The organism is Bacillus cereus group sp. BfR-BA-01453, from assembly GCF_022662915.1.
Lineage (GTDB): Bacteria > Bacillota > Bacilli > Bacillales > Bacillaceae_G > Bacillus_A > Bacillus_A paranthracis.
Genome location: NZ_JAKUEN010000019.1, coordinates 1 through 56,279, shown reverse-complemented (window position 1 = coordinate 56,279; position 56,279 = coordinate 1). Strand labels below are relative to the sequence as shown.

The window sequence follows — 56,279 nt, the reverse complement described above, 5'->3', positions numbered from 1 at the left end:
GATGCTGCTCGTTTTGACTTCTTCTTTTCTATTTCTTGTACTTGTAGCATGTGCACAAGAAAAAGAAGCAAAGTCCGAACTTGATTATGATCAAACGAAGAAAATGATTGTTGATATTTTAAAAACCGATCAAGGTAAGAAAGCCATTCAAGATGTGTTAACTGATGAAAAAATGAAACAAGCACTCATACTAGATGAAACAGTAGTAAAGAAAACGATTGAAGATGCAATGGTATCCGATAAAGGGCAACAATTCTGGGAAAAGCTCTTTAAAGACCCTGAGTTCTCATCGAAATTCGCTAAAAGTATGGGAAAAGAACAAACAGCTTTAATGAAAACATTACTAAAAGACCCTGAATACCAAGCAGGCGTCATGGAAATTATGAAAAACCCTGAAGTAGAAAAAATGATGTTACAAACGATGAAGAGCAAAGAATACCGTCAATATTTACAACAAGTACTAACAGAAACTGCTGAAAGCCCACTCTTCCAAGCTAAGATGATTGATATTATTAGTAAAGGTGTCCAAAAAGCCGAAAAAAGTGGTTCTGATAAAAAGGAAGCCGGCGGTGAAGGTGGTTCCCAAGAAGGTAAAAAGGAACAGCAGTAAAAATAATAACGATAATAATGAGTGGACAATATATGTATCATCCACTCATTATTATTTTATTTTTGCGCAACAGTTGTTTTATCAATTACCGTTTCAGCTATTGTGCGGTAAATAAGACCTGTCGTATGCGTATCTTCATATACTGACGGCGCAAAATCTTCTTTATTCCAATCAGGTTGTTGAAGCGGGATTCGGCCAAGTACTTCTGTTTGAAGTTCTGTAGCTAATTTATCTCCTCCACCTCTTCCAAACACATATTCTTTTTCGCCAGTTGTTTTACTTTCAAAATAAGCCATATTTTCAACAACACCAAGAATACTATGTTCTGTACGCAAAGCCATTGCTCCAGCACGTGCTGCTACAAATGCCGCTGTTGGATGCGGTGTTGTAACAATAATCTCTTTACAAGCTGGTAGCATCGAATGTAAGTCTAGCGCAACATCACCTGTACCTGGTGGTAAATCTAAAACTAAATAATCTAAATCGCCCCATTCTACTTCTGTAAAGAAATGATTTAACATTTTCCCAAGCATAGGTCCTCTCCAAATAACCGGTGCATTATCTTCTACAAAGAACCCCATTGATATTACCTTTACACCTAGACGCTCCACTGGAATGATTTTATCTCCTCTTACTACAGGGCGTTTTTCTATCCCCATCATATCAGGTACGCTAAAACCATAAATATCGGCATCAATGATACCAACTTTTTTCCCTAGACGAGCTAAAGCAATAGCAAGGTTAACAGAAACTGTTGATTTCCCTACTCCACCTTTTCCACTCGCCACTGCTAAAAATATCGTTTTCGAATTTGGTGACAATAAAGATTCAGTTTGCTCTTCTTCTTGTTCTGGTGCAAACTGAGCTAATTCCTCTTCTGTAAATTCTGCAAAGCGAAGCCCTACTGTTGCTGCTCCTAGTTCTTTTACTAACTTTACAATTCCAGATTGCAATTGCATTTGTTCCGCGGTACCAGTTTTTACGATTGCAATTTTAACACTTACATGTTCCTTCTCAGGCTTGACTGTTACCTCTTTAATTGCCCCTGTTTCTTTTAACGTTTTATGTAAAAACGGATCTACAATCCCTTCTAACGCTTCCACTACTTGCTCTTTCGTTACCATAATTAGCCCAGCCCCCTGTATGAAAAATAACATAATGTTAATTAAATATATCTCTCTTTACTTTTGAAATAAATGCGTTTACATTTCCAGTATAACATATTTTCGGAAAACTTCGTTAACGAGAGAAACGCAAAAAAATCCTCCTTATTCTGGAGGATTTCCTTTTTCCGTGAAATAACGTAATATACCACGATATACAGCAGCTGCTACCTTTTGCTGATATTTCTCCGAATTTAACATATACCTTTCATTTACATTCGATAAAAAGCCAGCTTCAATTAAAGCACCTGGGTTTTTCGCATACTTTAATAAATACACATGAGAAATTGTTTTAGCAGAACGATTTGTATTCTCTAAACTCGTTCTCAACTCAGCTTGTATAAATTTCGCAGCACGTTCATTTTCAATTGAAGAACGGTAATAGAACGTTTGTGCGCCCTTTGATCCACTACTAGTTAAAGCATTTAAATGGATACTTGCAAAAAAATCTACATCGGGTTTATTAATAATCTCTACACGTTTTTTCAAATCTTCTGCTTTACGTCTACTATATGACTTTGTATCTTTCTGGGCTAAATCATAATCTCCCTCACGCGTTAAAATAACTAGTGCACCTTGCTCTTGTAAATAATCTTGCACCTTCTTTGTAATCTCAAGCGTAATATCTTTTTCTACAATATCCTTGCCACCAACAGCCCCTCCGTCTGGTCCACCATGCCCAGCATCTAATACGATTACTTTCCCTGATAAGGGTAAATTCCAAGCTCGCCACGATTTTGTAATTTGAAATTCTTGTTTGACTAAAAAAAACAAAATAACCGCAGCGAGTGCAAAAGAGATAATTCGAATTCTCTTCATACCTTTCCTCCTCCAGCTAGTCCCTCTAATTACTTATATGGGACAAGAGGAAAGTTTATGCTTGTCTTAATGAAGCTTTAATCGATATCTTCTTTCACCTTTTTCATATCCTTCCTGCCACCATAAGCCGATAAACTGCTGGCAAGATTCAAAAAGTAATTCCTCATCTTGTAACTTAATCTCCCGCATAGTCATACTCGTTAAAAATTGAAATAGTGTTTCCGTTAATTGTTGCTCTTCTTCTAAGGCCCTATATTTCACATCAAAGAACGATTCGCCATAATAACCAAATTTACTATATCTCGCTCCTAATAAATACGATTCTATCCCTAATTCAATGCAGTAATCTTCATACTGACGATGAAGTTCCTGCATCTGAAAGGCATCTCTAATATTTGAACGTAATGTTTTTAATGATAATTCCCGCAGCATCTTCCGCTCATATTTCAACTGCTTTTCTTTTTGTTTTTCTTGTAAGCTGACAATGACATTCATAGTACTTATAAACCTCCCTAATACGTATTAGTCTAAACTTCTAAAGAAGAAGCATACGCGAGAGGATAGCACTAAAATATTCCAAACTACAAAAATTTCAAAAGAGGAATGAAACATAAAAAACCCCAACCAAAATGGTTGGGGTTTGTAGTTCGCAAAAATTAACGTTTTGAGAACTGAGGTGCACGACGTGCGCCTTTAAGACCGTATTTTTTACGCTCTTTCATACGTGCGTCACGAGTTAATAGACCTGCACGTTTTAGTGTTAGACGGTATTCTGGATCAGCTTTTAATAAAGCGCGAGAAATACCGTGACGAATAGCACCAGCTTGACCAGTGTATCCACCACCATTTACGTTTACAAGTACATCGTAGTTACCTAAAGTTTCTGTTGCAACTAGAGGTTGTTTCACTACTTCACGTAATGCAGCAAATGGGATATAGTTTTCAAAATCACGACCGTTAATGATAACGCGTCCTTCGCCTGGAACTAGGCGTACGCGCGCTACTGAACTCTTACGACGTCCAGTGCCATAGTATTGAACCTGTGCCAAAGTAAGCCCTCCTTTAATTGATTATCCGCGAAGTTCGTAAACTTCTGGTTTTTGTGCTTGGTGTGGATGCTCTGCTCCAGCATACACGTTTAGTTTCTTAGAAACTTGACGGCCTAAGCGTCCTTTTGGAAGCATGCCTTTAATTGCAAGCTCTAACATTTGTACAGGGTAGTTTGTACGCATTTCAAGAGCTGTTCTTTGTTTAAGTCCACCTGGGTGGTTAGTGTGACGGTAGTAAATTTTATCGTTTAATTTATTACCTGTTAAATGAATTTTCTCAGCGTTAATAATAATTACATGATCACCCGTGTCAACGTGTGGTGTAAATGTAGGTTTGTTTTTACCACGTAAAATGGATGCTACTTCACTAGCAAGGCGACCTAAAGTTTGACCTTCAGCATCAACCACATACCATTTACGCTCAACTTCGTTAGCTTTTGCCATAAAAGTCGTACGCATGTGTTTCCCTCCTCGTTATCTTTTCCATAGAAAAAATCTATTGTTTATCTTAAACACGATTTCCTTCCGGGGCTAATCGTGGTTTTAGAAACAATACCATATGTTATGATATACTTTTGAGTTTCTAATGTCAAGCAAATGTTACACCAGGATTAGTTGTTATAGTTTACCTGCCATAAATAAAGCCCATGACCAGGAGCCATCTTTCCAGCAAACTGACGATTTTGTTTCGCTAAAATCTCTGGAATGCTATCCGGATCAAGCTTTCCTTGCCCTACGCTCAGTAACGTACCAACAATAATCCTGACCATATTATATAAAAATCCATTACCTACAAAACGAAAAATTAATTCGTCGTCCTGCTCAATTAGCTCGATTTCATAAATTGTTCTCACTTTATCTTTTTTGTCAGTTTTTGCCGAACAAAAAGAAGTGAAATCATGCGTTCCAATAAAATAAGGGATCGCTTTTCTTATAGCATTTATTTCGAGCGGATATGAATATTGATATACGTAATTTCTACGGAATACATCCGCAGTCTTTGATAATAATACACGATAACGATATTCTTTTCTCTCGACACCGTAACGTGCGTGAAATTCTTCTGTTTTTTTCTCTACCTGTGTGATAACAATATCATCTGGTAACATAGTGTTTAATGCATTGCTCCATTGCCACTCTTCAAGAGACAACGGTGTATCAAAGTGTATCACTTGTCCTTTAGCATGAACAGTAGAATCTGTTCTGCCCGATGCCTGAACACGAACAAGTTCCCCTTTATGCAATTTCTGTAAAGCTTTCTCTATTTCTTGTTGAACAGTACGATGCTGCGGTTGAATTTGATAACCACAAAAATGCATGCCATCATATGCAACCGTACATTTTATTCTATCCATTTCTTTATTCTCCATTACGATCGCACCCATGCCAAAATACAAGCTAAACAAAGTAAGCTTATAATCGTTACAGTATCGCTTGTTTTCCAGCGTAGTTGCCTAAATTTAGTACGTCCTTCGCCACTTTGATATCCACGGGCTTCCATAGCAATTGCTAAGTCTTCTGCACGCTTAAAAGCACTGATAAATAGAGGAACGAGTAGTGAAATGATAGCTTTCATCCTATCTTTTATCGGTCCCCCTGCAAAATCAATACCACGTGACGATTGTGCCTTCATTATTTTACTCGTTTCATCCATTAATGTCGGGATAAAACGAAGAGAAATTGACATCATTAATGCGATTTCATGAACAGGAACTTTTATACGCTTCAACGGCTTTAATAACGTCTCCAAACCATCTGTAATCTCAATGGGTGTCGTCGTTAACGTTAATAATGTCGTCATTAAAATAATAACGAAGAATCGTATAGAAATGTATATTCCTTGCTCTAATCCTTTTTCATGTATCGAAAACCAACCAAGCTGGAATAGTACTTCCCCTTCTTTATTTGTTAAAATATGCAGGAAAAATGTAAAAAGAAAAATCCATAGAATTGGTTTTAAGCCCGAAAGTACATAACGAATCGGCACTTTTGCAAAAAATAAAGCAATGAGTGCATATAAAAATAAAAATCCATATGAAATCGCATTATTTGCTAAGAAAACAACAAATACATATAAAAAGACAATCAGCAGCTTCGTACGTGGATCAAGTTGATGAATAAGAGAATTCCCTGGAATATATCTTCCAATAATCAACTGCTGCATGATTCATGACCACCTTTTCGTAACACCTGCACAACTTCATGAGTAAGATCCTCTAAAGATAAGGTAGCCTTTGGGATTGAAATGCCAAACTTCTCTTCAATTGCACGTTTATACTTTAAAGACATAGGAAGATCCACACCAATTTTCTCTAGTTCATCAGCATGTGAAAATACTTCCTCTGCACTTCCTTGCAAAAAGACCGTTCCTTTATGCATGACTACAATCTGCTCCGCATATTTAGCAGCATCCTCCATATTATGCGTTACAAGGATAACTGTAAGGCCTTTCTCCTTATGTAGCTTATAAAACATCTCCATAAGTTCATTTTGCCCTTTTGGATCTAGTCCTGCTGTAGGTTCATCTAATACGAGCACTTCGGGTTCCATCGCTAATACGCCTGCTATCGCAACACGCCTCATTTGCCCACCACTTAACTCAAATGGTGAACGTACTAACAGTTCTGGTTCTAACCCTACAAGTTGAATTGCCTCTCTTGCCTTTTGCTTCGCTTCTTCTACAGATACACCAAAATTAGTAGGTCCGAAGCAAATATCTTTCTCCACAGTCTCTTCAAACAACTGATGTTCTGGGAATTGAAAGACAACACCTACCTTTTTACGTAGTGGCTTTAGCTTTTTTTCTTTCTTTCCTGCCGAAATGAAATGTTCACCAATTTGAACTGTGCCATTTGTCGGCTGCAATAAACCATTTAAATGTTGAATCATCGTCGACTTACCTGAACCAGTATGACCGATAATGGCATAATAGCCCCCACTTGGAAACGACACGTCTACATCATAAAGTGCGCGTCTTTCAAATGGAGTTTTATATTGATAACGATGTTCTACTTTTTGGAATGTAATCTCCAAAGTTCGTTCACCAAGCTTTCCATTGTAAGATGCGTATTTTGCAAGAGAATTTCATTTCTTTTTAATAATTCTGCTATTTTCACTGAAAATGGTACATCTAATCCAATTTCTTGGAGCATATGAGAGGACTTGAAAATTTGTTCTGGAGTCCCTTCCTCTAATATCTCTCCCTTATTTAAAATAATGACACGGTCTGACTGTGCCGCTTCTTCTAAATCGTGCGTAATTGATAACACGGTAATACCTTTTTCATTAACAAGTTGTCTAACCGTTTCTACCACTTCACGTCTCCCTTGAGGGTCTAGCATTGACGTTGCTTCATCTAATATCAAAATAGACGGCTGAAGTGCTAAAACGCCTGCTATTGCTACTCGCTGCTTTTGCCCACCAGATAACGAATGTGGCTCATCATTAAGAAAATCTTCCATACGGACTAGTCGTAAGGCCTGATCTAATCTTTCTACCATTTGTTCTCTCGGCATTCCGATATTCTCTAAACCAAAGACAACGTCATCTTGCACTGTTGTTCCAACAAATTGATTATCTGGATTTTGAAATACCATCCCAATTTGTTTTCGAACATCCCATACCGTTTCCTCTGACAAAACCATTGTATCATTTACTGTAATTGTCCCTGCTTCCGGCAAAAACAAACCATTCAATAATTTTGCAAGTGTAGACTTCCCAGAACCGTTTTGTCCAATAACAGATACCCATTCTCCTTCATATAAGGAGAATGAAACATCTTTTAATGCATAAGTGGCTGCACCAGGATATTGAAATGATATATTTTCTGTCCGAAGTTTCTCTTTTTTCAATACAAGGCACCCTTTCCTTCGCCAAGTAAGCCTATTTTTATATTTAAAAAAAAGGGCCATGACCAGTTTCTTGAAAAGAACTGTCCTGCCCTTTTAATTATCATTATACTAACTCGATAATTACCATTGGTGCTGCGTCTCCGCGACGTGGACCAATTTTTGCAATACGAGTGTATCCGCCTTGGCGCTCAGCATAGCGTGGAGCTACATCAGCGAATAGTTTTTGAAGTGCATCTTGACCAGTCTCAGCGTTAGCTACTTCATTGCGAATGAAAGCTGCTGCTTGACGACGAGCATGAAGATCTCCGCGTTTACCTAAAGTGATCATTTTTTCCACTACAGAACGAAGTTCTTTTGCACGAGTTTCTGTCGTTTGGATGCGCTCGTTGATAATTAAATCAGTAGCTAAGTCACGTAACATAGCTTTACGTTGCGCACTTGTACGGCCTAATTTTCTGTATGCCATTCGTAGTTCCCTCCTTTGTTGATGGGTTTAAATCCTCAGTCGTCTTTACGTAAACCTAAACCTAATTCCTCAAGTTTATGTTTAACTTCTTCTAAGGATTTACGTCCTAAGTTACGAACTTTCATCATATCTTCTTCTGTTTTGTTCGCAAGCTCTTGTACAGTATTAATTCCTGCACGTTTTAGGCAATTATAAGAACGAACAGAAAGGTCTAGTTCTTCGATAGTCATCTCAAGAACTTTCTCTTTTTGATCTTCTTCCTTCTCGACCATAATCTCAGCATTTTGTGCTTCATCAGTTAAACCAACAAAGATATTTAAATGCTCAGTTAAGATTTTGGCACCTAAAGAGATAGCTTCTTTTGGCCCGATGCTTCCATCCGTCCATACATCAAGCGTAAGCTTATCATAATTAGCCACTTGTCCGACACGTGTCTTTTCCACTTGGTAAGTCACACGTGATACTGGAGTATAAATAGAATCAATAGGAATTACTCCTATTGGTTGATCTTCGCTTTTATTTGCATCAGCTGGCGTATACCCACGGCCACGCTTTGCAGTTAAACGCACGCGGAAATGCGCATCTTTTGCTAACGTTGCAATGTGTAAATCTGGATTTAAGATTTCTACATCACTATCGTGAGTAATATCAGCAGCTGTGACAATACCTTCGCCCTGCACATCAATTTCCAACGTCTTCTCTTCTTCAGAGTAGATTTTAAGAGCTAACTTTTTCAAGTTTAAGATGATCGTTGTAACGTCTTCTACTACGCCCTCAACTGTTGAAAATTCATGTAATACGCCATCGATTTGGATAGCAGTAACAGCGGCACCAGGGAGTGAAGATAAAAGAATACGACGTAAGGAGTTACCCAACGTAGTACCATATCCACGCTCAAGCGGTTCAATTACGAATTTACCATATTTAGCATCTTCGTTAAGTTCAACCGTTTCGATTTTCGGCTTTTCGATTTCAATCATTAACTAAACCCTCCTTCAAAACGTCGAAACCCCGGTTAAACAAAGGTATAACCTCTGTCTAACCGAAAGTCCCCCTTAGGCAGTTCCCGATTGTGCACAACAAGCGATGTTTCTGTACGAAATTTCTCGATAATGCATCATATCCATTATAGACAAAAGGGAAAATTCTATACAGAAAAATTACACACGACGACGTTTTGGTGGACGACATCCATTATGAGGAACTGGAGTAACATCTCTAATTGCTGTTACTTCTAGACCTGCAGCTTGAAGAGCACGAATTGCAGCTTCACGACCAGCACCAGGACCTTTAACAGTAACCTCTAAAGTTTTTAAACCGTGTTCCATTGCAGCTTTAGCAGCAGTTTCAGCAGCCATTTGCGCAGCGAATGGAGTAGATTTACGAGATCCACGGAAACCAAGTGCACCAGCACTAGACCAAGAAAGTGCGTTACCGTGAGTATCTGTAAGTGTTACGATTGTGTTGTTGAAAGTAGAACGAATATGAGCTACACCAGCTTCAATATTCTTTTTCACACGTTTTTTACGAGTGTTTGTTTTACGTGCCATTGTTAGTTCAACCTCCTTTACTTATTATTTCTTTTTATTTGCTACTGTACGACGTGGACCTTTACGTGTACGAGCATTGTTTTTAGAGTTTTGACCACGAACTGGTAAACCACGACGGTGACGAAGACCACGGTAAGAACCGATCTCCATTAGACGTTTGATGTTAAGAGATACTTCACGACGAAGGTCTCCCTCAACTTTAATACGATCGATGATATCACGGATACGTCCTAATTCGTCTTCCGTTAAATCACGAACTCGTGTTTCTTCAGAAACACCAGCTTCAGCAAGAATTTTTTCAGCAGTTGTGCGACCAATGCCGAATACGTAAGTTAAAGAAATAACAACGCGTTTGTCACGAGGAATATCTACACCTGCGATACGTGCCATTCTGAATGCACCTCCTTCTGATTAACCTTGTTTTTGTTTATGTTTAGGGTTTTCACAAATAACCATTACTTTTCCACGTCTACGAATAACTTTACATTTTTCGCAGATTGGTTTAACTGACGGTCTTACTTTCATGTCTCGAACCTCCTTAAAGATTACGGAGTGCTATATTATTTAAAACGGTACGTAATACGACCACGATTTAAATCGTACGGAGATAATTCTACCGTAACTTTGTCTCCTGGTAAAATACGAATGAAGTTCATACGGATTTTACCAGAAACGTGAGCCAATACGACATGCCCATTCTCTAATTCTACTTTGAACATAGCATTTGGCAACGTTTCAAGAACGGTACCTTCGACTTCAATTACATCATCTTTAGCCATTCAATAGTTCTCCCTTCTTCAAATCAGTAACATTTTACACTGCTCTGAAATCCCGGAGAGCCAGCTACTTATAAAGTGGTAAGGATTTCGTATCCTGCTTCTGTAAGAGCAATCGTGTGCTCAAAATGGGCACACCATTTACCATCTACCGTTACCACTGTCCAGTCATCAGATAGTGTTTTTACATATCGTCTTCCTTGATTCACCATCGGCTCAACACAGATGACCATTCCCGGCTTTAATCTAGGGCCTCTATTTGGTGGACCATAGTGCGGGATTTGAGGGTCCTCATGTAAGTCTTGCCCGATTCCGTGACCAACATACTCCCTAACGATCGAGAATCCATTCTCTTCAGCATGGGTTTGAACCGCATGTGAGATATTTGATAATCTCTCGCCTGGTTTTACTTGTTCTAGACCAAGATACAACGATTTTTCTGTGACATCAAGTAGCTTTTGAACAGATTCAGAAATGTTTCCAACTGGATACGTCCATGCAGAATCTCCATGGTACCCATTGTATTTCGCACCAATATCGATACTGATGATATCGCCCTCTTTGAGCTTGCGCTTCCCTGGAATTCCGTGTACAAGCTCTTCATTTACAGAAGCACATATGCTCCCCGGAAATCCGTTGTATCCTTTAAAAGATGGCGTAGCACCATATTTTTGAATCGTCTTTTCCGCTATTTGATCGAGCTCTTTCGTTGTAATTCCTGGAGTAATGTGCTGTTTTAACTCTTGATGAGTCAAAGCAACGATCCTGCCCGCTTCTCGCATGATTTCTATCTCGCGAGGAGTTTTGCAGATTATCATTACGCTAAGCCTCCGATGAGAACATCGATATCAGCAAATACTTTATTGATATCTTGCTCACCATTAATGCTTTGTAAGTAACCAAGCTCCTCGTAGAAATCAAGCAAAGGTTTAGTTTGCTTAATATTTACATCTAAGCGATTTGCTACAGTTTCTTCATTGTCATCAGAGCGTTGATATAACTCGCCACCACATTTATCGCACACGTCAGCTTTTGCTGGCGGATTGAATTCTAAGTGGTAAGTCGCACCGCACTCTTTACAAATGCGACGGCCTGTAAGGCGTTTTAATAACAATCCTGAATCCACATTAATGTTTAAAACATAGTCGATTTTTTTGCCAAGATCTTTCATAATCTCTTCAAGAGCTGATGCTTGTGCAACAGTTCGTGGGAAACCGTCTAATAAGAAGCCTCTTACGCAGTCTTCTTGACTTAAACGTTCACGAACGATTCCGATTGTAACTTCATCTGGAACAAGTGCCCCTTTATCAATAAAGGATTTTGCTTGTAAACCCATTTCAGTTTCAGCCTTCATAGCTGCACGGAACATATCTCCTGTTGAGATGTGAGGGATGTTATACTTGGCAACAATCTGTTCGGCTTGTGTACCTTTACCAGCACCAGGAAGCCCCATTAAAATTAAGTTCATCCTTGTTCCCCCTCAGAGTACATGAGCATGTAGGGAAGACAATACTTCCCACTTACTCACTGCTTGATAAACCCTTTGTAATGGCGTTTTACCAGTTGGCTTTCTAGTTGCTTCATTGTTTCTAAAGCAACGCCGACAACGATTAACATACTCGTTCCACCGATCTGTGCAGATGGAGGAAGATTTCCCAGCTTCGTAAAGATAACTGGTAAGATTGCAATCGCTGCTAGGAAAATTGATCCTACAAAGGTCAAACGATACAAGATTTTTGTTAGATATTGTTCTGTATTCTTACCCGGACGAATACCTGGAACATATCCACCTTGTTTGTTTAGATTCTCTGACATTTGCTCTGGATTAACCTGAACAAACGCATAGAAATATGTGAAGGCTACAATGAGCGCAACATATATGATCATTCCCACTGGGTGAGAATAGTTAAAGTTTGCAATAATCCACTGCGATACATCATGTTTCGGGAAGAACTGTGCAATAGTCGGAGGAGTAATTAAGAATGAAACAGCAAAAATTACTGGAATAACACCAGCACTATTTACCTTAAGCGGTAAATGTGTGTTTTGTGCTCCAGCATAACCACCATTTCCTCCTGTTACACGCTTCGCATATTGAATTGGGATCTTCCTAACAGCCTGTTGAATGAAAATAACACCCACAATAACTGCTAGCACAGCTAGTAAAATCAATGCAACTTTAACGATACTCATGAACAATTGATCTCCGATATTTTGAAACTGTTGCTGATACACTTGAGATATAACACTTGGGATCGCTGCGGCAATACCACCAAAGATAAGAATGGAAATACCATTACCTACACCTTTAGCTGTAATCTGTTCACCTAACCACATTAAAAATGCAGTACCAGCAGTCAGTACCGTAGCAATGTATAAATAAGTGCTCCAACCAGGATTCAAAATTAATTGTCCACCTACCATACCGTTAAAACCGATTGACATACCAAACCCCTGAATAAACGCAAGAACAATTGTAAAATAACGCGTGAATTGCGTTAGTTTACGACGGCCCATTTCACCTTGCTTCGCCCATTCCGAAAATTTAGGAACAACATCCATCTGCAATAATTGCACGATGATGGATGCTGTAATATACGGCATGATTCCCATCGCAAAGATGGAGAAGTTTTTCAAGGCTCCACCGCCAAATGTATTTAGAATACCTAAAGCATTTAATTGATCTTGTGCCTTCAGTACGTCTCCATTTGTAAATGGCACGGGGATAAACGTGCCAATCCTGAATACGATTAACATCGCTAAAGTGAATAATATTTTACGTCTTATCTCAGCAACGCGCATAAAGTTGGAGATTGTACGAAACATTAGATCACCTCAACTGATCCGCCAGCTGCTTCAATTGCTTCTTTAGCACTTGAAGAGAACTTGTGCGCTTTAACAGTTAGTTTTTTCTCTACTGCGCCGCTTGCAAGAATTTTAACACCGTCGTTTAATTTGCTGATAACGCCAGTTTCCAGCAATAATTCAGGTGTTACTTCTGTACCATCTTCAAAACGATTTAACGTTGATAAGTTTACAATAGCAAACTCTTTACGGTTAATGTTTGTGAAGCCGCGTTTTGGTAAACGACGGAATAATGGAGTTTGACCACCTTCGAAGCCAAGACGAACACCGCCGCCAGAACGTGCGTTTTGTCCTTTATGACCTTTACCAGCAGTTTTACCGTTACCAGAACCGATACCACGACCGACACGGTTACGTACTTTACGAGAACCTTCTGCAGGTTTTAATTCATGAAGTTTCATTCCCAGGCACCTCCTTATATTAATGAGTTATCCTTAAGCTTCTTTTACAGTTACAAGGTGAGAAACTTTGTTGATCATACCAAGAATAGCAGGAGTTTCTTCCTTAACTACAGTTGAATTCAACTTTTTAAGACCTAAAGCTTCTACCGTCGCACGTTGATCTTGTGGACGACCAATTACACTACGAGTGAGGGTAATTTCTAACTTTTTCGCCATTTGTTTTCCCTCCTTAACCTAGTAGCTCTTCTACAGATTTACCGCGTAATTTTGCAACATCTTCAGCGCGCTTAAGTTCGCTTAATCCGTTCACAGTAGCGCGAATCATGTTGATTGGTGTGTTAGAACCAAGAGATTTCGAAAGAATATCTTGTACACCTGCTAATTCAAGGACCGCACGAACAGGTCCACCAGCAATAACACCAGTACCCTCAGCAGCAGGCTTTAAGAATACTTCACCAGCTCCAAAATGACCGTTGATTGTGTGTGGAATTGTTGTACCAACTAATGGTACAGCGATTAAGTTTTTCTTAGCGTCTTCGATAGCTTTGCGGATTGCGTCTGGTACCTCTTGTGCTTTACCAGTACCGAATCCAACATGACCGTTTTTATCGCCAACTACAACTAGTGCAGCAAAGCGGAAACGACGACCACCCTTAACAACTTTCGCGACACGATTTATCGTAACTACACGTTCTTCAAGTTCTAATTTACTTGGGTCAATGCGATGCATCAATTTTCCCTCCTTTGACCATTAAAATTGTAATCCAGCCTCACGAGCAGCTTCAGCTAGAGCTTTAACACGGCCATGGTATAAGTAACCACCGCGATCAAATACTACTTCTTTAACGCCTTTCTCTACAGCACGCTTAGCAACTGATTCTCCAACTTTCGTAGCAGCTTCAATATTGCTAGTACCGTTAAGAGCAAGGTCTTTATCAAGAGTAGATGCACTTACTAACGTTACACCATTTACATCATCAATAACTTGAGCGTAAATATGTTGGTTAGAACGGAACACGTTTAAACGTGGACGTTCTGCAGTACCAGTAAGTTTAGCACGTACACGCGCATGTCTTTTCTTACGAGTCGCATTTTTATCAGCTTTAGTGATCATTCTTGTCACTCCTTTCTCTCACCTAACGGGTTTACTTAGCAGTTTTACCTTCTTTACGACGAACAACTTCGCCTTCGTAACGAATACCTTTACCTTTGTAAGGCTCAGGAGCACGTACAGCGCGGATGTTAGCAGCGAATTCGCCAACACGTTGCTTGTCGATACCTTTGATTACGATCTTAGTTGGTGCAGGTACTTCAACTTCAAGACCTGCTTCCGGAGTCATTTCTACTGGATGAGAATAACCTACGCTTAATACAAGTTTATCACCTTGTTTTTGAGCACGGTAACCAACACCGACTAATTCAAGTCCGCGTGCGAAACCTTCAGTTACACCTTCAACCATGTTTCCGATTAAAGCACGAGTTGTACCGTGTAATGCACGGTGTTCCTTCTGTTCAGATGGACGCTCAACTGTTAATGTATTCTCTTCAATTTTGATAAGCATATCAGCATTGAAAGTACGAGTTAATTCACCTTTAGGGCCTTTTACTGTTACAGTATTGTCTTCTGCAACTGTAATAGTAACACCTGCAGGGATTTCAAGAATCTTTTTACCAATACGAGACATGTGGTCACACCTCCGTTCGTTTTAAATATATATTACCAAACGTATGCTACTACTTCTCCACCAGTTTGTAATTGACGAGCGTCTTTGTCTGTCATTACTCCCTTAGATGTAGAAACAAGAGCGATACCTAATCCGTTAAGTACACGTGGTACTTCGTCAGCTTTAGCGTAAACGCGTAAGCCAGGTTTACTGATACGTTTTAATCCAGTGATTACACGTTCGTTGTTTGCACCATATTTCAGGAAAATACGAAGGATACCTTGTTTGTTATCCTCGATGTATTCTACATCACGAATGAAACCTTCACGTTTTAAAAGTTCAGCGATCTCTTTTTTGATTTTAGAAGCAGGAACCTCTAATTTCTCATGACGTACCATGTTCGCATTACGGATGCGAGTAAGCATGTCTGCAATTGGATCTGTCATCACCATGTGTTTTACCTCCTTCCCATTTGTGGGTTTTACCAACTAGCTTTTTTAACACCAGGAATTTGACCTTTATATGCAAGTTCACGGAAACAAATACGGCAAAGTTTAAATTTGCGGTATACAGAATGCGGACGACCGCAGCGTTCGCAACGTGTATACTCTTGTACTTTAAACTTAGGAGTACGCTTTTGTTTCGCAATCATAGATTTTTTAGCCACGTTTTCGCCTCCTCTACTTAGCGTTGGCTTCCATTATTTTTGGAATGGCATACCGAATTGTGTTAAAAGTTCACGAGCTTCTTCATCAGTGTTCGCTGTAGTAACGATTACGATGTCCATACCGCGGACTTTGCTTACTTTATCATAATCAATCTCAGGGAAAATAAGTTGCTCTTTAACACCTAATGTATAGTTTCCACGACCATCGAATGATTTCTTAGAAACACCACGGAAATCACGTACACGTGGTAAAGAAACTGATACTAATTTATCGAAGAACTCATACATTTGCTCGCCGCGTAAAGTTACTTTCGCACCGATTGGCATACCTTCACGAAGACGGAAACCAGCGATTGATTTTTTAGCACGAGTTACAACAGGTTTTTGACCTGCGATTTGTGTTAATTCTTCTACTGCGTTGTCTAAAGCTTTTGAGTTAGATACCGCGTCACCAACACCAGTGTTGATTACGATCTTTTCGATTTTTGGTACCTGCATTACAGATTTATAGTTAAACTTGCTCATTAGAGCAGGAGTAATTTCCTTTTGGAACTTCTCTTTAAGGCGATTCAATGAAGTGACCTCCTTTCTTAAGAAAATTATTTATCTAATAATTCACCAGATTTTTTTGCAATACGAACTTTTTTACCATCTTCTACCTTGAAGCCTACGCGAGTAGGTTCACCTGTTTTCGGATCTAAAATCATAACGTTAGAAACGTGAATAGGTGCCTCTTTAGTAATAATTCCACCTTGTGGATTTAATTGAGATGGCTTAGAGTGCTTCTTAACGATGTTAACACCCTCAACGATAACACGGTTTTGCTTTGGGAAAGCCACAAGGATAACGCCTTGTTTTCCTTTGTCTTTACCAGTGATTACCTGTACTTTATCACCTTTTTTTACATGCATCTTAATTCTGCACCTCCTTAGCAAGGCAATACCTTAAATTATAGAACTTCTGGAGCTAAAGAAACGATCTTCATGAAGTTGCTATCACGTAATTCACGAGCTACTGGTCCGAAGATACGAGTACCACGTGGGCTCTTATCGTCTTTAATGATAACCGCTGCGTTTTCATCAAATTTGATGTAAGAACCATCCGGACGACGAGCACCGCTCTTCGTACGTACTACTACTGCTTTAACAACGTCACCTTTTTTAACAACGCCACCTGGTGTTGCTTGTTTTACCGTAGCAACGATAATGTCACCAATGTTAGCATATTTACGACCAGAGCCGCCTAATACTTTAATTGTTAAAAGTTCACGTGCACCAGAGTTGTCAGCAACTTTCAAACGAGATTCTTGTTGGATCATGTTATGAAACCTCCCTTCGGACTAAAAATTCCGATTCGTCTATTTAGATAATAACCGCTTCTTCAACGATTTCAACTAAACGGAAACGCTTAGTAGCAGAAAGCGGGCGAGTTTCCATGATTTTTACGATATCGCCAAGTTTCGCTTGGTTTTGCTCATCATGGGCTTTGTACTTCTTAGAATACTTAACACGTTTTCCGTACAAGGAATGAGTTTTGTAAGTTTCAACTAAAACTGTAATCGTTTTGTCCATTTTGTCAGACACTACACGACCAGTATAAACTTTGCGTTGGTTACGTTCGCTCACTATGCAAACCTCCCCTCAATTTATCGATTAATTCCGATCTCTCTTTCACGAACTACAGTTTTCATACGAGCAATTGCCTTACGCACTTCACGAATGCGAGTTGGATTCTCTAATTGTCCTGTAGCAAGTTGGAAGCGAAGATTAAACAACTCTTCCTTTAAAGCTTTAACTTTTGTTTCGATTTCGGCAGTGGTTAATTCACGAATATCATTAGTTTTCATTAGATTCACCACCATTTTCTTCACGTTTTACGAATTTACATTTCACAGGTAACTTGTGAGCTGCAAGACGTAATGCTTCGCGTGCTACCTCTTCAGATACACCCGCGATTTCGAACATAATTTTCCCAGGTTTTACTACTGCTACCCAGCCTTCTGGTGCCCCTTTACCGGAACCCATACGTACTTCTAGAGGTTTTGCAGTGTAAGGTTTAGAAGGGAAAATTTTAATCCATACTTTACCGCCACGTTTCATGTAACGAGTCATTGCACGACGAGCAGCTTCGATTTGACGGTTTGTAATCCATGAAGCAGCTTGTGCTTGTAAACCGAATTCACCGAAAGCTACTTCAGTTCCACCTTTAGCACGACCACGCATTTTACCACGATGCTCTCTACGATATTTTACGCGTTTTGGCATTAACATATTATTTTCCTCCTTCCTCAGAAGCTTTCTTTTTTGTAGGAAGGACTTCTCCACGGTAGATCCATACTTTTACGCCTAATTTACCGTATGTTGTATCAGCTTCAACTGCTGCATAGTCAATATCAGCGCGAAGTGTATGAAGTGGAACAGTTCCTTCACTGTAAGATTCTGCACGAGCGATATCAGCTCCGCCAAGACGACCAGAAACCTGTGTTTTAATACCTTTAGCACCTGCACGCATAGCACGTTGAATAACTTGCTTTTGTGCACGACGGAATGATACACGGTTTTCTAATTGACGAGCGATGTTTTCGCCTACTAATTTAGCGTTAAGATCAGCTCTCTTAACTTCTAAAATGTTGATGTGTACACGCTTGCCTGTTAATTGGTTAAGAGCTTTACGAAGTGCTTCAACTTCAGTACCACCTTTACCAATTACCATACCAGGTTTTGCAGTGTGAATTGTAACATTTACACGATTTGCTGCACGTTCGATTTCTACTTTAGCAACAGCAGAATCTTTTAAGCGTACATTAATGTACTCACGGATTTTGATGTCTTCATGTAATAATGTAGCGTAATCTTTCTCAGCGAACCAACGAGATTCCCAGTCACGGATAACGCCGACACGAAGACCAATTGGATTAACCTTTTGACCCATCGATTATCCCTCCTTCTTTTCTGATACCACAACTGTGATGTGGCTTGTGCGTTTGTTAATTTGGCTTGCACGACCCATTGCACGTGGACGGAAACGTTTTAACGTTGGACCTTCGTCAACGAAAACTTTCTCAACAACTAGGTTGTTAATGTCCATTTCATAATTGTGCTCTGCATTTGCGATTGCAGATTTTAAAACTTTTTCTACAACTGGAGAAGCAGTTTTTGGTGTGTGGTTAAGGATAGCAATCGCTTCACCCACTTGCTTACCTCGGATTAAGTCTACAACTAAACGAACTTTACGAGGAGCAATACGAACTGTTCTCGCTACTGCTTTAGCTTGCATTGAAGTGCCTCCTCTCATTATCTTCTAGTTTTCTTATCGTCAGCATCATGACCTTTATACGTACGAGTTGGTGCGAATTCACCTAACTTGTGGCCTACCATGTCTTCAGTAACATATACAGGTACATGTTTACGACCGTCATATACAGCGATTGTGTGACCGATGAACTGAGGGAAGATCGTTGAACGACGAGACCAAGTTTTAACAACTTGCTTTTGCTCAGTTTCATTTAGCTTTGCAATTTTACTCATTAAATGATCATCGACAAATGGTCCTTTTTTCAAGCTACGAGCCATTTTGGTGCCTCCCTTCGTGATTGCCGTACGGTTCTCAAAGTGAACCGTACTACAATCCCATTATTTTTTACGACGACGAACGATGAATTTGTCAGACGCTTTGTTTTTCTTACGAGTTTTGAATCCAAGAGTTGGTTTACCCCATGGAGACATTGGAGACTTACGTCCGATTGGTGAACGTCCTTCACCACCACCGTGTGGGTGATCAACTGGGTTCATTACAGAACCACGAACAGTTGGGCGCTTACCTAACCAGCGAGAGCGACCAGCTTTACCGATCTTGATAAGTTCGTGTGACTCGTTACCAACTTGACCTACAGTTGCACGGCAAGCAGATAATACAAGACGCACTTCACCAGAAGTTAAACGTACAAGAACGTATTTACCTTCTTTACCAAGTACTTGTGCAGATGTACCAGCAGAACGAACTAATTGTCCACCACGACCTGGTTTAAGCTCGATGTTATGAACAACAGTACCTACTGGAATGTTGATTAATGGTAATGCGTTACCGATTTTAATGTCAGCTTCAGCGCCAGACATAATTTCCATACCTACTTCTAAGTTCTTAGGAGCAAGAATGTAACGTTTTTCACCGTCAACGTAGTTAATTAATGCGATATTCGCAGAGCGGTTTGGATCGTATTCGATCGTAGCAACGCGTCCTGGAATTCCATCTTTGTTACGTTTGAAGTCGATGATACGGTATTGACGCTTATGTCCGCCACCTTGATGACGTACAGTGATTTTACCTTGGTTATTACGACCAGCCTTTTTGCTTAAAGGAGCAAGTAAAGACTTTTCGGGTCTGTCAGTCGTGATTTCAGCGAAATCATTCGTAGTCATGTTACGACGACCGTTAGTAGTTGGATTATACTTTTTAATTCCCATCTCAATTTCCCTCCTTCTTTAGTAAGAATTAAACGCCTTGGAAGATTTCGATTTCTTTGCTGTCAGCAGTTAGCTTAACGATTGCTTTACGACGACGGCTAGTAAAACCAGCGTGACGACCAACGCGTTTTGCTTTCGGCTTGTAGTTCATGATGTTCACTTTTTCTACTTTAACACCAAAGATCGCTTCTAGAGCATCTTTAACTTCTGTTTTATTAGATTTAACGTCCACATCGAACGTGTATTTTTTTTCAGCCATCATTTCCATAGAACGTTCAGTGATAACTGGGCGCTTAATGATATCACGAGGATCTCTCATTATGCAAGCACCTCCTCTACTTTTTCCACTGCCGCTTTTGTCATGATTAGCTTATCATGATGAAGCACGTCTAAAACGTTTACGCCATCAGCAGTGATTACTGTTACTCCAGGGATATTGCGAGCAGATAACTCTACAGATTCGTTTGCATCAGCAGTTACGATAAGAGCTTTCTTCTCAACAGTTAATCCTTTAAGTACTGCTAGCATATCTTTTGTTTTTGGTGCATTTAACACTAGGTCTTCAAGAACTACAATGTTGTTCTCAACTACTTTAGTAGCTAATGCAGATTTGATTGCTAAACGACGAACTTTCTTAGGAAGTTTGTACGCATAGCTTCTTGGTGTAGGTCCGAATACCGTACCACCACCACGCCATTGAGGAGAGCGGATAGACCCTTGACGAGCACGTCCAGTTCCTTTTTGACGCCATGGTTTACGACCACCACCGCGAACTTCAGAGCGAGTTTTTACTTTGTGTGTACCTTGACGTAAAGATGCACGTTGCATCATTACAGCTTCGAAAAGTACAGCTTCATTTGGTTCGATACCGAAAATAGCTTCAGCTAATTCGATTTCACCAACCTGTGAACCAGTTTGGTTATATACAGTAACTTTTGGCATTGGAATTCCTCCTTCCTATTGTGAATTATTTGCTAACCTTCACAGCGCCTTGAACAACTACAAGAGATTTCTTAGCACCTGGAACGTTACCTTTTACTAGTAATAAGTTGCGCTCAGTGTCAACTTGAACGATTTCTAAGTTTTGGATAGTAACTTGGTCTCCACCCATACGTCCAGCAAGTTTTTTGCCTTTGAATACACGGTTCGGAGCAACTGGGCCCATTGAACCTGGACGACGGTGATAGCGAGAACCATGAGACATAGGTCCGCGAGATTGTCCGTGGCGTTTGATAACACCTTGGAAACCTTTACCTTTAGAAATTCCTGTTACATCAACGATTTCACCTGTAGCGAATACGTCAACTTTTACCTCTTGACCAACCTCTAATCCGTCCACGTCTGCATCGCGGATTTCGCGAATGAAGCGCTTAGGAGTTGTAGATGCTTTAGCAGTGTGGCCTTGTTCAGGTTTGTTAGTTAACTTTTCACGCTTATCTTCAAATCCTAACTGAATTGCGTTGTAGCCATCAGTTTCAGTTGTTTTCTTTTGAAGAACAACGTTTGGATTAGCAGCGATAACTGTTACTGGGATTAACTCACCGTTCTCAGCAAATACTTGAGTCATACCGATCTTTCTTCCTAAGATTCCTTTGGTCATGAGTTACACCTCCTACATTTTTAAGTTATATAAATTATAGTTTGATTTCGATATCTACACCAGATGGTAAGTCTAAACGCATTAATGAATCTACTGTTTGTGGAGTAGGACTCACGATGTCGATTAGACGTTTGTGCGTGCGCATTTCGAATTGCTCACGAGAATCTTTGTACTTATGAACAGCACGAAGAATTGTGTAAACAGTTTTTTCAGTTGGTAATGGGATCGGACCAGAAACTGTTGCCCCAGAACGCTTAGCTGTTTCTACAATTTTCTCAGCTGACTGATCAAGAATACGGTGATCGTAAGCTTTTAAACGGATACGAATTTTTTCTTTTGCCATTATTTTCCCTCCTTCGTTCGCCTATTTCTAAAATAGACCTTCTCCATGGAAATTTCCTCACACCATGCCATGGCAAAGCGGCCGGGTGTGTCAGCAACCTTCCACTTCATCGCAGTCAAAGACCAACATTGTCTATTATACAATGTTATTCGTCTAGATGCAAGCATCTTTTTGTTTGCATCTGCTTTTCTCTACTTTTGCTATTATACATGGCACTTTAAAGAATTTCAAGTTTTCATCTAGTAGAATTCATTTTACAGTTTCTGGATTTCAGTTTTAATGATTTCACATTATTATAGAAGAAACTCGTCAAAACATGAAACAATCATTTTGTTCATTATATAAATGCAAACAAAAACCCCAAGGGAAAATCCCTCGGGGTTTTTTATATCAGTTAAGATTACTCAACGATAGTAGCAACTACGCCGTAACCTACTGTACGTCCACCTTCACGAATAGAGAATTTAGTTCCCTCTTCGATAGCGATTGGAGCGATAAGTTCGATAGTCATTTCTACGTTGTCACCAGGCATTACCATTTCAGTACCTTCTGGTAATTGGATGATACCAGTTACGTCAGTTGTACGGAAGTAGAACTGTGGACGGTAGTTAGCGAAGAATGGAGTGTGACGTCCACCTTCTTCTTTAGATAATACGAAAACTTCAGCTTTGAATTTAGCGTGAGCTTTTACAGAACCGCTTTTTGCAAGTACTTGTCCACGTTGGATGTCTTCACGAGCAACCCCACGAAGTAAAGCACCGATGTTGTCACCAGCTTGAGCTTGGTCAAGAAGTTTACGGAACATTTCTACACCAGTTACAGTTGTAGAAGCATTTTCTTCAGCAAGACCGATGATTTCTACAACGTCACCAACTTTAACGATACCGCGCTCAACACGACCAGTAGCAACTGTACCACGACCTGTGATAGAGAATACATCCTCTACAGGCATTAAGAATGGTTTGTCAGTTTCACGTTCTGGAGTTGGGATGTAAGCATCAACTTCAGCCATTAATTCAATGATTTTTGCTTCCCAATCAGCTTCTCCTTGAAGAGCTTTAAGAGCAGAACCTTTGATTACAGGAATGTCGTCACCTGGGAATCCGTATTCAGATAATAGGTCGCGAACTTCCATTTCTACTAATTCTAATAATTCTTCGTCGTCTACCATGTCGCATTTGTTTAAGAATACAACGATGTAAGGTACACCTACTTGACGAGAAAGAAGGATGTGCTCACGAGTTTGAGGCATTGGGCCATCAGCAGCAGATACTACTAAGATACCGCCGTCCATTTGAGCAGCACCAGTGATCATGTTTTTAACATAGTCAGCGTGACCTGGGCAGTCAACGTGTGCATAGTGACGAGTTTCAGTTTCGTACTCAACGTGTGCAGTTGAGATTGTGATACCGCGCTCTCTTTCTTCTGGAGCAGCATCGATTTGATCGTATCCGCGTGCTTCAGCACCACCAGCTTTTGCAAGAACTGTAGTGATCGCAGCAGTTAATGTAGTTTTACCATGGTCAACGTGGCCGATTGTACCGATGTTAACATGGGGTTTAGAACGTTCGAATTTAGCTTTAGCCATTCTAAATTCCTCCTTAGTTTATATAGGTTATTTTATATTTAGTCTAGAAAGCGAAACTTGCGTCCCACTTTCTAAGCTTACATAAGTAGTTATACTTGAACAATCGATAAAAATCAATTATTCACCTTTATTTTTTTTGATAATTTCTTCAGAAACAGACTTTGGTACTTCTTCATAGTGGTCAAACACCATAGAGAATGTTCCGCGTCCTTGAGTGTTAGAACGTAATGACGTTGCATAACCGAACATTTCAGAAAGTGGAACCATAGCGCGAACAACTTGAGCGTTACCGCGAGCTTCCATACCTTCTACACGTCCACGACGAGATGTTACGTCACCCATAATGTCACCCATGTACTCTTCAGGAATTACAACTTCAACTTTCATCATTGGCTCAAGAATTACTGGGTTACATTTAGAAACCGCAGCTTTAAGTGCCATAGATGCAGCGATTTTGAACGCCATCTCAGATGAATCGACATCATGGTAAGATCCGTCAACTAATGCAGCTTTAATGTCTACTACTGGATATCCAGCAAGTACACCATTTTTAAGTGCATCTTCAAGACCTGCGCCTACAGCTGGGATGTATTCACGTGGAACAACACCACCGACGATCTTGTTTTCGAATTCGAATCCTTTACCTTCTTCGTTAGGTTCAAACTCAATCCAAACGTGTCCGAATTGTCCACGTCCACCAGATTGACGAGCGAACTTACCTTCAACTTTCGCAGCAGAGCGGAAAGTCTCACGGTATGCTACCTGAGGAGCACCAACGTTTGCTTCAACTTTGAACTCACGGCGCATACGGTCAACGATGATATCAAGGTGAAGTTCACCCATACCAGCGATGATTGTTTGGCCAGTTTCTTGGTCAGTGTGAGCACGGAATGTTGGATCTTCTTCAGAAAGCTTAGCTAATGCTGTACCCATTTTATCTTGGTCAGCTTTAGATTTTGGTTCGATAGCTACAGAGATAACTGGCTCTGGGAATTCCATAGACTCAAGGATAACAAGGCTCTTCTCGTCACAAAGAGTATCACCAGTAGTAGTATCTTTTAAACCTACAGCAGCAGCGATGTCACCAGCGTAAACTGTTGAGATCTCTTCACGGCTGTTAGCGTGCATTTGTAGGATACGACCTACACGCTCACGCTTACCTTTAGTTGAGTTTTTCACGTATGATCCAGAGTTTAACACACCAGAGTACACACGGAAGAACGTTAACTTACCAACATAAGGGTCAGTCATGATTTTGAATGCTAATGCTGAGAAAGGCTCTTCATCGCTAGACTTACGTTCTACTTCTTCATCTGTATCAGGAACGATACCTTTAATAGCAGGTACGTCTAATGGAGATGGTAGGTAGTCGATAACTGCGTCTAACAGAATTTGAACACCTTTGTTTTTGAATGCAGAACCACAGATTACTGGGAAGAATTCTACAGAAGTTGTAGCCTTACGGATACCAGCTTTAAGCTCTTCTACAGTGATTTCTTCACCTTCTAGGTACTTCATCATCATTTCTTCATCTAGCTCAGCTACCGCTTCGATAAGTTTTCCACGGTATTCTTCAGCTAGTTCTTTGTGCTCTTCAGGAATCTCAACACGTTGAATGTCTGTTCCTAAATCGTTACCGTACATGTAAGCACATTCTTCAACAAGGTCAATGATACCATTGAACTCATCTTCAGCACCAATTGGTAACTGAATTGGATGTGCGTTTGCTTGTAAACGATCGTGGATTGTTCCTACAGAGTATAAGAAGTCCGCACCAATCTTATCCATTTTGTTAACGAATACGATACGAGGTACGCCATAAGTAGTAGCCTGACGCCAAACAGTTTCTGTTTGTGGTTCAACACCAGATTGTGCATCAAGTACTGCTACCGCGCCATCAAGTACGCGTAAAGAACGTTCTACTTCTACTGTGAAGTCTACGTGACCTGGAGTGTCAATGATGTTTACACGGTGACCTTTCCATTGTGCTGTAGTTGCAGCAGAAGTAATTGTGATACCACGCTCTTGCTCTTGCTCCATCCAGTCCATCTGAGATGCACCTTCGTGAGTTTCACCGATTTTATGAATACGTCCTGTGTAGTACAGAATACGCTCAGTAGCTGTTGTTTTACCAGCATCGATGTGAGCCATGATACCAATATTACGAGTGTTTTCTAAAGAGAACTCTCTTCCCATTTGGTGTCTTGCTCCTTCCATATATGGATTGGATTTTTTATTTTAAGTAGCAAAAAAGCCACTTTATATTGTTACATATGTCAGTATGTCCAGTACTCTCATTATGTAAAACGAGCGCCATTGAAAGGGAGAGGCATTCTCCCTCTCCACACTTCCATAAGCGACAAATAAAGCGGTCTATGCTTACATTTATTTTACGTTGTATCCTACCAACGGTAATGAGCAAATGCTTTGTTAGCTTCTGCCATTTTATGAGTGTCTTCACGTTTCTTAACAGATGCACCAGCGTTGTTAGCTGCATCTAAGATTTCGTTAGCAAGACGCTCTTCCATAGTTTTTTCACCACGAAGACGAGCGTAGTTTACTAACCAACGAAGACCTAAAGTTGTACGGCGTTCTGGACGAACCTCAACTGGAACTTGGTAGTTAGCACCACCAACACGACGAGCGCGTACTTCAAGAACAGGCATAATGTTCTTAAGAGCTTGCTCGAATACTTCCATTGGCTCTTTACCAGTACGTTCGCTTACGATATCGAACGCATTATAAAGAATTGTTTGAGATTTACCTTTTTTACCGTCAACCATCATTTTGTTGATAAGGCGTGTTACTAGCTTTGAATTGTACATTGGATCTGGTAACACGTCACGTTTTGCAACAGGTCCTTTACGAGGCATATTGAGTTCCTCCTTTCATTAAAAAGTTATTATTTCTTAGCCGCTTTTGGCTTTTTAGTACCGTATTTAGAACGGCCTTGCATACGCTTGTCAACACCAGCTGTATCAAGCGCACCACGAACGATGTGGTAACGTACCCCTGGTAAGTCTTTTACACGACCACCGCGAATTAATACTACGCTGTGCTCTTGTAAGTTGTGACCGATACCTGGGATGTATGCTGTTACCTCAATACCATTTGTTAAACGAACACGAGCATATTTACGTAACGCTGAGTTTGGTTTCTTTGGAGTCATTGTACCAACACGAGTACATACACCACGTTTTTGAGGTGCAGAGATATCAGTTGATTTTTTCTTTAAAGAGTTAAAACCTTTGTTTAACGCAGGTGATTTAGATTTCCATACTTTATCAGTACGACCATTTCTCACTAATTGGTTAATAGTAGGCATTTGATTATCCTCCCTTCGCATGTTTGTATGACCACATATCCAGGTGGTTCATTATTAGTTGAAAACAAAGTTTTTGCAAGGGAGAGCAAATGCTCTCTCCTCACAAAAACAGTTTTAACTTATTATTCCTATTGCTGAAGCTCCCACTTGAATCCCCGCAACTTTTCCAAGTTTACGAACTGATTCAACTTTTGTTATGGGTATGTTATGTTGCAATGCAGTACGAATGATAACATGGGTTAACCGCATATCAGCATCTTCTGCAATGACAACTTCTTTAACTATACCATTTTTGATTGCTTCCAATGTACGTTTATGACCAACGACCACATTTTCAGCATTTGACACTTTTTGATAAGACATATAAATATCCTCCAAAGCATCGTTCAGGAGCAACCTTGCTTATAGTAACATTTTGACTCATACAATGTCAACTAGGATTAACTGTTTTTATACAAAATTTACGACGGAAAATTTTACTGTTCCACATAAACTTCATCGTTTTCTACATTCATGTCATCTTGTGTTGTTTTAACAAGATCCACTTTGCGATAACGATTCATGCCTGTTCCAGCAGGAACAAGTTTACCGATAATAACATTTTCTTTCAATCCTAGAAGCTCATCACGTTTACCCTTAATTGCTGCATCAGTTAAGACACGAGTTGTTTCTTGGAACGATGCTGCAGATAAGAATGAATCTGTTTCAAGTGAAGCTTTTGTAATACCAAGTAGAACAGGTCTAGCTGTTGCTGGTTGTTTACCTTGTAGTAACACCTTCGCATTGGCATCAGTAAACTGATGGATATCTAGTAATGTTCCTGGTAATACATCTGTTTCACCTGCATCACTTACACGAACTTTACGTAACATTTGGCGTACCATTACTTCTACGTGTTTGTCACCAATTTCTACCCCTTGCATACGGTATACTTTTTGAACTTCACGTAATAAGTATTCTTGAACTGCCGTAATGTCCGTTACTTTTAGTAATTCTTTCGGATCAATAGAACCTTCTGTTAACTCTTTACCGTGGCTAATTTGCTGTCCTGGAATTACTTTCAGACGAGCACCGTAAGGAATAGCATACGTACGAGTTTCAACTTCACCCTGTACAACTACTTCTTGGCGATCTTTAACATCGTTGATCGCTGCGATAACACCGTCGATTTCACTGATAACTGCCTGACCTTTCGGATTACGAGCTTCGAAGATCTCTTGGATACGAGGTAAACCTTGAGTGATATCATCTCCGGCAACCCCACCTGTATGGAACGTACGCATCGTTAACTGTGTACCTGGCTCACCGATAGATTGAGCTGCGATAATACCTACCGCTTCCCCTACCTCTACGTCTGTTCCAGTTGCTAAGTTACGACCGTAACACTTCTTACATACACCGTGGCGAGTGTTACACGTGAACGCTGAACGAATGTTTACAGTTTCAACACCCGAATTTTCAACAATATGAGCGATATCTTCAGTAATTAATTGATTTTCAGCAACTAATACTTCACCTGTTTCAGGATGTTTTACAGTTTTTCTTGCAAAACGTCCAACAAGACGATCATATAATGACTCGATAACTTCATTACCCTCTTTAATCGCACCAATTAATAAACCGCGATCTGTTCCACAATCATCTTCACGAACGATTACATCTTGTGCAACGTCAACAAGACGACGTGTTAAGTAACCAGAATCGGCAGTTTTCAGTGCTGTATCGGCAAGACCTTTACGCGCACCATGCGTAGAGATGAAGTACTCAAGTACTGTTAAACCTTCACGGAAACTTGATTTGATTGGAAGTTCGATGATACGACCAGATGGATTGGCCATCAGACCACGCATACCAGCAAGCTGAGTAAAGTTCGATGCGTTACCACGGGCACCGGAATCACTCATCATGAAGATTGGGTTGCGTTTATTCAAGGATTTCATCAGTTTTCCTTGGATAACATCTTTTGCATTACTCCAAATAGAGATAACACGATCGTAACGTTCTTCTTCCGTGATTAAACCGCGACGGAATTGTTTAATTACATTATCTACTTTTGCTTGTGCTTCGTGGAGAATTTCATCTTTTTCACCTAATACAAGAATGTCAGATACCCCAACTGTAATACCAGCTTTTGTAGAGTACTTGAATCCTAAGTTTTTCATACGGTCAAGCATGCGAGACGTTTCTGTAATTTTGAAACGTTTAAACACTTCCGCAATGATGTTACCAAGGATTTTCTTGCTGAATGGCGCCACTTCTTCGCGACTAGCAATAATCTCTTTAATGTTCGCACCTTTTTCAACGAAATATTTCGCTGGTGTTTCTTTTTCAAGGTTTGAATTTGTTGGTTCATTAATATAAGGGAACGACTCTGGTAAGATTTCGTTAAATATTAATTTACCAACTGTTGTTAATAGAAGCATACTCTTTTGCTCTTCAGTAAATGTTGCGTTGTTTACTGCGCTTGCAGCTACTGCAACACGTGTATGAAGATGTACATATCCATTTTGGTATGCAAGTAATGCCTCGTTCGCATCTTTGAAGACCATACCTTCACCGATTGCGCCTTCACGCTCAAGTGTTAAGTAGTAGTTACCTAATACCATATCCTGAGATGGAGTAACAACTGGTTTACCGTCTTTCGGGTTCAAGATGTTTTGTGCCGCTAACATAAGAAGACGAGCTTCTGCTTGTGCTTCTGATGATAAAGGTACGTGAACGGCCATTTGGTCACCGTCAAAGTCCGCGTTGTATGCAGTACATACAAGTGGGTGAAGACGGATTGCGCGACCTTCTACTAATGTAGGTTCAAACGCCTGAATACCAAGACGGTGAAGTGTTGGTGCGCGGTTTAAAAGTACTGGATGTTCTTTAATCACAGATTCTAAAACGTCCCAAACTTCAGGTTGTACACGCTCGATTTTACGTTTCGCACTCTTAATGTTGTGTGCTAATCCTTTTTCAACTAACTCTTTCATTACGAAAGGTTTGAACAGTTCAAGCGCCATCTCTTTTGGTAATCCACATTGGTACATCTTTAAGTTCGGTCCTACAACGATTACAGAACGACCAGAGTAGTCAACACGTTTACCTAATAAGTTTTGACGGAAGCGTCCTTGTTTACCTTTAAGCATGTGAGATAGTGATTTTAATGGACGGTTACCTGGTCCAGTAACTGGACGACCACGACGACCATTATCGATTAATGCGTCTACAGCTTCTTGTAACATACGTTTTTCGTTCTGAACGATAATGCTTGGTGCACCTAAGTCCAATAGACGTTTTAAACGGTTATTACGGTTAATTACACGACGGTATAAGTCGTTTAAGTCAGAAGTAGCAAAACGTCCACCATCTAACTGTACCATTGGGCGTAGTTCTGGTGGGATTACTGGTAGAACATCTAAGATCATCCAAGATGGCTCATTTCCAGAGTTACGGAATGCTTCTAATACTTCTAGACGTTTAATAGCACGAGTACGGCGTTGTCCTTGTGCTGTTTTTAATTCTTCTTTTAAGAAGTCTACTTCTTTATCTAAATCGATGTCTTGTAATAGCTTTTTAATCGCTTCTGCACCCATAGCAGCTTGGAATGTGCTACCATATCGATCACGATATGCACGGTATTCTTTTTCAGAAAGTAATTGCTTCTTATCAAGTGGTGTATCTCCACTTTCTGTTACAACATAAGAAGCGAAATAAATTACTTCTTCAAGCGCGCGAGGGGACATGTCTAAGACAAGTCCCATGCGGCTCGGGATACCTTTGAAATACCAAATATGAGATACAGGAGCAGCTAATTCGATATGACCCATACGTTCACGACGCACTTTCGCACGCGTTACTTCAACGCCACATCGATCACAAACTACACCTTTATAACGTACACGTTTGTATTTTCCGCAATGACATTCCCAGTCCTTTTGTGGTCCGAAAATGCGCTCACAGAACAAGCCATCTTTTTCAGGCTTTAACGTACGATAGTTAATTGTTTCTGGTTTCTTAACTTCACCGTATGACCAAGAACGAATCTTGTCAGGTGAAGCAAGTCCAATCTTCATATATTCAAAGTTATTTACATCTATCAAGGGGCCTACCTCCCTTTTAGTCTACAGGTTATCCCAATTATTCCTTAGTTGTCTCAACTTCGACATTCAATTTGTCTGCTGATTGATGATCATCGTCATCTTCCGTATCACGCATTTCAATTTCTGTATCGTCGCTAGACATCATTTTAACGTCCATACCTAAACTTTGCAGCTCTTTAATCAATACTTTGAATGATTCAGGAACGCCTGGTTCTGGAACATTTTCGCCTTTAACAATTGCTTCATACGTCTTAACACGTCCAACAACATCATCAGACTTCACTGTTAAGATTTCTTGAAGAGTATAAGCAGCACCATAAGCTTCAAGTGCCCAAACCTCCATCTCACCGAAACGCTGTCCACCGAACTGAGCTTTACCTCCAAGAGGCTGCTGCGTTACAAGTGAGTATGGTCCAGTAGAACGAGCATGAAGTTTATCGTCAACCATGTGCGCAAGTTTGATCATATACATGACACCAACAGATACACGGTTATCGAATGGTTCACCAGTACGTCCGTCATACAGGATTGTTTTCGCGTCATTTGCCATACCAGCTTCTTCAATTGTGCCCCAAACATCTTCCTCACGAGCACCATCGAATACTGGTGTTGCAATGTGAATGCCAAGGTATCTTGCTGCCATACCAAGATGAAGCTCTAATACCTGACCGATATTCATACGAGATGGTACCCCTAATGGGTTTAACATGATATCGATTGGCGTACCGTCTGGTAAGTAAGGCATATCTTCTTCTGGTAAAATACGAGAGATAACACCTTTGTTACCGTGACGTCCGGCCATCTTGTCACCTTCAGAAATTTTACGTTTTTGAACGATATATGCACGCACAAGTTGATTCACGCCTGGTGGCAATTCGTCGCCATCTTCACGGTTGAATACTTTTACATCTAAGATAATACCGCCACCACCGTGTGGTACACGTAGTGATGTATCACGTACTTCACGCGCTTTTTCTCCAAAGATAGCATGTAATAGACGTTCTTCAGCTGTTAATTCTGTTACACCTTTAGGTGTTACTTTACCAACAAGTAAATCTCCATCTTTTACTTCCGCACCAACGCGAATGATACCGCGCTCGTCAAGGTTGCGTAATGCATCTTCCCCAACGTTTGGAATATCACGTGTGATTTCTTCTGGTCCAAGCTTCGTATCACGAGCTTCTGACTCATATTCTTCAATATGAATAGAAGTGTACACATCATCTTTTACAAGGCGCTCACTCATAATGATCGCATCCTCGTAGTTATAACCGTCCCAAGTCATGAAGCCAACAAGCACGTTACGTCCAAGTGCTAGTTCACCTAATTCCATAGAAGGACCATCCGCAAGGATTTCACCTTTTACAACTTCATTTCCAACACTTACGATTGGACGTTGGTTGTAGCAAGTTCCTTGGTTAGAACGAATGAATTTTTGCATTTTGTAGCGATCTAAGTCGCCTTTTACTGTTTGACCGTCAACTTCTACATAGCGACGTACCCAAACTTCACGTGCTTCTACGCGTTCAACAACACCAGGGTGTTTACAGATTACTGCAGCACCTGAGTCTTTTGCTGATACGTACTCCATACCTGTACCTACAATCGGAGATTCCGGATTCATTAACGGAACCGCCTGACGTTGCATGTTCGCTCCCATAAGTGCGCGGTTAGAGTCATCGTTTTCTAAGAACGGAATACAAGCTGTCGCTGCCGACACTACTTGTTTTGGTGATACATCCATGTAGTCGATGCGTTCTTTATTTGTGACAATGTTTTCACCGCGGAAACGAGCTACGATATCTTCATCAAGGAATTCTCCTTCTTCAGATAATTTCATATTCGCTTGGGCTACAACATAATTATCTTCTTCATCTGCTGTTAAATAATCAACATGCCCTGTTACAAGACCAGTTTCTGGGTCAACACGACGGTATGGTGTTTCAATGAAACCAAACTCATTTACTTTCGCGAACGAAGATAATGAGTTAATCAAACCGATGTTTGGTCCCTCTGGTGTTTCAATCGGACACATACGACCATAGTGAGAGTAGTGAACGTCACGTACTTCAAAGCCTGCGCGCTCACGTGTTAAACCACCAGGTCCTAATGCAGATAATCTTCGTTTGTGAGTTAACTCTGCTAACGGATTTGTTTGGTCCATGAACTGAGATAACTGAGAACTTCCGAAGAACTCTTTAATAGATGCAATAACAGGACGAATATTAATTAATGCCTGTGGTGTAATTGCATTTGTATCTTGGATCGACATTCTCTCACGAACAACACGTTCCATACGAGAAAGACCGATACGGAATTGATTTTGTAATAGTTCTCCAACAGAACGCAGACGACGGTTTCCTAAGTGGTCGATATCATCTGTATCCCCTACTTTATATAGTAGGTTGAAGAAGTAACTGATAGAAGCAAGGATATCACCTGGTGTGATGTGTTTTACATCGCGAGTAATATTTGCATTACCAATTACGTTAATTACGCGCTCGCCTTCTGACTCAGGAGCATAAATCTTAATAGATTGCAGCTCAACATCGCCTTCTACCACTCCACCCATTGGTTTCGCTGTTTTGAATCCAATGTTTTTCTCTAAGTAAGGTAAAATGCGATCAAGTGTACGACGATCTAAGATTGTTCCTTCTGCCGCTAAAATTTCACCAGTTTCTGGATCCACTAATGTTTCAGCTAAACGTTGATTAAACAATCTGTTTTTAATGTGTAACTTTTTGTTGATCTTGTAGCGACCTACATTTGCTAAATCGTAGCGCTTTGGATCAAAGAAACGAGACACAAGTAAGCTCTTAGCATTTTCTACTGTTGGTGGTTCACCAGGACGTAGACGCTCATAAATTTCAAGCAATGCTTTTTCTGTGCTATCTGTGTTGTCTTTTTCCAATGTGTTGCTTAAGTATTCGTTATCACCTAAAAGCTCGGTGATTTCTTGATCAGAGCCAAACCCTAATGCGCGTAACAAAACAGTTACAGGAAGTTTACGCGTACGGTCAATACGCACATATACAACATCCTTAGCATCTGTCTCATACTCTAACCAAGCTCCGCGGTTTGGAATTACAGTAGCAGTAAAACCACGTTTTCCGTTTTTATCCACTTTGCCACTATAGTATACGCTTGGAGAGCGAACTAACTGGGAAACGATAACACGTTCTGCACCGTTAATTACGAATGTTCCAGTCTCTGTCATGAGTGGGAAATCTCCCATGAACACATCTTGTTCTTTTACTTCACCAGTTTCCTTGTTGATTAGACGCACTTTTACACGAAGTGGTGCTGCATACGTCACATCACGCTCTTTGCATTCGTCTACAGAGTATTTAGGTTCACCTAAGCTGTAGTCGATAAATTCAAGCGATAGATTTCCCGTAAAGTCTTCAATCGGAGAAATGTCTTGGAACATTTCTCGCAAACCCTCATCAAGAAACCACTGATAAGAAGAGGTTTGAATTTCGATAAGATTTGGTAACTCTAATACTTCACTAATACGGGCATAACTTCTTCGTTGGCGGTGGCGTCCGTATTGAACTAGTTGACCTGTCAACTGCTTCACCCCTCAAATCATGAGTATTATAAATGCACAAAAAAATTTGTGCAAAATCACAAATAAATACAACTACTGCTATTTAGCGTAGTCTTTTTCTCTTAAAGATAAATACGTTGAGTCTTTCTACCTGTTCAAAAAAGAAAAATGGCTTCTATAAGAAAACCATCATTCTGTTTCATAATCTGCTGATTTTACTATCTTTTCCAAGAGAAACAAAAATATACATCTTTCTCAACGCAGAAAATCATATATTGGCATTGTATAATGTTAACATAGCCAAAAATAACCGTCAACGTTTTTTTGATTTTATGATATAATATCCTTTTTTCTTTTCTACAACTTCGACTTCAGAAAATACTTCTTCTAGTTTCTTCAGCGCAGATGGTGCACCTTGTTTCTTTTGAATAACAATCCACAACTCCCCACCTGGAACTAAATGTTCTACAGCTTTTTCTAAAATCTCATGCACGATATCTTTACCTGCACGAATTGGAGGATTAGATAGAATAGCAGCATACATACCATCTACATTTTCATAGACGCTACTTTGAAAAATGTGCACATTTCCAATTCTATTGTTAGCGGCATTTTCTTTCGCAAGCTCAAGTGCCCTTTCATTCACATCCACCATGTGAACTTTACGGTCTTGAAACTCTTTCGCCAACGATAAACCAATTGGTCCATACCCACAACCTACGTCTAATATGTCACCTTTAATATCTGGCACTTGAAACGCTTCAATTAAAAGACGAGAACCAAAGTCCACTTCGTTTTTCGAGAACACCCCACGGTCAGATAAGAAAGTAAATTGAGATCCACGAAGCGTAAATTCCCATCGCTTACGATCACTTTTACTAGAAGGGTCGTTAGAAAAATAATGGTCTGCCATATGGCCACCTCTTTTCTTTACAGTTAAAAAAAAAGCTCGCATGAGAGCGAGCTTTTTTTAAAGCATCAAAAGTTAATTACTTAACTTCTACAGCAGCGCCAACTTCTTCAAGTTTAGCTTTGATTTCTTCAGCTTCTTCTTTAGCAGCAGCTTCTTTGATTACTTTTGGAGTGTTGTCAACTAATTCTTTAGCTTCTTTTAAGCCAAGACCAGTGATTTCACGAACAACTTTGATAACTTTGATTTTTTGTGCACCAGCGCTAGTTAGTTCCACATCAAATTCAGTTTTCTCAGCAGCAGCTTCTCCAGCGCCACCAGCAACAGCTACAGGAGCAGCAGCAGTTACGCCGAATTCTTCCTCGATAGCTTTTACTAAGTCGTTAAGTTCTAATACAGTCATAGATTTAACTGCTTCAATGATTTGTTCTTTAGTCATTGTAAATATCCTCCCTTAAATAGGTTTGTATTGTTTTATCGATAATACGTAATTATCTTTTAAAAAATTAAGCGCCTTGCTCTTCCTTTTGGTCTGCAACTGCTTTAGTAGCAAGTGCAAGGTTACGGATTGGAGCTTGAAGAACGCTAAGAAGCATAGAAAGTAAGCCTTCACGTGATGGAAGAGTAGCGATAGCTTTAACCTCATCAAGTGTTACAAGTTTACCTTCGATTACGCCTGCTTTAATTTCTAAAGCTTCATGATCTTTAGCGAAGTCGTTTAATACTTTCGCAGGAGCAACTACATCCTCGTTACTGAACGCGATTGCGTTTGGTCCTGTTAAGAATTCATTTAACTCAGCCATTTCAGCAGATTCTGCAGCACGACGAGTTAGAGAGTTTTTGTAAACTTTGAACTCAACGCCAGCTTCACGTAATTGCTTACGTAATTCTGTTGCTTCAGAAACTGTTAAACCACGGTAGTCAACAACGATTGTAGATTTACTAGCGCGAAGTTTGTCCGCGATTTCAGTTACAACTTGTTGTTTAGTTTCGATTACTTTGCTCATGTTATTACACCTCCTGTAGATTATATAGAAGATGTACCGAAAGTGCACTAAAAACCTCCATGCCCAACTTGTAGACATGGAGGCATATAGTCACAGAAAAAAATTCCGCTTCGTATATTAACACCTAGGTAGGAAATTAAGTCTATTGACACCTACTGTCTACGGTACACTAATTAAATTCACAACATAAATGATTATATTAAAACTTCTTTATGAAGTCAACTTCCAAAATTTACGCTAATGTAGAAACGTCTACACGTACGCCAGGTCCCATTGTAGAAGCAACTGTTACGTTCTTCATGTAAGTACCTTTTGCAGCAGCTGGCTTAACTTTTTGTAAAGTGTCAGCGATTGTTCTGAAGTTTTCTACTAATTTAGCATCTTCGAAAGATACTTTACCGATTGGAACGTGGATGTTACCAGCTTTATCAACGCGGTATTCAACTTTACCAGCTTTGATTTCGTTAACAGCTTTAGTTACATCAAAAGTAACTGTTCCAGTTTTAGGGTTTGGCATTAAACCTTTAGGTCCTAATACGCGACCAAGTTTACCAACTTCACCCATCATGTCAGGAGTTGCTACTACTACATCGAAATCGAACCAACCTTGTTGGATTTTACCGATGTAATCAGCATCGCCTACGAAGTCAGCTCCAGCAGCTTCAGCTTCTTTAGCTTTTTCACCTTTAGCGAACACTAATACACGTTGTACTTTACCAGTACCGTGTGGAAGAACAACTGCACCACGGATTTGTTGGTCAGCTTTCTTAGGGTCAACACCTAAACGGAATGCAGCTTCTACAGTTGCATCAAATTTAGCTGTGTTTGTTTTCTTTACTAATTCTACTGCTTCTGTTGCAGAGTAAGCAGCTGCACGATCAACAAGCTTTGCAGCTTCTACGTACTTTTTACCTCTTTTAGCCATTTTTATTTCCTCCTCGAATGTGGTTTTAGCGGAATAACCTCCCACGTTTACGCTTATTTTCAGGTATAACCTGAGGATGCGCGCCACCCATTTATTTAAAAACGATAATCATTTACGATAATAAAGGTTGCGAATTGGAATTCCAGACCCGCAACCTTTTTTAAAAAACAAATCGAATTAGTCTTCGATAACGATGCCCATACTGCGTGCAGTACCTTCAACCATACGCATTGCAGCTTCTACGCTAGCAGCGTTTAGGTCAGGCATTTTAGTTTCAGCGATTTCGCGTACTTTATCACGCTTAACAGTTGCCACTTTATTACGGTTTGGTTCACCAGAACCAGACTCAATACCAGCTACTTTCTTAAGAAGAACAGCAGCAGGAGGAGTTTTAGTAATGAAAGTGAATGAACGGTCCTCAAATACCGTAATTTCAACAGGGATGATAAGACCAGCTTGATCTGCTGTACGAGCGTTAAACTCTTTACAGAAGCCCATGATGTTAACACCTGCTTGTCCTAATGCTGGACCAACTGGTGGAGCTGGGTTAGCTTTACCTGCAGGAATTTGAAGCTTTACCATTTTAATTACCTTTTTAGCCACGAGACACACCTCCTTAAGTCCGTGATGTGGTCAATTGGACAGTGATTTGCCCTCCCACGTCATATTTTATCTCTAAGGATAAAATCTTTCAAAAAACGTCTCCGATAACGAAGACGTACTGACTTAAAAGATATTATCACTTTTTACAATTCATTTCAAGTTTCATTTTATAATTTTTCAATTTGATGGAAGTCAAGTTCAACTGGAGTCTCGCGACCAAACATGTCCACAAGCACGCTAACCTTCTTCTTCTCCACATCAATTTCTTCGATAGCACCTGTATAATCTGCGAATGGTCCCTCATTTACACGTACTGTCTCATGAAGTTCAAAGTCGAAATCAACCACCTCGTTGTCCATTCCCATATGTTTCATAATGGTAACAACTTCCTCTTCTAATAGAGGTGATGGTTTAGATCCAGAACCAGAAGAACCAACGAACCCAGTTACACCTGGCGTGTTACGTACAACATACCAAGAGTCATCAGTCATGATTAATTCTACTAATACATAACCTGGGAACACTTTTCTTTTCATTAATTTTTCTTTACCATTTTTCATTTCTACTTCTACTTCTTCCGGGACAACAACACGGAAAATTTTATCTTGCATACCCATTGATTCTACACGTTTCTCTAGGTTTGCTTTTACTTTATTTTCATATCCAGAATAAGTATGGACAACATACCAACTTTTTTCCATTCATTTAGGACGAGCGTCCTTCCCTCCCTGACGTACATTTTTTTGCGCAAATGAAAAAACCCGTTCACCGGGCTTTTACACAGTTCTTATAAATAACATTATATCATGGATAAGTGCTTCTTATTCAAGAATTAACCAAGAATTAACCGAATTAAAGAAGAAATGCCCATATCAACAACTGCGAAGAAAATCGCAAAGAAGACAACTGTAGCGATAACAGTCGCTGTTGAACGGAGTAATTCATCTTTTTTAGGCCAACTTACTTTTTTCATTTCGCGACCTACATCGCCGAAAAAGTTCGTTAAACGCATCTACGGGACCTCCAGTGTATTATTTCAATTATTTATTTTGTTTCCTTGTGAACTGTATGCTGATTGCATGTTTTACAAAATTTCTTTATTTCAAGTCGCTCTACTGAGCTCGTATCTTTCATCGTAGAGTAGTTTCGATTTTTACACTCTTCACATGAGAGTACAACTTTTTTCCTCATTAGTTACACCAACCTTGTAACATTATGTCCCTAAAAATGTATCATACAATAAAAGACAATGTCAATGTCATGCCTTTTGTACTCCCTACAAAAAGAAAACAGGTGATTTTTTACACCTGTAGTACTTGTTATGAATTTAAAGTGGTACTCTCTCTCATTTCCATATATCGTTCCAATTTCCGCTTCACCCTCTGTAAAGCGTTATCAATAGATTTCACATGTCTATTTAACTGTTCCGAAATCTCTTGATAAGAACGGCCGTCTAGATATAAAGAAAGCACCTTTCTTTCTAAATCGCTTAATAATTCAGATATTTTAGATTCTATGTCTGTATATTCTTCCTGACTTATAATCATTTCTTCAGGATCAGTTACCTTCGCTTCCGAAATAACATCTAATAATGTCCGATCAGATTCCTCGTCATAAATCGGTTTATCTAAAGACACATATGAATTTAACGGAATATGCTTTTGCCTGGTTGCTGTTTTAATAGCGGTAATAATTTGTCGAGTGATACACAGTTCAGCAAATGCTTTGAACGAAGACAGCTTGTCCTCCTTATAATCACGAATCGCTTTAAACAATCCAATCATACCTTCTTGAACAATATCTTCTCGATCGGCACCCACTAAGAAATAAGATCTCGATTTCGCGCGAACAAAGTTCTTATATTTGTGAATCAAATATTCTAGAGCGTCAGTATTACCTTTTCGAACTAACTCAACGATTGCCTCATCTTCTAAATCACGAAATGTAACGTCGCCTACACTTACGAAGCCTGCTTCCACCTTGATCCCTCCGACCGCTATTTATTTAGAAATATTATACAGTAAAAAGACAAAGAGCGTCAATGCTTCAACGCTCTCCTCTTCTTAATTTTTCTAACTTTTCTGTAATATCTTTACTAAATATCTTTCGCATGGCGGGTTGCTTTTCTTTTGCGTCTTGTGTACGCCTTCTTACTTGTTGCTCCATCGCTTGTACTTCCAACTCTAATTCCCGCGCAGATTTCCGGAGCGCACCTTGAGCAAATATAACCCATTGTTCCGTATAATCAGAAGTCGCAACATATATTTGCGTATTTATATTTCTAAGTTCAATCGCAAGTTGCTCTATCTTTTCATCTGCCGTTTGATTCTTCCTCGTGAATATAACTTCCACACGCGATTGTTTCATCTTTTTTTCAATACCGTGGACTGTATACGCATCAAAAACTATCATTACCTTTGTCCCTGTGTAACCTTGGTAATCCGCCATCTTATCAATCAGTGCATCTCTTGATGACTGCAAATCTACATCCCGTAGTTTCTTCAAGTCTCCCCAAGCTCCAATAATGTTGTAACCGTCAACGATTAAAATATCGTTCATTTTTTATTTACCAATTTCGTTACGTTTACGATATACCTCATACATTAACAAACTCGCGGCCACTGAAGCATTTAAGGATGTAACTTTACCAACCATCGGTAAAGTAATTAAGAAATCACATTTTTCACCAATAATACGACTCATACCTTTTCCTTCACTTCCAATTACTAATCCAATTGGCATTTTCCCATCTAAATTACGATAATCCGTTTTCCCTTTTGCATCTGTACCAGCAATCCAAAGTCCACGTTCTTTTAATTCATCGATTGTACGAGATAAATTCGTTACGCGTGCAACAGGAATATATTCAATTGCCCCAGTAGATGCTTTCGCAACTGATGCAGTAAGTCCCACAGCTCTTCTTTTCGGAATTATAATTCCATGAGCTCCTGTCGCATCCGCAGTACGCATAATAGAACCGAGGTTATGCGGGTCTTCAATTTCATCTAAAATTAAGAAGAACGGATCTTCGTTACGCTTCTCTGCTACTTTGAATAGATCTTCTAGCTCAGCATATTGATATGCGGCCACTTGAGCAATTACACCTTGATGGTTCCCCTCAACTAATTGATCTAACTTCTTTTTTGGTGCATGTTGCAAAATAATTTTATTTTCTTTCGCTAGTGCCAGTACAATTTGCACTTGTCCTTTGGCAGCACCTTCTGCGATCCAAATTTTATTAATATCTCTCCCTGATCGTAACGCTTCAATTACAGGGTTACGTCCGATAATATATTCACTACTCATGATGATGTGCCCCCTTCCTTTTCTTCTAGAACAGCAATTGCCTTATATACAATTTCGTCTAATCTTTCACGATTATTTAATAAGTGATGATAGCCAATTAACGCTTCAAAGGCTGTACTATGTCGATATGTTTGTACATCTGTATTTTTCGGAACAGTACCTGAATTTGCATTACGCCCTCTTCTTAGTACTGCCTCTTCTTCCTCAGTTAAAAATGCTGTCTCTAATAAATGATAAACAACTTTCGCCTGTGCTTTTGCCGAAACAAAGCTTGTCCCTAATCGATGCAACTGATTAGGACGAACCTTCCCTTTTTGAAGTAGGTGATAGCGGATATATTGTTCATATACCGCATCACCCATATATGCTAACGCTAAGCTGTTTAATTGCTTTGCATCAATCATTCTTATCCTCTTTTCCATCTTGTACCTTGAGCGGTATCTTCTAAAATAATATTACGGTCTTTTAAATCATCGCGAATTTGATCTGATAATGCAAAATCACGATTTTTACGAGCTTCAATACGTTTTTGAATAAGCGCCTCAATTTCTTCATCTAGTAACTCTTCTTGTGCTAATTCTAACCCTAAAATATCAAATAATGTTTCAAGTTGTTTTACGTATGCTTGAATTACCACTGTAGACGTATGTTCTTCCAGTAAATATTGATTTGCATGATTTGCTACATTATATAACTCAGTGATTGCATTAGCAGTATTGAAATCATCATTCATCGCTTCTTCAAATGCAGTTTGGAATTTTTCCAGATCAGCTAACCATTTCTCATTATGATCTGTTAAATCCGTACTACTTTCCATACGGTGTTTCAAATTACCGTAAGCTGTTTTAATTCTTTCCAGTCCGTTATTTGTGCTTCGTAATAACTCTTCACTGAAATTAATTGGGTGACGATAATGTACTGATAGCATAAAGAATCTAATTAACTGCGGATCATATTGCTTAATGATATCGTGAACTAAAATGAAGTTCCCAAGTGACTTAGACATTTTTTCATTATTAATATTAATATATCCATTGTGCATCCAATAACGTGCAAATGTTTTTCCTGTTAGCGCCTCAGACTGCGCGATTTCATTCTCATGATGAGGAAATGCCAAGTCTTGACCACCGGCGTGAATATCAATTGTATCCCCTAAGTATTTACGTGCCATTGCCGAGCATTCGATATGCCAGCCTGGACGCCCTTGACCCCAAGGGCTTTCCCAGAAGATTTCTCCTTCTTTCGCAGCTTTCCATAGTGCAAAATCAAGAGGGTCTTGTTTCTTTTCTCCTACTTCAATACGCGCACCGTGACGTAAGTCCGCGATCGGTTGATGTGATAACTTACCGTACCCTTCGAATTCCTTCGTTCTAAAGTACACATCCCCTTCTGATTCATATGCATATCCTTTATTCACAAGTTCTTGAATAAATTCAATAATAATATCCATATTTTCTGTTACACGCGGATGAACTGTTGCATGTTTGCAACCTAATGCCGTTACATCTTCAAAGTACGCTTCCACGAAACGGTCCGCAATTGTCGGCACATCTTCGCCTAACTCATTTGCGGCTTTAATTAATTTATCATCTACGTCAGTAAAGTTAGATACATACTGCACATCGTATCCTTTATATTCTAAATAACGGCGCACTGTATCAAATACCATAGGTGGTCTTGCGTTCCCGATGTGAATATAGTTATAAACTGTAGGTCCGCATACATACATCTTTACCTTATTTTCTTCTAATGGAATAAACTCTTCCTTTTGACGTGTTAACGTATTATAAATGTGAATAGTCATTTTTATCCTTCCTTTCTACCTTTACTTCAAGTTGTTTTTTCAATTTATCAAGTTCTACTTCCATGACCTTTAATTTATCAAAAATTGGGTCTGGAAGGTCGGAATGATTCAATTCTTGACCAATCTTTACGCCATTTTGAATAACGACTCGGCCAGGTATACCTACAACTGTAGAATGTGCAGGGACTTCTTTTAATACGACAGAACCTGCTCCAATTTTAGAATTCTCTCCAACTGTAATAGAGCCTAGTACTTTAGCACCTGTTGCAATTAATACATTATCCTGAATTGTAGGGTGCCTCTTTCCCTTTTCTTTACCCGTACCACCTAATGTAACTCCTTGATAGATCGTTACATTGTCACCAATTTCGCACGTTTCTCCAATTACAACTCCCATTCCATGGTCAATGAAAAAACGACGACCAATTGTTGCTCCTGGATGAATCTCAATACCAGTAAAGAAACGACTAACTTGTGAGATCCAACGTGCAATAAAGAAGAAATTCTTTTTATAAAAAGCATGTGCAATTCGATGGGCCCAAACTGCATGTAATCCAGAGTAAGTCAAAATGACTTCGAAATAACTTCTTGCCGCTGGATCCTGTTCAAAAACGACTTCAATATCTTCCCGAAGCCTCTTAAACATCGACGTTCCCTCCCCTTTATGGGCTGCTTTTTCGAGTGAACTAACTCCCTACTTATCCCCCTAAATCTTTATACACGTGGATAAAACTTATACTCATACCCAATTTTACGGTATAAAAAAAGACGCCTCTGTCATATTGACAGAGACGCCTTATAAGCGCGGTTCCACTCTGTTTAGGCTAAAAAAAGCCTCAAACTCATCTCTGATAACGGTGTACACCGCTTCTGCTTACTTTACGTCCTAAGACGTTTCGCAAAACAATTTGCTGTTCAGCAGAAGACTCGAAGGGGCATTTCAAAAACCCGCTTATAAACCACTTCCAGCCTAAGGTGGTTCTCTCTGTAAAAAGCCTGATTTTCTACTTCTCCTTCTCGTCGCTTTTCCTTATTAGGTTTTAAGTATACTTATTATATTTCTAAACCTAGAAAATGTTAACCAATTACTTTTTGAAGACGATTTAAAACTTTTTCTTTTCCAAGAAGTGCAATAGCATTAGGAAGCTCCGGGCCGTGTGTTTGACCAGTAGTTGCAACACGGATTGGCATAAATAGGTTTTTACCTTTATGACCTGTTTCCTTTTGAACTGCTTTAATAGCCGCCTTAACTGCTGCCGGTTCCATAGCTTCTAGTGCTTCTACTTGACCAGCAAATGCACGAAGTACTTCTGGTACTTGTTCACCTTTTAATACTTCTTGTCCTTCTTCTTCATAATCAACATGATCTTTGAAGAACATTTCAGAAAGCTCTACAATTTCAGCTCCAAAGCTCATTTGTTCATGATATAACGCAATTACATCACGAATCCAAGCTTGTTCTTGTTCACTTAAAGTTTCACCTATACGTCCAGCTTTCACTAAATGCGGTAAGCTTAATTCTACCACCGTATCTAAATCTTGCTTTTTCATATATTGGTTGTTCATCCATTTCAGTTTTTGAGAATCAAATAATGCAGGTGATTTTGATAAACGAGCTGCATCGAACATTTTGATAAACTCTTCTTGAGAGAAGATTTCTTCTTCTCCTACTGGCGACCAACCTAGTAGTGCAATGAAGTTAAAGATTGCTTCTGGAAGATATCCAAGTTCTTTATATTGCTCGATAAATTGAATAATAGATTCATCACGCTTACTTAATTTTTTACGGCTTTCATTTACAATTAAAGTCATATGACCGAATTGAGGAATATCCCAACCGAAAGCTTCATAAATCATCATTTGTTTTGGCGTGTTTGAAATATGGTCATCACCACGAAGTACGTGTGTAATTTCCATTAAGTGATCATCTACTGCTACTGCAAAGTTATAAGTTGGAATCCCATCTTTTTTCACGATAACGAAATCACCGAAATCATTTGAATGGAATGCAACTTCATCTTTTACAATATCTTTAAATGTGTAATCACGGTCAGCTGGTACACGGAAACGAATACTTGGAATACGTCCCTCAGCTTCAAATTCTTTCACTTGCGCTTCAGTTAAATCACGATGGTTACCTGCATAACGAGGTGTTTCACCACGAGCGATTTGCCCTTCGCGTTCTGCTTCTAGCTCTTCTTCTGTCATATAACATTTGTAAGCTAAACCACGCTCTAATAAATCTTCATATAACTTTTTATAAATATCTAAACGCTCTGTTTGACGATATGGTCCAAATTCACCACCAACATCAACACCTTCATCCCAGTCCATACCGAGCCATTTCAAGTATTTTAATTGGCTTTCTTCTCCACCAGCAACATTACGTTTTACATCAGTATCTTCAATACGAATAATAAACTTACCATCTTGATGACGAGCAAATAAATAATTAAATAATGCCGTACGCGCATTTCCGATATGTAAGTGTCCTGTTGGACTTGGCGCATAGCGCACTCTCACTTGCTTTTCCATAATTGGTACACCTTCCATTCTTAATGTCAACACATTCTATAATTGTACACCAAAAAAATGTGATTATCCATCTTACGAATTAAAAACCATTATTTTTTCTGTAATAAAACAACTGCTTGAGAAGCAATTCCTTCTTCTCTACCTGTAAATCCTAGTTTTTCTGTTGTTGTTGCCTTTACATTGATATTATCAATAGACGTTTCTAATAGTTCACTAATGCGTTTACGCATACTTTCAATATGTGGTGCCATTTTTGGCTTTTGAGCAATAATTGTACAATCTAAATTCCCTAATTCATAACCTTGTTCACGCACAAATCCCCAAACCTTTTGCAATAATATAGCTGAATCAGCATCTTTAAAGGCGGGGTCTGTATCAGGAAAATGTTTTCCAATATCTCCTGCTGCAATTGCACCTAAACACGCATCCGCGATTGTATGTAACAATACATCTGCATCAGAGTGACCGATTAATCCTTTCTCATGTGGAATTGTAATTCCGCCAATAATTAACGGTCTACCTTCCGCGAATTCATGCACATCAAAACCTTGTCCAATTCGAAACATTTTTTACATCCTCCTCGAGCTAAACTACTGAGCTTTATGATTCTATATTATATCGCTATCCTTATAAAGAAAAGCCCGGCCTTTGCCGAGCTTCTCTTCGCTATAATCATTGCTATCATTTCTTTTGAACGTGAAGAAAACTTTCAGCAATTAGTAAATCCTCTGGAGTCGTCACTTTAATATTATAGTAACTCCCCTCTACTACACCTACTTGCTTCCCGATACGTTCTACGAGACTTGCATCATCTGTACCAAGGAAACAACTCTGCTTCGCACTTCTATGAGCTTCTAACAAAAGAGAAACAGAGAACCCTTGCGGTGTTTGTACAGCTGTCAGCTGAGATCTTTCTACTGTTTCTACAACAACACCCTGCTCTACTTTCTTAACAGTATCTTTCACTGGCACCGCACAAATGGAAGCTCCATATTTTTCTGCTGCAGTTAATACATCTTGGATCACTTTATTCGTTACGAACGGGCGCGCACCGTCATGTACAAGAACATACTCAACATCACTCGTATGCTGAATCGCATTATATACACTATCTTGTCTTTCAGCTCCACCTTGAATAAATTGTACTGGCTTTGCAACCGGATACTTCTGCATTAACTCTTCAAAATACGGACGCTCTTCTTCGTTAATTGCCATAATAATATTTTTACATGCTTTATCCTGTTCGAAAGCACGTAACGTATGCACAATAATCGGTACTTCATTAATAAGTAAGAACAACTTATTTTTGCCAGCACCCATCCGCTTTCCTTGACCAGCTGCCGGAATAATTAATGTATACATATTAATAATCCTCTACTTATAATGCTTTTTCTAATAATTTACGTTTGGCAAAAATCATGCGCCCAGCCGACGTTTGTAACACACTCGTAACGAGTACATCGAGTTGTGAGCCTACATATTCTCTACCATCTTCTACTACAATCATCGTGCCGTCATCTAAATATGCTACACCTTGATTTTGTTCTTTTCCATCTTTTACAACATAAACACTTAGTTCTTCACCTGGGAGTACAACAGGTTTAATTGCATTAGCTAAATCGTTAATGTTTAACACCGTTACCCCTTGTAATTCAGAGACTTTGTTTAAGTTGAAGTCATTCGTTACTACCGTTCCACCAGTGATTTTCGCTAACTTTACAAGTTTGCTATCCACTTCTTGAATATCGTCGAAATCGCCTTCATAAATTTCTACCGGAATCGGCATCTCTTTTTGAATACGATTTAAAATATCTAATCCTCTACGACCACGATTACGTTTTAAAGCATCAGAAGAATCGGCAATGTGCTGAAGTTCTTCTAACACGAATTGTGGAATGACAATTGTTCCTTCTAAAAACTTTGTTTGGCAAATATCAGCAATACGTCCATCGATAATTACACTTGTATCGAGAATTTTCCAATGCGCTAAAGATTCTTCTACCTCATTTTCTGGTTCTTCATTCTCACTATTATTATTTTTCTTTTTCCCACGTTGTGGTAATGTAAATAATCCTAGCAATTCATTCCTCTTTTTAAACCCTACTTGGAATCCTAAATATCCTAGTAAAAGAGTAAAGAACACTTGCAACACTGTACTAATAACTGGAATTGTAAATTCACGAATTGGTATTAAAATTAAATACGCAACAATAAGCCCAGAGATTAAACCTAATGTACCAAACAAAACATCTGCTACAGGCGCTTTTACAAGAGCCTCTTCAATATGCTTAATAAGTTGAACAATATAATCTACAAGCCAAAATGTTGTTAAAAATAAAATAATTGCACCAATAATTGCACGAACATACGATCCTTCCAATAATGGAACAGCACCGATGTCTAATACATTAATAACTTTTGGGATTAAGTAAATCCCTAACGCTCCCCCGATTACTAAAAAGAAGAGCTGTACAATCCGTTTTAACATCCAACCACCTCCTACTCATTATTAACCATTGTTTCGCTAATCAAAACGCCGAATGCAAAAGCGGACGTGTTTTTTTATAAATAGTTTTATTTACCAATATATCATATCATATACCAAAAATGTTCTAGTGTCGTTATATTATAGAATCAATGTAATATTCTTAATTGTGTCTACTCATATAGAGATGCTCTTGAATTCTTTTTAGACCTTCTCGTATTTTCTTCGCCCTGACTTCCCCAATTCCTTCCACATCATCTAATTCATTAATAGTTGCACGACAAACACCTTGCAAAGTTTTAAATCGATTAATTAAATTTTCAATGATAAGTGGTGGAACACGCGAAATTTTGCTTGTGATTCGGTATCCTCTCGGCGTCACACTTTCTTCTAAACTCGTTTGTCCCGGGTATCCGAGCAATTTAACTAAATCACTGTCCTCTAGAAGTTGTGTATTCGCAAGTTCTTGTAACTTTTTCAAAATTTGATGATGGTCTTGTGTTTTTTCTTGATAGTAATCTTTAATTAATAGCGCTGCCTCTGCTTCTAAGTCGGCTAATAGTTCCGTAAGTTGTAAACGAATTAACCTACCTTCTGTTCCCAATTCATGAATATAGCTCAATATTTCATTTTTAATACGTAGTACCATTTCAACACTATGTAAAACATGGACTACCTCGGACATTGTAACAACCTCTTCAAATTCTAGAATGCCCAAATTCGTAATCCCATCATTCCATACAGCCTTATATTTTTCTAACGTTTGGATAGCTTGATTCGCCTTTGTTAAAATAACGCCTATATCTTTTAGTGTATAACGTAAATTCCCTTGATATAGCGTAATTACGTTACGTCTTTGTGAAATAGCCACAACAAGGCTGCCTGTCTGCTTTGCTACACGCTCCGCCGTTCGGTGGCGCATACCTGTCTCAATAGAGTCAATAGATGACTCTGGAACTAACTGTGCGTTCGAAATCAAAATTTTACTTCCAGTTTCATTTAAAATAAGTGCCCCATCCATTTTTGCTAATTCATATAAACTAGCTGGAGAAAATGCACAATTAATATGAAAACCTCCATCAACAATACTTTTAATCTGCTCATTATATCCAAGAACAATTAATCCCCCTGTTTGTGCGCGAAGTACATTATCTATCCCTTCGCGCAGTGGTGTTCCCGGGGCCACAAGTTGTAAAATATTAATCATACTTTTGACACGTTGCTTGTTTTCTTCCATAGCCTAGCCTCCTAATGTCAAACGAAGTGCTTCTCCTAAATTAGATACACCAACTACCTCAATCCCATCTGGAATTGTCCATCCTCCCAAATTTTTTCTAGGAATAATAGCGCGTTGAAATCCTAATTTAGCCGCTTCTTGTACACGTTGTTCAATTCTTGATACTCTTCTTATTTCTCCAGTTAATCCTACTTCTCCTATTACTGCATCGGTTGGTGCCGTAGATTTATCTCTAAAACTTGAAGCTATACTTAAAGCGACAGCTAAATCAATTGCTGGTTCATCTAACTTCAAACCACCTGCTACTTTTAAATATGCATCCTGATTTTGCAATAATAAGCCTGTTCTTTTTTCTAGCACTGCCATAATAAGCGATACACGGTTATGATCAATTCCCGTTGCCATTCTTCGAGGGTTTCCAAAACTAGTAGGGGAAATTAATGCTTGTATTTCTACTAAAACTGGTCTTGTTCCTTCCATTGAGGCAACCACTGTTGATCCCGCAACCCCAACTGGTCTTTCCTCAAGGAAAATCTCAGAAGGGTTTAATACTTCTGCAAGACCAAGTTCTTTCATTTCAAAAATACCCATTTCATTCGTAGAACCAAAGCGATTCTTTACTGCTCGCAAAATACGGTATGTATGATGACGGTCTCCTTCAAAATAAAGAACTGCATCGACCATATGTTCTAACATACGAGGTCCTGCAATCGCCCCCTCTTTTGTCACATGTCCAACGATAAAAATAGGGATTCCTTTTGTTTTTGCAAGTTTCATTAATTCCGCTGTACATTCACGAACTTGTGCCACACTTCCCGGCGCTGATGTTACTTCAGGTAGATGTATTGTTTGAATAGAATCAATAACAACAAAGGCTGGGTTCACCTCTTCAATATGTGTTGCAATTCGCTGTAAATCCGTCTCTGATACAACAAATAGATTACTACCATTTACATGTAAACGATCCGCACGCAGTTTAATCTGTTTTGCTGATTCTTCACCCGATATATATAGGACATCATATGAAGAATCTGCTAATTGCGATGATATTTGTAATAGTAACGTTGATTTTCCAATCCCGGGGTCTCCACCAATCAGTACTAAGGATCCATCTACAATCCCGCCACCAAGTACACGGTTAAATTCTTGAAATTTTGTTTCAATACGCGCCTCAGACTTTGTTTCCACTTCTGTTAGACGTCTTGGTTTTGTTACTTCTGTTTGAATTGCATTGGCATAATTAAGGCGCCTTGATGATACAACCGGTTCCATCTCTTCAACAAGCGTATTCCATTGACCACATCCAGGACATTTCCCCATATATTTTGGTGACTGATACCCACACTCTTGACATGTGAATTTTGTTTTCTTTTTAGCCATATCGTTTTATATCTCACTTCACTTTCATCTATAAACAATTTATCCTTGTCGTACAAGAAAGAGGGCTATCTCGTAGCCCTCTTAGTTTGTCTATACTTATTTTACCTTTTCAGCACTATGAATGACAAATGATTCTCCTTCAACATCAAAGATAACTTTTTGTCCTTTCTCAATAGCACCTTTTAAAAGTTCTTCCGATAGTCTATCTTCTACATGTTTCTGAATTGCTCTACGAAGCGGACGAGCACCGTACTCTCGGTCAAACCCTTTATCAGCAATGGCCGAAATTGCTCCTTCTGTTAATTGCAATTCAATTTCTTGCTCTTTTAAGCGATTTACTAACTGATTTACCATAAGTGTTACAATCTCTTGAATATGTTTTTTCTCAAGCATATGGAACACGATAATTTCATCAATACGGTTTAAGAATTCTGGACGGAAGGCTTTTTTCAGCTCATCCATTACTTTACCTTTCATATCCGAATAATCGCGGCCCTCATCTTGTACGTTAAATCCAAGATGCTTATTACGTTTTAACGCCTCTGCACCAACGTTAGATGTCATAATAACAATTGTATTGCGGAAATCAACTGTACGCCCTTTCGAATCTGTTAAGCGACCATCTTCTAATACTTGTAGTAAAATGTTAAACACATCAGGATGAGCTTTCTCTACCTCGTCTAATAGGACAACTGAATATGGCTTACGGCGAACTTTTTCTGTTAATTGTCCACCTTCTTCATATCCAACATACCCTGGAGGAGATCCAACTAAACGAGAAGTAGAATGTTTCTCCATGTACTCAGACATATCGATGCGAATCATTGCATCTTCATCACCGAACATAGATTCTGCTAACGCTCTTGCTAACTCCGTTTTACCTACACCTGTTGGTCCTAAGAAAATAAACGAGCCAATCGGACGTTTCGGATCTTTCAATCCTGCTCTAGCACGGCGAACAGCTTTTGCTACAGCTACTACCGCTTCATCTTGACCAATAACACGATCGTGAAGGATGGATTCTAAGTTTAATAATTTATCAGTCTCTGTTTGTGCAAGTTTAGAAACTGGGATACGAGTCCACGTAGAAACAACATTTGCAATATCTTCTACTGTCACTTCTGAGTTTTCTTTTCCTTGTTGCTCTTTCCATTGACGCTTCGTATCTTCTAACTTCTCACGTAAACGTTGTTCCATATCACGTAAGGAAGCAGCTTTTTCAAACTCTTGACTTTGTACAGCTGCATCTTTTTCTTTTCTAATTTCCTCAAGCTTCACTTCAAGCTCTTTTAGATTTGGTGGTGTTGTATAAGAGCGTAAGCGAACCTTTGAAGCAGCTTCATCAATTAAATCAATTGCTTTATCTGGTAAGAAACGATCTGTAATATAACGATCTGAAAGCTTTACAGCTGCATCAATTGCATCATCTGTAATAGATACGCGGTGATGTGCCTCATAACGATCGCGTAAACCTTTCAAAATTTGAGTTGATTCATCTAAACTTGGCTCATCAACGTGAATTGGTTGGAAACGTCTCTCTAAAGCTGCATCTTTTTCAATATATTTGCGATATTCATCTAACGTTGTCGCCCCAATACATTGTAATTCCCCACGAGCTAAAGATGGTTTTAAAATGTTCGATGCGTCAATAGCACCTTCTGCTCCACCTGCACCAATTAATGTATGAAGTTCATCAATAAATAGAATGATATTTCCTGCTTGGCGGATTTCATCCATTACTTTCTTCAAACGGTCTTCAAATTCACCACGGTATTTCGTTCCGGCTACCACTGTACCCATATCTAGTGTCATAACACGCTTATCTCTTAAAGTTTCAGGAACTTCATTATTTACGATTTGTTGTGCTAATCCTTCTGCAATTGCCGTTTTACCTACACCAGGCTCCCCAATTAATACAGGATTGTTTTTTGTTCTACGGCTTAAAACCTCAATTACACGTTGAATTTCTTTACCACGTCCAATAACAGGGTCTAAACGATTTTCACGTGCAACAACTGTTAAATCACGTGCTAAGCTATCAAGTGTTGGTGTATTTGCATTTGTTGAAGAACCACCTTGATGACCTGAACTTGCTTCATTACTTCCAAGAAGTTGCAATACTTGTTGTCTTGCCTTATTTAAGCTAACACCTAAGTTATTTAAAACACGTGCTGCTACCCCTTCACCCTCGCGGATTAAACCAAGTAAAATATGTTCTGTTCCAACGTAAGAATGACCTAATTTACGAGCTTCATCCATAGACAGCTCAATAACCTTTTTAGCACGCGGTGTATAATGTACGGTTTGAGAAGCTTCTGTTCCGCGTCCAATTAACGCTTCTACCTCTTTTTGAACTTTCTCCGGGCTTAATCCAAGAGCAATCAACGCTTTTGCTGCAATTCCTTCACCTTCGCGTACAAGCCCAAGTAAAATATGTTCTGTTCCAATATTGTTATGCCCAATACGAATCGCTTCCTCTTGAGATAAAGCTAATACTTTCTGTGCTCTTTCTGTAAATCTTCCAAACATCATAGAAATCGCCTCCTACTTGCGCTTAGTTTTTTTCAATACGTAATCGCTCACGGATTAAGGTTGCTCTTCGATAATCTCTTTCTTCTGGCCCTAAAGGTCCTCCCGCATATTGTTGTAAAATGCCTGGTTGTGTAAGAACCATTAGCTCAGTCAAAATATTTCTCGATATACCTTTTATATATCCTAAATCAATACCAAGTCGTACATCTGATAAGCAATTGGCTGCTTCCGCAGATTGAATTAAACGACTGTTAGCTAGTATGCCATAAGAGCGATAAACTTTATCTTCAAGCTCAATACTTGAATTTTGTACAATTAATTCTCTAGCCATCTTTTCTTGCTGTATGATTTGTTGAATAACACTCTTTAAATCTGCAATAATATCTTCTTCAGATTTTCCTAGCGTCATTTGGTTTGACACTTGAAATATATTACCTAACGCTTCGCTACCTTCACCGTATATTCCTCTTACTACTAACCCTAATTTTTGAATTACTTGTATAATACGGCTAATTCTTTTCGTTAAAACGAGCCCCGGTAAATGGATCATTACGGAAGCCCTAAGTCCTGTACCAACGTTAGTAGGGCAGCTCGTAATATATCCAAGTGATTCATCAAAAGCATATTCAACCTCTTTCTCAATCCAATTATCTATTTGATTGGCACTTTGAAGGGCCTCTGATAACTGCAATCCTGAAAATAAGCACTGAATCCGAATATGGTCTTCTTCATTCAGCATAACACTAATATGTTCGTTTTCTGACAATAGACACGCTCCATATTCTGTTCCTGCAAGGTTGGGACTAATTAAATGCTTTTCAACTAATACTCTCCTTTGAAGAGGCGTTAATTCATTCATTTTTAATAGTTCAAACTCTCCAAAAGGTTCTACTGTTTTATTTATAAATTCCTTTTTAAATAATTCTTGAATCTGTTTAGCTTCTTCTTCGTTTTGCATAGTAGAGAATTGATATTTTTTAAAATTACGAGCCAAACGAATTCGACTACTTAAAACAATATCAGAATCAGGGCCATCCCCCTTCATCCATGGACTAATCGCTTCATTCATAATTTTGTCCAGTGACATAGAACTATTCCCCCTCTCTATGCTCACTAAGCTGATTTTCAAGGTTTCTAATTTTATCCCTTACTTCAGCAGCTTTCTCAAATTCCTCTTTCTGTACATATTGTTTCAGAATGAGTTTTAGTTCATCTAATTCTTTCTTTAAGTGAATATTTCCTTCTATACGCTCCGGAATTTTTCCACAATGATCTGTATGCCCGCCGTGAAGACGTTTTAATAATGGCTTTAAATGTTCCTTAAATGTATCGTAACAAGAAGCACATCCAAAGCGTCCTACCTTTGTAAGTTGCTCATATGTCATTTTACAATCTGGACATCTCAATATATTTGTGTTCGAAAATCCGCTTTTTCCTTCTTCAAACATTGTTGATTCACCGTGTAATAACCCAGCAAATAAATCATGGAATGAAAAGTTAGACTGCGATGATTGAAAGAAAGACGTATAGCCACTTTGTTCTGCACATTGCTCACAAAGATGAACTTCCGCCTTCTTTTCGTTAATTACTTTTGTATAATGTAAAGTTGCTGGTCTTATATTACAGTTTTGACAAGTCATCACTATCCCCACCTTTACAACAGGAACGATCTATCTCATAGTACTTTTCATACATTACTAGACTGTTCACTTTCCTTTATTCGTTTACAAAAGTGCGTGTTCTTTTTTCAAAACTTCTACAATATTTAACTGCCTTATCTTTTAGTTATTATTCTTTTACAAAAGCTGTATTTATTTATATTTCAGTGTTCTTAACATTGCGCATAATATTCGAGCCCTAAGTTCATCTCGAGAAGGAACATCCATTGATAATACAGAACGATCTAGTACGCTTAACATAAGTTTAGCTTCACGATTCGTTATGATTCCCTCTTCTATTAAACGTATAATCATACTCTCTGCATTTCCTTGCGCAACGCTATGATCAATCATATGAAGCATTTGATCAATAATGTCTATATCGTCATGCAGTTTGACTTTTATAATGCGAATGTAACCTCCTCCACCACGTTTACTTTCTACTACAAATCCTCTTTCTAACGTAAAACGGGTATTGATTACATAATTGATTTGAGATGGTACGCACTCGAATCGATCCGCAATCTCATTTCTCTTGATTTCAATCACATTATTATTACTTAAGTCAATAACTTGCTTTAGATATTGCTCAATGATATCAGATATATTTCTCATTTATCCGCCACCTTTATTGACTTTGACTATCTTTGACTTTAATTATATACGTATTAATAAAATTTGCAACTGTTTTGCTTATTTACTATCCTAGCCACATTCCCCTGTATTTAATCAAAATAATAATTATTTAAATACATTTTTTATTACTATGGATTATAAAAGAAAACACGAAAAAACACGAGTCATTTGACTCGTGTTTAGTTGCTTGGCGACGTCCTACTCTCACAGGGACAAGGTCCCAACTACCATCGGCGCTAGAGAGCTTAACTTCCGTGTTCGGTATGGGAACGGGTGTGACCTCTCTGCCATCATCACCAAACTATTGAAGGCATATTCCTTCAAAACTAGATAACATTTGCTACATATTATATGGTTAAGTCCTCGATCTATTAGTATTCGTCAGCTCCACATGTCACCATGCTTCCACCTCGAACCTATCAA

Annotated in this window: 71 protein-coding genes, 1 rRNA gene and 2 other annotated features (1 of these 74 running past the window's edge); of the genes, 1 reads left to right on the top strand and 71 read right to left on the bottom strand. The window is 39.1% G+C overall.

Annotated features, from left to right (window positions below; all coding sequences use genetic code 11):
* Positions 1-610, top strand: partial view of a spore germination protein GerD gene (gene gerD / locus MR070_RS24220; protein ID WP_000827521.1) — the 3' portion only. Its footprint begins 8 nt before the window's first position; only the last 610 of its 618 coding nucleotides appear in the window; the start codon falls outside the window, past its left edge; the stop codon is at positions 608-610.
* A 56-nt stretch (positions 611-666) separates the two neighbouring features.
* Here gerD and MR070_RS24215 read toward each other — a convergent pair whose 3' ends face one another.
* From MR070_RS24215 to rrf, 71 genes are all read right to left on the bottom strand, one after another.
* On the bottom strand, positions 667-1,734 hold the full coding sequence (locus tag MR070_RS24215) for an Mrp/NBP35 family ATP-binding protein (protein ID WP_138322574.1): 1,068 nt from the start codon (positions 1,732-1,734) through the stop codon (positions 667-669).
* Between the two features lie 144 nt (positions 1,735-1,878).
* Positions 1,879-2,592: an N-acetylmuramoyl-L-alanine amidase CwlD gene (cwlD, locus tag MR070_RS24210; protein WP_000822435.1), complete on the bottom strand. Its 714-nt coding sequence runs from the start codon at positions 2,590-2,592 to the stop codon at positions 1,879-1,881.
* A gap of 66 nt (positions 2,593-2,658) precedes the next feature.
* The gene (locus tag MR070_RS24205; protein ID WP_001101006.1) at positions 2,659-3,087 is read right to left on the bottom strand and encodes a YbaK family protein; all 429 of its coding nucleotides are present in this window, start codon (positions 3,085-3,087) and stop codon (positions 2,659-2,661) included.
* Between the two features lie 161 nt (positions 3,088-3,248).
* On the bottom strand, positions 3,249-3,641 hold the full coding sequence (gene rpsI / locus MR070_RS24200) for a 30S ribosomal protein S9 (protein ID WP_000079986.1): 393 nt from the start codon (positions 3,639-3,641) through the stop codon (positions 3,249-3,251).
* 21 nt (positions 3,642-3,662) lie between these two features.
* A complete protein-coding gene (gene rplM / locus MR070_RS24195; protein WP_001260793.1) occupies positions 3,663-4,100 on the bottom strand; it encodes a 50S ribosomal protein L13 in 438 nt (145 codons plus the stop codon).
* 152 nt (positions 4,101-4,252) lie between these two features.
* Positions 4,253-4,996, bottom strand: coding sequence for a tRNA pseudouridine(38-40) synthase TruA (gene truA / locus MR070_RS24190; RefSeq protein WP_313933836.1), 744 nt, complete (start codon positions 4,994-4,996; stop codon positions 4,253-4,255).
* 14 nt (positions 4,997-5,010) lie between these two features.
* Positions 5,011-5,805, bottom strand: a complete 795-nt coding sequence (locus MR070_RS24185; protein WP_001186536.1) for an energy-coupling factor transporter transmembrane component T family protein — start codon at positions 5,803-5,805, stop codon at positions 5,011-5,013.
* Positions 5,793-6,674: an energy-coupling factor ABC transporter ATP-binding protein gene (locus MR070_RS24180; RefSeq protein WP_000406520.1), complete on the bottom strand. Its 882-nt coding sequence runs from the start codon at positions 6,672-6,674 to the stop codon at positions 5,793-5,795. The genes MR070_RS24185 and MR070_RS24180 overlap by 13 nt, the downstream gene beginning before the upstream one ends.
* Positions 6,650-7,492, bottom strand: a complete 843-nt coding sequence (locus MR070_RS24175) for an energy-coupling factor ABC transporter ATP-binding protein (protein ID WP_000711783.1) — start codon at positions 7,490-7,492, stop codon at positions 6,650-6,652. The genes MR070_RS24180 and MR070_RS24175 overlap by 25 nt, the downstream gene beginning before the upstream one ends.
* A gap of 103 nt (positions 7,493-7,595) precedes the next feature.
* Positions 7,596-7,958 (bottom strand): 50S ribosomal protein L17, encoded by a 363-nt coding sequence (gene rplQ / locus MR070_RS24170; protein ID WP_000331490.1) that lies wholly within the window; start codon positions 7,956-7,958, stop codon positions 7,596-7,598.
* A gap of 35 nt (positions 7,959-7,993) precedes the next feature.
* Positions 7,994-8,938, bottom strand: a complete 945-nt coding sequence (locus MR070_RS24165; RefSeq protein ID WP_000569643.1) for a DNA-directed RNA polymerase subunit alpha — start codon at positions 8,936-8,938, stop codon at positions 7,994-7,996.
* Positions 8,939-9,118: 180 nt separating this feature from the next.
* Positions 9,119-9,508, bottom strand: a complete 390-nt coding sequence (rpsK, locus tag MR070_RS24160; RefSeq protein ID WP_000101799.1) for a 30S ribosomal protein S11 — start codon at positions 9,506-9,508, stop codon at positions 9,119-9,121.
* 24 nt (positions 9,509-9,532) lie between these two features.
* Positions 9,533-9,898, bottom strand: a complete 366-nt coding sequence (gene rpsM / locus MR070_RS24155) for a 30S ribosomal protein S13 (RefSeq protein ID WP_000090789.1) — start codon at positions 9,896-9,898, stop codon at positions 9,533-9,535.
* Positions 9,899-9,919: 21 nt separating this feature from the next.
* Complete coding sequence (gene rpmJ / locus MR070_RS24150; RefSeq protein WP_000868344.1) at positions 9,920-10,033, bottom strand: 50S ribosomal protein L36; 114 nt, start codon at positions 10,031-10,033, stop codon at positions 9,920-9,922.
* Between the two features lie 35 nt (positions 10,034-10,068).
* Positions 10,069-10,287 carry a translation initiation factor IF-1 gene (gene infA / locus MR070_RS24145; RefSeq protein WP_001029884.1) on the bottom strand — a complete coding sequence of 73 codons (219 nt, stop codon included), beginning with the start codon at positions 10,285-10,287 and terminating at the stop codon, positions 10,069-10,071.
* A gap of 68 nt (positions 10,288-10,355) precedes the next feature.
* Positions 10,356-11,102 (bottom strand): type I methionyl aminopeptidase, encoded by a 747-nt coding sequence (gene map, locus MR070_RS24140; protein ID WP_000582539.1) that lies wholly within the window; start codon positions 11,100-11,102, stop codon positions 10,356-10,358.
* The gene (locus tag MR070_RS24135; RefSeq protein ID WP_001048996.1) at positions 11,102-11,752 is read right to left on the bottom strand and encodes an adenylate kinase; all 651 of its coding nucleotides are present in this window, start codon (positions 11,750-11,752) and stop codon (positions 11,102-11,104) included. The genes map and MR070_RS24135 overlap by 1 nt, the downstream gene beginning before the upstream one ends.
* A gap of 56 nt (positions 11,753-11,808) precedes the next feature.
* Complete coding sequence (secY, locus tag MR070_RS24130; RefSeq protein ID WP_000490114.1) at positions 11,809-13,110, bottom strand: preprotein translocase subunit SecY; 1,302 nt, start codon at positions 13,108-13,110, stop codon at positions 11,809-11,811.
* Positions 13,110-13,550, bottom strand: coding sequence for a 50S ribosomal protein L15 (gene rplO / locus MR070_RS24125; protein ID WP_000766080.1), 441 nt, complete (start codon positions 13,548-13,550; stop codon positions 13,110-13,112). The genes secY and rplO overlap by 1 nt, the downstream gene beginning before the upstream one ends.
* Positions 13,551-13,583: 33 nt before the next feature.
* Positions 13,584-13,766, bottom strand: coding sequence for a 50S ribosomal protein L30 (gene rpmD / locus MR070_RS24120; protein WP_001085234.1), 183 nt, complete (start codon positions 13,764-13,766; stop codon positions 13,584-13,586).
* A gap of 13 nt (positions 13,767-13,779) precedes the next feature.
* Positions 13,780-14,280, bottom strand: a complete 501-nt coding sequence (rpsE, locus tag MR070_RS24115; protein ID WP_000554646.1) for a 30S ribosomal protein S5 — start codon at positions 14,278-14,280, stop codon at positions 13,780-13,782.
* A gap of 21 nt (positions 14,281-14,301) precedes the next feature.
* Positions 14,302-14,664, bottom strand: a complete 363-nt coding sequence (rplR, locus tag MR070_RS24110) for a 50S ribosomal protein L18 (protein WP_000628816.1) — start codon at positions 14,662-14,664, stop codon at positions 14,302-14,304.
* A 31-nt stretch (positions 14,665-14,695) separates the two neighbouring features.
* The gene (gene rplF, locus MR070_RS24105; protein WP_000086558.1) at positions 14,696-15,235 is read right to left on the bottom strand and encodes a 50S ribosomal protein L6; all 540 of its coding nucleotides are present in this window, start codon (positions 15,233-15,235) and stop codon (positions 14,696-14,698) included.
* Between the two features lie 32 nt (positions 15,236-15,267).
* The gene (gene rpsH, locus MR070_RS24100; RefSeq protein ID WP_000245511.1) at positions 15,268-15,666 is read right to left on the bottom strand and encodes a 30S ribosomal protein S8; all 399 of its coding nucleotides are present in this window, start codon (positions 15,664-15,666) and stop codon (positions 15,268-15,270) included.
* Positions 15,667-15,695: 29 nt separating this feature from the next.
* The gene (gene rpsN / locus MR070_RS24095; protein WP_001085700.1) at positions 15,696-15,881 is read right to left on the bottom strand and encodes a 30S ribosomal protein S14; all 186 of its coding nucleotides are present in this window, start codon (positions 15,879-15,881) and stop codon (positions 15,696-15,698) included.
* 33 nt (positions 15,882-15,914) lie between these two features.
* Positions 15,915-16,454, bottom strand: coding sequence for a 50S ribosomal protein L5 (gene rplE / locus MR070_RS24090; protein WP_001080827.1), 540 nt, complete (start codon positions 16,452-16,454; stop codon positions 15,915-15,917).
* 26 nt (positions 16,455-16,480) lie between these two features.
* On the bottom strand, positions 16,481-16,792 hold the full coding sequence (gene rplX, locus MR070_RS24085) for a 50S ribosomal protein L24 (protein ID WP_000558200.1): 312 nt from the start codon (positions 16,790-16,792) through the stop codon (positions 16,481-16,483).
* Positions 16,793-16,830: 38 nt separating this feature from the next.
* Complete coding sequence (gene rplN / locus MR070_RS24080; protein ID WP_000615912.1) at positions 16,831-17,199, bottom strand: 50S ribosomal protein L14; 369 nt, start codon at positions 17,197-17,199, stop codon at positions 16,831-16,833.
* A 43-nt stretch (positions 17,200-17,242) separates the two neighbouring features.
* Positions 17,243-17,506: a 30S ribosomal protein S17 gene (gene rpsQ / locus MR070_RS24075; RefSeq protein WP_000004106.1), complete on the bottom strand. Its 264-nt coding sequence runs from the start codon at positions 17,504-17,506 to the stop codon at positions 17,243-17,245.
* Between the two features lie 20 nt (positions 17,507-17,526).
* Positions 17,527-17,727, bottom strand: a complete 201-nt coding sequence (gene rpmC / locus MR070_RS24070; RefSeq protein WP_000855718.1) for a 50S ribosomal protein L29 — start codon at positions 17,725-17,727, stop codon at positions 17,527-17,529.
* The gene (gene rplP / locus MR070_RS24065; protein ID WP_000928971.1) at positions 17,717-18,151 is read right to left on the bottom strand and encodes a 50S ribosomal protein L16; all 435 of its coding nucleotides are present in this window, start codon (positions 18,149-18,151) and stop codon (positions 17,717-17,719) included. Before rplP ends, rpmC begins: the two co-directional genes overlap by 11 nt.
* A 1-nt stretch (position 18,152) precedes the next feature.
* The gene (gene rpsC, locus MR070_RS24060; protein ID WP_000529956.1) at positions 18,153-18,812 is read right to left on the bottom strand and encodes a 30S ribosomal protein S3; all 660 of its coding nucleotides are present in this window, start codon (positions 18,810-18,812) and stop codon (positions 18,153-18,155) included.
* A 3-nt stretch (positions 18,813-18,815) separates the two neighbouring features.
* Complete coding sequence (gene rplV, locus MR070_RS24055; RefSeq protein WP_001148024.1) at positions 18,816-19,157, bottom strand: 50S ribosomal protein L22; 342 nt, start codon at positions 19,155-19,157, stop codon at positions 18,816-18,818.
* A 17-nt stretch (positions 19,158-19,174) separates the two neighbouring features.
* Positions 19,175-19,453: a 30S ribosomal protein S19 gene (rpsS, locus tag MR070_RS24050; RefSeq protein WP_000124453.1), complete on the bottom strand. Its 279-nt coding sequence runs from the start codon at positions 19,451-19,453 to the stop codon at positions 19,175-19,177.
* 60 nt (positions 19,454-19,513) lie between these two features.
* Positions 19,514-20,344: a 50S ribosomal protein L2 gene (gene rplB, locus MR070_RS24045; protein WP_000511580.1), complete on the bottom strand. Its 831-nt coding sequence runs from the start codon at positions 20,342-20,344 to the stop codon at positions 19,514-19,516.
* Positions 20,345-20,372: 28 nt separating this feature from the next.
* Entirely contained in the window at positions 20,373-20,663 is a 291-nt protein-coding gene (rplW, locus tag MR070_RS24040) for a 50S ribosomal protein L23 (protein ID WP_001205558.1), read from the bottom strand.
* Positions 20,663-21,286 carry a 50S ribosomal protein L4 gene (rplD, locus tag MR070_RS24035; protein WP_001127258.1) on the bottom strand — a complete coding sequence of 208 codons (624 nt, stop codon included), beginning with the start codon at positions 21,284-21,286 and terminating at the stop codon, positions 20,663-20,665. Before rplD ends, rplW begins: the two co-directional genes overlap by 1 nt.
* Before the next feature lie 25 nt (positions 21,287-21,311).
* The gene (rplC, locus tag MR070_RS24030; protein WP_000160207.1) at positions 21,312-21,944 is read right to left on the bottom strand and encodes a 50S ribosomal protein L3; all 633 of its coding nucleotides are present in this window, start codon (positions 21,942-21,944) and stop codon (positions 21,312-21,314) included.
* 34 nt (positions 21,945-21,978) lie between these two features.
* The gene (gene rpsJ / locus MR070_RS24025; protein WP_001040596.1) at positions 21,979-22,287 is read right to left on the bottom strand and encodes a 30S ribosomal protein S10; all 309 of its coding nucleotides are present in this window, start codon (positions 22,285-22,287) and stop codon (positions 21,979-21,981) included.
* A 400-nt stretch (positions 22,288-22,687) separates the two neighbouring features.
* Complete coding sequence (gene tuf, locus MR070_RS24020) at positions 22,688-23,875, bottom strand: elongation factor Tu (protein WP_001029615.1); 1,188 nt, start codon at positions 23,873-23,875, stop codon at positions 22,688-22,690.
* 117 nt (positions 23,876-23,992) lie between these two features.
* Positions 23,993-26,071, bottom strand: a complete 2,079-nt coding sequence (gene fusA / locus MR070_RS24015) for an elongation factor G (RefSeq protein ID WP_000532231.1) — start codon at positions 26,069-26,071, stop codon at positions 23,993-23,995.
* Positions 26,072-26,277: 206 nt separating this feature from the next.
* Positions 26,278-26,748 carry a 30S ribosomal protein S7 gene (gene rpsG / locus MR070_RS24010; RefSeq protein ID WP_001137493.1) on the bottom strand — a complete coding sequence of 157 codons (471 nt, stop codon included), beginning with the start codon at positions 26,746-26,748 and terminating at the stop codon, positions 26,278-26,280.
* Positions 26,749-26,777: 29 nt separating this feature from the next.
* The gene (gene rpsL, locus MR070_RS24005; protein ID WP_001142340.1) at positions 26,778-27,200 is read right to left on the bottom strand and encodes a 30S ribosomal protein S12; all 423 of its coding nucleotides are present in this window, start codon (positions 27,198-27,200) and stop codon (positions 26,778-26,780) included.
* 114 nt (positions 27,201-27,314) lie between these two features.
* Complete coding sequence (locus tag MR070_RS24000; RefSeq protein ID WP_000121830.1) at positions 27,315-27,563, bottom strand: 50S ribosomal protein L7ae-like protein; 249 nt, start codon at positions 27,561-27,563, stop codon at positions 27,315-27,317.
* Positions 27,564-27,676: 113 nt separating this feature from the next.
* A complete protein-coding gene (gene rpoC / locus MR070_RS23995; RefSeq protein WP_000567938.1) occupies positions 27,677-31,288 on the bottom strand; it encodes a DNA-directed RNA polymerase subunit beta' in 3,612 nt (1,203 codons plus the stop codon).
* Positions 31,289-31,325: 37 nt separating this feature from the next.
* On the bottom strand, positions 31,326-34,859 hold the full coding sequence (rpoB, locus tag MR070_RS23990; protein ID WP_000147555.1) for a DNA-directed RNA polymerase subunit beta: 3,534 nt from the start codon (positions 34,857-34,859) through the stop codon (positions 31,326-31,328).
* A gap of 292 nt (positions 34,860-35,151) precedes the next feature.
* Positions 35,152-35,751 (bottom strand): class I SAM-dependent methyltransferase, encoded by a 600-nt coding sequence (locus MR070_RS23985; RefSeq protein WP_000763282.1) that lies wholly within the window; start codon positions 35,749-35,751, stop codon positions 35,152-35,154.
* Positions 35,752-35,827: 76 nt separating this feature from the next.
* Positions 35,828-36,187: a 50S ribosomal protein L7/L12 gene (rplL, locus tag MR070_RS23980; RefSeq protein ID WP_000159736.1), complete on the bottom strand. Its 360-nt coding sequence runs from the start codon at positions 36,185-36,187 to the stop codon at positions 35,828-35,830.
* A 67-nt stretch (positions 36,188-36,254) separates the two neighbouring features.
* On the bottom strand, positions 36,255-36,755 hold the full coding sequence (gene rplJ, locus MR070_RS23975) for a 50S ribosomal protein L10 (RefSeq protein WP_000048716.1): 501 nt from the start codon (positions 36,753-36,755) through the stop codon (positions 36,255-36,257).
* A 39-nt stretch (positions 36,756-36,794) separates the two neighbouring features.
* Positions 36,795-36,938 (bottom strand) — a sequence feature (ribosomal protein L10 leader region).
* Between the two features lie 49 nt (positions 36,939-36,987).
* Positions 36,988-37,680, bottom strand: coding sequence for a 50S ribosomal protein L1 (rplA, locus tag MR070_RS23970; protein WP_002020168.1), 693 nt, complete (start codon positions 37,678-37,680; stop codon positions 36,988-36,990).
* 177 nt (positions 37,681-37,857) lie between these two features.
* Positions 37,858-38,283, bottom strand: a complete 426-nt coding sequence (rplK, locus tag MR070_RS23965; RefSeq protein ID WP_001085872.1) for a 50S ribosomal protein L11 — start codon at positions 38,281-38,283, stop codon at positions 37,858-37,860.
* Positions 38,284-38,450: 167 nt separating this feature from the next.
* Positions 38,451-38,984 (bottom strand): transcription termination/antitermination protein NusG, encoded by a 534-nt coding sequence (gene nusG, locus MR070_RS23960; RefSeq protein WP_000415794.1) that lies wholly within the window; start codon positions 38,982-38,984, stop codon positions 38,451-38,453.
* Positions 38,985-39,115: 131 nt separating this feature from the next.
* The gene (gene secE / locus MR070_RS23955) at positions 39,116-39,295 is read right to left on the bottom strand and encodes a preprotein translocase subunit SecE (protein ID WP_001241321.1); all 180 of its coding nucleotides are present in this window, start codon (positions 39,293-39,295) and stop codon (positions 39,116-39,118) included.
* 32 nt (positions 39,296-39,327) lie between these two features.
* The gene (rpmG, locus tag MR070_RS23950; RefSeq protein ID WP_002070160.1) at positions 39,328-39,474 is read right to left on the bottom strand and encodes a 50S ribosomal protein L33; all 147 of its coding nucleotides are present in this window, start codon (positions 39,472-39,474) and stop codon (positions 39,328-39,330) included.
* A 128-nt stretch (positions 39,475-39,602) separates the two neighbouring features.
* Complete coding sequence (locus MR070_RS23945; RefSeq protein ID WP_000387198.1) at positions 39,603-40,262, bottom strand: RNA polymerase factor sigma-70; 660 nt, start codon at positions 40,260-40,262, stop codon at positions 39,603-39,605.
* 67 nt (positions 40,263-40,329) lie between these two features.
* Positions 40,330-40,842 carry an NYN domain-containing protein gene (locus tag MR070_RS23940; protein WP_000997882.1) on the bottom strand — a complete coding sequence of 171 codons (513 nt, stop codon included), beginning with the start codon at positions 40,840-40,842 and terminating at the stop codon, positions 40,330-40,332.
* A gap of 3 nt (positions 40,843-40,845) precedes the next feature.
* A complete protein-coding gene (gene rlmB / locus MR070_RS23935; RefSeq protein WP_000093759.1) occupies positions 40,846-41,589 on the bottom strand; it encodes a 23S rRNA (guanosine(2251)-2'-O)-methyltransferase RlmB in 744 nt (247 codons plus the stop codon).
* Positions 41,586-41,993: a Mini-ribonuclease 3 gene (locus MR070_RS23930; protein ID WP_000564261.1), complete on the bottom strand. Its 408-nt coding sequence runs from the start codon at positions 41,991-41,993 to the stop codon at positions 41,586-41,588. The genes rlmB and MR070_RS23930 overlap by 4 nt, the downstream gene beginning before the upstream one ends.
* Before the next feature lie 2 nt (positions 41,994-41,995).
* Entirely contained in the window at positions 41,996-43,393 is a 1,398-nt protein-coding gene (cysS, locus tag MR070_RS23925; protein WP_000152260.1) for a cysteine--tRNA ligase, read from the bottom strand.
* Complete coding sequence (cysE, locus tag MR070_RS23920) at positions 43,374-44,039, bottom strand: serine O-acetyltransferase (RefSeq protein ID WP_000476500.1); 666 nt, start codon at positions 44,037-44,039, stop codon at positions 43,374-43,376. Before cysE ends, cysS begins: the two co-directional genes overlap by 20 nt.
* Positions 44,040-44,177: 138 nt before the next feature.
* Positions 44,178-44,423, bottom strand: a binding site (T-box leader).
* Between the two features lie 47 nt (positions 44,424-44,470).
* Positions 44,471-45,928 (bottom strand): glutamate--tRNA ligase, encoded by a 1,458-nt coding sequence (gltX, locus tag MR070_RS23915; RefSeq protein ID WP_044790591.1) that lies wholly within the window; start codon positions 45,926-45,928, stop codon positions 44,471-44,473.
* A gap of 89 nt (positions 45,929-46,017) precedes the next feature.
* Entirely contained in the window at positions 46,018-46,494 is a 477-nt protein-coding gene (gene ispF / locus MR070_RS23910) for a 2-C-methyl-D-erythritol 2,4-cyclodiphosphate synthase (protein WP_000488383.1), read from the bottom strand.
* Between the two features lie 115 nt (positions 46,495-46,609).
* Complete coding sequence (gene ispD, locus MR070_RS23905) at positions 46,610-47,290, bottom strand: 2-C-methyl-D-erythritol 4-phosphate cytidylyltransferase (protein ID WP_000288305.1); 681 nt, start codon at positions 47,288-47,290, stop codon at positions 46,610-46,612.
* A gap of 16 nt (positions 47,291-47,306) precedes the next feature.
* Positions 47,307-48,416 carry a PIN/TRAM domain-containing protein gene (locus MR070_RS23900; protein ID WP_000919684.1) on the bottom strand — a complete coding sequence of 370 codons (1,110 nt, stop codon included), beginning with the start codon at positions 48,414-48,416 and terminating at the stop codon, positions 47,307-47,309.
* 160 nt (positions 48,417-48,576) lie between these two features.
* A complete protein-coding gene (gene disA / locus MR070_RS23895) occupies positions 48,577-49,650 on the bottom strand; it encodes a DNA integrity scanning diadenylate cyclase DisA (protein ID WP_000392171.1) in 1,074 nt (357 codons plus the stop codon).
* Positions 49,651-49,653: 3 nt separating this feature from the next.
* The gene (gene radA / locus MR070_RS23890; protein ID WP_001085212.1) at positions 49,654-51,030 is read right to left on the bottom strand and encodes a DNA repair protein RadA; all 1,377 of its coding nucleotides are present in this window, start codon (positions 51,028-51,030) and stop codon (positions 49,654-49,656) included.
* 96 nt (positions 51,031-51,126) lie between these two features.
* Positions 51,127-53,562, bottom strand: a complete 2,436-nt coding sequence (gene clpC / locus MR070_RS23885; protein WP_000971177.1) for an ATP-dependent protease ATP-binding subunit ClpC — start codon at positions 53,560-53,562, stop codon at positions 51,127-51,129.
* 22 nt (positions 53,563-53,584) lie between these two features.
* Positions 53,585-54,649 carry a protein-arginine kinase McsB gene (locus tag MR070_RS23880; protein WP_242262119.1) on the bottom strand — a complete coding sequence of 355 codons (1,065 nt, stop codon included), beginning with the start codon at positions 54,647-54,649 and terminating at the stop codon, positions 53,585-53,587.
* Between the two features lie 4 nt (positions 54,650-54,653).
* Positions 54,654-55,202 carry a protein-arginine kinase activator protein McsA gene (locus tag MR070_RS23875; protein WP_000128394.1) on the bottom strand — a complete coding sequence of 183 codons (549 nt, stop codon included), beginning with the start codon at positions 55,200-55,202 and terminating at the stop codon, positions 54,654-54,656.
* Between the two features lie 171 nt (positions 55,203-55,373).
* Positions 55,374-55,835: a transcriptional regulator CtsR gene (gene ctsR / locus MR070_RS23870; RefSeq protein WP_001244563.1), complete on the bottom strand. Its 462-nt coding sequence runs from the start codon at positions 55,833-55,835 to the stop codon at positions 55,374-55,376.
* Between the two features lie 206 nt (positions 55,836-56,041).
* Positions 56,042-56,157 (bottom strand): 5S ribosomal RNA (rrf, locus tag MR070_RS23865).
* Positions 56,158-56,279: the final 122 nt, after the last annotated feature.

What these genes read in the sequence shown, in the direction of transcription:
- MR070_RS24215 (WP_138322574.1), bottom strand. Translation starts at nt 1,734, where the DNA reads ATGGTAACGAAAGAGCAAGTAGTGGAAGCGTTAGAAGGGATTGTAGAT.
- cwlD (WP_000822435.1), bottom strand. Translation starts at nt 2,592, where the DNA reads ATGAAGAGAATTCGAATTATCTCTTTTGCACTCGCTGCGGTTATTTTG.
- MR070_RS24205 (WP_001101006.1), bottom strand. Translation starts at nt 3,087, where the DNA reads ATGAATGTCATTGTCAGCTTACAAGAAAAACAAAAAGAAAAGCAGTTG.
- rplM (WP_001260793.1), bottom strand. Translation starts at nt 4,100, where the DNA reads ATGCGTACGACTTTTATGGCAAAAGCTAACGAAGTTGAGCGTAAATGG.
- truA (WP_313933836.1), bottom strand. Translation starts at nt 4,996, where the DNA reads ATGGATAGAATAAAATGTACGGTTGCATATGATGGCATGCATTTTTGT.
- MR070_RS24185 (WP_001186536.1), bottom strand. Translation starts at nt 5,805, where the DNA reads ATGCAGCAGTTGATTATTGGAAGATATATTCCAGGGAATTCTCTTATT.
- rplQ (WP_000331490.1), bottom strand. Translation starts at nt 7,958, where the DNA reads ATGGCATACAGAAAATTAGGCCGTACAAGTGCGCAACGTAAAGCTATG.
- MR070_RS24165 (WP_000569643.1), bottom strand. Translation starts at nt 8,938, where the DNA reads ATGATTGAAATCGAAAAGCCGAAAATCGAAACGGTTGAACTTAACGAA.
- rpsK (WP_000101799.1), bottom strand. Translation starts at nt 9,508, where the DNA reads ATGGCACGTAAAACAAACACTCGTAAAAAACGTGTGAAAAAGAATATT.
- rpsM (WP_000090789.1), bottom strand. Translation starts at nt 9,898, where the DNA reads ATGGCACGTATCGCAGGTGTAGATATTCCTCGTGACAAACGCGTTGTT.
- rpmJ (WP_000868344.1), bottom strand. Translation starts at nt 10,033, where the DNA reads ATGAAAGTAAGACCGTCAGTTAAACCAATCTGCGAAAAATGTAAAGTT.
- infA (WP_001029884.1), bottom strand. Translation starts at nt 10,287, where the DNA reads ATGGCTAAAGATGATGTAATTGAAGTCGAAGGTACCGTTCTTGAAACG.
- map (WP_000582539.1), bottom strand. Translation starts at nt 11,102, where the DNA reads ATGATAATCTGCAAAACTCCTCGCGAGATAGAAATCATGCGAGAAGCG.
- MR070_RS24135 (WP_001048996.1), bottom strand. Translation starts at nt 11,752, where the DNA reads ATGAACTTAATTTTAATGGGGCTTCCTGGTGCTGGTAAAGGTACACAA.
- secY (WP_000490114.1), bottom strand. Translation starts at nt 13,110, where the DNA reads ATGTTTCGTACAATCTCCAACTTTATGCGCGTTGCTGAGATAAGACGT.
- rplO (WP_000766080.1), bottom strand. Translation starts at nt 13,550, where the DNA reads ATGAAACTTCATGAATTAAAACCTGCAGAAGGTTCTCGTAAAGTACGT.
- rpmD (WP_001085234.1), bottom strand. Translation starts at nt 13,766, where the DNA reads ATGGCGAAAAAGTTAGAAATTACCCTCACTCGTAGTGTAATTGGTCGT.
- rpsE (WP_000554646.1), bottom strand. Translation starts at nt 14,280, where the DNA reads ATGCATCGCATTGACCCAAGTAAATTAGAACTTGAAGAACGTGTAGTT.
- rplR (WP_000628816.1), bottom strand. Translation starts at nt 14,664, where the DNA reads ATGATCACTAAAGCTGATAAAAATGCGACTCGTAAGAAAAGACATGCG.
- rplF (WP_000086558.1), bottom strand. Translation starts at nt 15,235, where the DNA reads ATGTCTCGTATTGGTAAAAAGATTCTTGAAATCCCTGCAGGTGTTACT.
- rpsH (WP_000245511.1), bottom strand. Translation starts at nt 15,666, where the DNA reads ATGGTGATGACAGATCCAATTGCAGACATGCTTACTCGCATCCGTAAT.
- rplX (WP_000558200.1), bottom strand. Translation starts at nt 16,792, where the DNA reads ATGCATGTAAAAAAAGGTGATAAAGTACAGGTAATCACTGGTAAAGAC.
- rplN (WP_000615912.1), bottom strand. Translation starts at nt 17,199, where the DNA reads ATGATCCAACAAGAATCTCGTTTGAAAGTTGCTGACAACTCTGGTGCA.
- rpmC (WP_000855718.1), bottom strand. Translation starts at nt 17,727, where the DNA reads ATGAAAACTAATGATATTCGTGAATTAACCACTGCCGAAATCGAAACA.
- rplP (WP_000928971.1), bottom strand. Translation starts at nt 18,151, where the DNA reads ATGTTAATGCCAAAACGCGTAAAATATCGTAGAGAGCATCGTGGTAAA.
- rpsC (WP_000529956.1), bottom strand. Translation starts at nt 18,812, where the DNA reads ATGGGTCAAAAGGTTAATCCAATTGGTCTTCGTGTCGGCGTTATCCGT.
- rplV (WP_001148024.1), bottom strand. Translation starts at nt 19,157, where the DNA reads ATGCAAGCTAAAGCAGTAGCGAGAACAGTTCGTATTGCTCCTCGTAAA.
- rpsS (WP_000124453.1), bottom strand. Translation starts at nt 19,453, where the DNA reads ATGGCTCGTAGCTTGAAAAAAGGACCATTTGTCGATGATCATTTAATG.
- rplB (WP_000511580.1), bottom strand. Translation starts at nt 20,344, where the DNA reads ATGGGAATTAAAAAGTATAATCCAACTACTAACGGTCGTCGTAACATG.
- rplW (WP_001205558.1), bottom strand. Translation starts at nt 20,663, where the DNA reads ATGAGAGATCCTCGTGATATCATTAAGCGCCCAGTTATCACTGAACGT.
- rplD (WP_001127258.1), bottom strand. Translation starts at nt 21,286, where the DNA reads ATGCCAAAAGTTACTGTATATAACCAAACTGGTTCACAGGTTGGTGAA.
- rplC (WP_000160207.1), bottom strand. Translation starts at nt 21,944, where the DNA reads ATGACCAAAGGAATCTTAGGAAGAAAGATCGGTATGACTCAAGTATTT.
- rpsJ (WP_001040596.1), bottom strand. Translation starts at nt 22,287, where the DNA reads ATGGCAAAAGAAAAAATTCGTATCCGTTTAAAAGCTTACGATCACCGT.
- tuf (WP_001029615.1), bottom strand. Translation starts at nt 23,875, where the DNA reads ATGGCTAAAGCTAAATTCGAACGTTCTAAACCCCATGTTAACATCGGT.
- fusA (WP_000532231.1), bottom strand. Translation starts at nt 26,071, where the DNA reads ATGGGAAGAGAGTTCTCTTTAGAAAACACTCGTAATATTGGTATCATG.
- rpsG (WP_001137493.1), bottom strand. Translation starts at nt 26,748, where the DNA reads ATGCCTCGTAAAGGACCTGTTGCAAAACGTGACGTGTTACCAGATCCA.
- rpsL (WP_001142340.1), bottom strand. Translation starts at nt 27,200, where the DNA reads ATGCCTACTATTAACCAATTAGTGAGAAATGGTCGTACTGATAAAGTA.
- MR070_RS24000 (WP_000121830.1), bottom strand. Translation starts at nt 27,563, where the DNA reads ATGTCTTATCAAAAAGTGTCAAATGCTGAAAATGTGGTCGTTGGTCAT.
- MR070_RS23985 (WP_000763282.1), bottom strand. Translation starts at nt 35,751, where the DNA reads ATGGCAGACCATTATTTTTCTAACGACCCTTCTAGTAAAAGTGATCGT.
- rplL (WP_000159736.1), bottom strand. Translation starts at nt 36,187, where the DNA reads ATGACTAAAGAACAAATCATTGAAGCAGTTAAATCTATGACTGTATTA.
- rplJ (WP_000048716.1), bottom strand. Translation starts at nt 36,755, where the DNA reads ATGAGCAAAGTAATCGAAACTAAACAACAAGTTGTAACTGAAATCGCG.
- rplA (WP_002020168.1), bottom strand. Translation starts at nt 37,680, where the DNA reads ATGGCTAAAAGAGGTAAAAAGTACGTAGAAGCTGCAAAGCTTGTTGAT.
- nusG (WP_000415794.1), bottom strand. Translation starts at nt 38,984, where the DNA reads ATGGAAAAAAGTTGGTATGTTGTCCATACTTATTCTGGATATGAAAAT.
- secE (WP_001241321.1), bottom strand. Translation starts at nt 39,295, where the DNA reads ATGCGTTTAACGAACTTTTTCGGCGATGTAGGTCGCGAAATGAAAAAA.
- rpmG (WP_002070160.1), bottom strand. Translation starts at nt 39,474, where the DNA reads ATGAGGAAAAAAGTTGTACTCTCATGTGAAGAGTGTAAAAATCGAAAC.
- MR070_RS23940 (WP_000997882.1), bottom strand. Translation starts at nt 40,842, where the DNA reads ATGAACGATATTTTAATCGTTGACGGTTACAACATTATTGGAGCTTGG.
- rlmB (WP_000093759.1), bottom strand. Translation starts at nt 41,589, where the DNA reads ATGAGTAGTGAATATATTATCGGACGTAACCCTGTAATTGAAGCGTTA.
- MR070_RS23930 (WP_000564261.1), bottom strand. Translation starts at nt 41,993, where the DNA reads ATGATTGATGCAAAGCAATTAAACAGCTTAGCGTTAGCATATATGGGT.
- cysS (WP_000152260.1), bottom strand. Translation starts at nt 43,393, where the DNA reads ATGACTATTCACATTTATAATACGTTAACACGTCAAAAGGAAGAGTTT.
- cysE (WP_000476500.1), bottom strand. Translation starts at nt 44,039, where the DNA reads ATGTTTAAGAGGCTTCGGGAAGATATTGAAGTCGTTTTTGAACAGGAT.
- gltX (WP_044790591.1), bottom strand. Translation starts at nt 45,928, where the DNA reads ATGGAAAAGCAAGTGAGAGTGCGCTATGCGCCAAGTCCAACAGGACAC.
- ispF (WP_000488383.1), bottom strand. Translation starts at nt 46,494, where the DNA reads ATGTTTCGAATTGGACAAGGTTTTGATGTGCATGAATTCGCGGAAGGT.
- ispD (WP_000288305.1), bottom strand. Translation starts at nt 47,290, where the DNA reads ATGTATACATTAATTATTCCGGCAGCTGGTCAAGGAAAGCGGATGGGT.
- MR070_RS23900 (WP_000919684.1), bottom strand. Translation starts at nt 48,416, where the DNA reads ATGTTAAAACGGATTGTACAGCTCTTCTTTTTAGTAATCGGGGGAGCG.
- disA (WP_000392171.1), bottom strand. Translation starts at nt 49,650, where the DNA reads ATGGAAGAAAACAAGCAACGTGTCAAAAGTATGATTAATATTTTACAA.
- radA (WP_001085212.1), bottom strand. Translation starts at nt 51,030, where the DNA reads ATGGCTAAAAAGAAAACAAAATTCACATGTCAAGAGTGTGGGTATCAG.
- clpC (WP_000971177.1), bottom strand. Translation starts at nt 53,562, where the DNA reads ATGATGTTTGGAAGATTTACAGAAAGAGCACAGAAAGTATTAGCTTTA.
- MR070_RS23880 (WP_242262119.1), bottom strand. Translation starts at nt 54,649, where the DNA reads ATGTCACTGGACAAAATTATGAATGAAGCGATTAGTCCATGGATGAAG.
- MR070_RS23875 (WP_000128394.1), bottom strand. Translation starts at nt 55,202, where the DNA reads ATGACTTGTCAAAACTGTAATATAAGACCAGCAACTTTACATTATACA.
- ctsR (WP_001244563.1), bottom strand. Translation starts at nt 55,835, where the DNA reads ATGAGAAATATATCTGATATCATTGAGCAATATCTAAAGCAAGTTATT.